This is a genomic window from Leptospira bandrabouensis (assembly GCF_004770905.1).
Classification (GTDB): domain Bacteria; phylum Spirochaetota; class Leptospiria; order Leptospirales; family Leptospiraceae; genus Leptospira_A; species Leptospira_A bandrabouensis.
The window spans coordinates 57,672-115,342 of the sequence record NZ_RQHT01000006.1 but is presented as its reverse complement, the minus strand read 5'-3'; the positions used below and the strand labels follow the sequence as shown (position 1 = coordinate 115,342).

53 protein-coding genes, 1 tRNA gene, 1 other RNA gene and 1 pseudogene (1 of these 56 only partly in view) are annotated in these 57,671 nt (G+C 38.9%); 32 read left to right on the top strand and 24 right to left on the bottom strand.

What is annotated here, in order from left to right:
• Nucleotides 1–46 precede the first annotated feature (46 nt).
• The 3 genes from flgE to EHR07_RS01965 are packed head-to-tail and all read right to left on the bottom strand — an operon-like array spanning nt 47 to nt 3,726.
• Entirely contained in the window at nt 47–1,441 is a 1,395-nt protein-coding gene (gene flgE / locus EHR07_RS01975; protein WP_135743527.1) for a flagellar hook protein FlgE, read from the bottom strand.
• 38 nt (nt 1,442–1,479) lie between these two features.
• Nucleotides 1,480–2,055 carry a flagellar hook capping FlgD N-terminal domain-containing protein gene (locus EHR07_RS01970; protein ID WP_135743526.1) on the bottom strand — a complete coding sequence of 192 codons (576 nt, stop codon included), beginning with the start codon at nt 2,053–2,055 and terminating at the stop codon, nt 1,480–1,482.
• Between the two features lie 33 nt (nt 2,056–2,088).
• Nucleotides 2,089–3,726, bottom strand: a complete 1,638-nt coding sequence (locus tag EHR07_RS01965; protein WP_135743525.1) for a flagellar hook-length control protein FliK — start codon at nt 3,724–3,726, stop codon at nt 2,089–2,091.
• A 179-nt stretch (nt 3,727–3,905) separates the two neighbouring features.
• On the opposite strand from EHR07_RS01965, the gene EHR07_RS01960 reads away from it, so the two are divergent.
• The 9 genes from EHR07_RS01960 (at nt 3,906) to EHR07_RS01920 (ending at nt 12,628) form a co-directional block, all read left to right on the top strand.
• A complete protein-coding gene (locus EHR07_RS01960) occupies nt 3,906–4,943 on the top strand; it encodes a sulfate ABC transporter substrate-binding protein (RefSeq protein ID WP_135743524.1) in 1,038 nt (345 codons plus the stop codon).
• A gap of 3 nt (nt 4,944–4,946) precedes the next feature.
• Nucleotides 4,947–5,774, top strand: coding sequence for a sulfate ABC transporter permease subunit CysT (gene cysT / locus EHR07_RS01955; protein ID WP_135743523.1), 828 nt, complete (start codon nt 4,947–4,949; stop codon nt 5,772–5,774).
• The gene (gene cysW, locus EHR07_RS01950; protein ID WP_135743522.1) at nt 5,771–6,586 is read left to right on the top strand and encodes a sulfate ABC transporter permease subunit CysW; all 816 of its coding nucleotides are present in this window, start codon (nt 5,771–5,773) and stop codon (nt 6,584–6,586) included. Before cysT ends, cysW begins: the two co-directional genes overlap by 4 nt.
• Nucleotides 6,576–7,640 (top strand): sulfate/molybdate ABC transporter ATP-binding protein, encoded by a 1,065-nt coding sequence (locus EHR07_RS01945; protein ID WP_135743521.1) that lies wholly within the window; start codon nt 6,576–6,578, stop codon nt 7,638–7,640. Before cysW ends, EHR07_RS01945 begins: the two co-directional genes overlap by 11 nt.
• A gap of 68 nt (nt 7,641–7,708) precedes the next feature.
• Entirely contained in the window at nt 7,709–8,434 is a 726-nt protein-coding gene (locus tag EHR07_RS01940; protein WP_135743520.1) for a phosphoadenylyl-sulfate reductase, read from the top strand.
• A gap of 7 nt (nt 8,435–8,441) precedes the next feature.
• The gene (gene cysD / locus EHR07_RS01935; protein WP_135743519.1) at nt 8,442–9,350 is read left to right on the top strand and encodes a sulfate adenylyltransferase subunit CysD; all 909 of its coding nucleotides are present in this window, start codon (nt 8,442–8,444) and stop codon (nt 9,348–9,350) included.
• Complete coding sequence (locus EHR07_RS01930; RefSeq protein ID WP_135743518.1) at nt 9,350–10,582, top strand: sulfate adenylyltransferase subunit 1; 1,233 nt, start codon at nt 9,350–9,352, stop codon at nt 10,580–10,582. Before cysD ends, EHR07_RS01930 begins: the two co-directional genes overlap by 1 nt.
• A gap of 68 nt (nt 10,583–10,650) precedes the next feature.
• Nucleotides 10,651–11,718 carry a TauD/TfdA family dioxygenase gene (locus EHR07_RS01925; protein WP_135743517.1) on the top strand — a complete coding sequence of 356 codons (1,068 nt, stop codon included), beginning with the start codon at nt 10,651–10,653 and terminating at the stop codon, nt 11,716–11,718.
• A 1-nt stretch (nt 11,719) separates the two neighbouring features.
• Entirely contained in the window at nt 11,720–12,628 is a 909-nt protein-coding gene (locus EHR07_RS01920; protein ID WP_135743516.1) for a bile acid:sodium symporter family protein, read from the top strand.
• Here the strand turns inward: EHR07_RS01920 and EHR07_RS01915 are convergent.
• Both EHR07_RS01915 and EHR07_RS01910 read right to left on the bottom strand, forming a co-directional pair.
• On the bottom strand, nt 12,625–14,292 hold the full coding sequence (locus tag EHR07_RS01915) for an NADPH-dependent assimilatory sulfite reductase hemoprotein subunit (RefSeq protein WP_135743515.1): 1,668 nt from the start codon (nt 14,290–14,292) through the stop codon (nt 12,625–12,627). The genes EHR07_RS01920 and EHR07_RS01915 overlap by 4 nt on opposite strands.
• A 7-nt stretch (nt 14,293–14,299) precedes the next feature.
• On the bottom strand, nt 14,300–16,069 hold the full coding sequence (locus EHR07_RS01910) for a diflavin oxidoreductase (protein ID WP_135743514.1): 1,770 nt from the start codon (nt 16,067–16,069) through the stop codon (nt 14,300–14,302).
• A 165-nt stretch (nt 16,070–16,234) separates the two neighbouring features.
• On the opposite strand from EHR07_RS01910, the gene cobA reads away from it, so the two are divergent.
• The gene (gene cobA, locus EHR07_RS01905) at nt 16,235–17,017 is read left to right on the top strand and encodes a uroporphyrinogen-III C-methyltransferase (RefSeq protein WP_135743513.1); all 783 of its coding nucleotides are present in this window, start codon (nt 16,235–16,237) and stop codon (nt 17,015–17,017) included.
• Nucleotides 17,017–17,610: a precorrin-2 dehydrogenase/sirohydrochlorin ferrochelatase family protein gene (locus tag EHR07_RS01900; protein ID WP_135743512.1), complete on the top strand. Its 594-nt coding sequence runs from the start codon at nt 17,017–17,019 to the stop codon at nt 17,608–17,610. The genes cobA and EHR07_RS01900 overlap by 1 nt, the downstream gene beginning before the upstream one ends.
• On the opposite strand, the gene EHR07_RS01895 is transcribed toward EHR07_RS01900, so the two are convergent.
• Nucleotides 17,607–18,212: an LBF_1134 family protein gene (locus EHR07_RS01895; RefSeq protein ID WP_208739664.1), complete on the bottom strand. Its 606-nt coding sequence runs from the start codon at nt 18,210–18,212 to the stop codon at nt 17,607–17,609. The genes EHR07_RS01900 and EHR07_RS01895 overlap by 4 nt on opposite strands.
• Before the next feature lie 181 nt (nt 18,213–18,393).
• Here EHR07_RS01895 and EHR07_RS19315 point away from each other — a divergent pair.
• Nucleotides 18,394–18,594, top strand: a pseudogene (locus EHR07_RS19315) (nuclease-related domain-containing protein); the annotation flags it as partial.
• 1,202 nt (nt 18,595–19,796) lie between these two features.
• Here EHR07_RS19315 and rnpB read toward each other — a convergent pair.
• Nucleotides 19,797–20,146: RNase P RNA component class A (gene rnpB / locus EHR07_RS01885), an RNA gene on the bottom strand.
• A 104-nt stretch (nt 20,147–20,250) separates the two neighbouring features.
• On the opposite strand from rnpB, the gene EHR07_RS01880 reads away from it, so the two are divergent.
• Nucleotides 20,251–20,697: an LEPBI_I1174 family sigma 54-regulated protein gene (locus EHR07_RS01880; protein WP_135743511.1), complete on the top strand. Its 447-nt coding sequence runs from the start codon at nt 20,251–20,253 to the stop codon at nt 20,695–20,697.
• Nucleotides 20,698–20,779: 82 nt separating this feature from the next.
• Here EHR07_RS01880 and msrB read toward each other — a convergent pair whose 3' ends face one another.
• On the bottom strand, nt 20,780–21,163 hold the full coding sequence (msrB, locus tag EHR07_RS01875; RefSeq protein WP_135743510.1) for a peptide-methionine (R)-S-oxide reductase MsrB: 384 nt from the start codon (nt 21,161–21,163) through the stop codon (nt 20,780–20,782).
• A gap of 106 nt (nt 21,164–21,269) precedes the next feature.
• Between msrB and EHR07_RS01870 the strand changes: the two genes are divergently transcribed.
• The 7 genes from EHR07_RS01870 to EHR07_RS01840 are packed head-to-tail and all read left to right on the top strand — an operon-like array spanning nt 21,270 to nt 29,482.
• Nucleotides 21,270–22,139, top strand: a complete 870-nt coding sequence (locus EHR07_RS01870) for a glutamyl-tRNA reductase (protein ID WP_135743509.1) — start codon at nt 21,270–21,272, stop codon at nt 22,137–22,139.
• On the top strand, nt 22,132–23,667 hold the full coding sequence (locus EHR07_RS01865) for a type 2 periplasmic-binding domain-containing protein (RefSeq protein WP_135743508.1): 1,536 nt from the start codon (nt 22,132–22,134) through the stop codon (nt 23,665–23,667). Before EHR07_RS01870 ends, EHR07_RS01865 begins: the two co-directional genes overlap by 8 nt.
• Nucleotides 23,664–24,617 carry a porphobilinogen synthase gene (hemB, locus tag EHR07_RS01860; protein ID WP_135743507.1) on the top strand — a complete coding sequence of 318 codons (954 nt, stop codon included), beginning with the start codon at nt 23,664–23,666 and terminating at the stop codon, nt 24,615–24,617. The genes EHR07_RS01865 and hemB overlap by 4 nt, the downstream gene beginning before the upstream one ends.
• Complete coding sequence (hemL, locus tag EHR07_RS01855) at nt 24,614–25,897, top strand: glutamate-1-semialdehyde 2,1-aminomutase (RefSeq protein WP_135743506.1); 1,284 nt, start codon at nt 24,614–24,616, stop codon at nt 25,895–25,897. The genes hemB and hemL overlap by 4 nt, the downstream gene beginning before the upstream one ends.
• The gene (locus EHR07_RS01850) at nt 25,894–26,937 is read left to right on the top strand and encodes a uroporphyrinogen decarboxylase family protein (RefSeq protein WP_135743505.1); all 1,044 of its coding nucleotides are present in this window, start codon (nt 25,894–25,896) and stop codon (nt 26,935–26,937) included. The genes hemL and EHR07_RS01850 overlap by 4 nt, the downstream gene beginning before the upstream one ends.
• Nucleotides 26,934–28,274 (top strand): oxygen-independent coproporphyrinogen III oxidase, encoded by a 1,341-nt coding sequence (gene hemN / locus EHR07_RS01845; RefSeq protein WP_135743504.1) that lies wholly within the window; start codon nt 26,934–26,936, stop codon nt 28,272–28,274. Before EHR07_RS01850 ends, hemN begins: the two co-directional genes overlap by 4 nt.
• Nucleotides 28,271–29,482 carry a protoporphyrinogen/coproporphyrinogen oxidase gene (locus EHR07_RS01840; RefSeq protein ID WP_135743503.1) on the top strand — a complete coding sequence of 404 codons (1,212 nt, stop codon included), beginning with the start codon at nt 28,271–28,273 and terminating at the stop codon, nt 29,480–29,482. The genes hemN and EHR07_RS01840 overlap by 4 nt, the downstream gene beginning before the upstream one ends.
• On the opposite strand, the gene hemH is transcribed toward EHR07_RS01840, so the two are convergent.
• The 5 genes from hemH to EHR07_RS01815 form a co-directional block, all read right to left on the bottom strand.
• Complete coding sequence (hemH, locus tag EHR07_RS01835) at nt 29,456–30,541, bottom strand: ferrochelatase (RefSeq protein ID WP_135743502.1); 1,086 nt, start codon at nt 30,539–30,541, stop codon at nt 29,456–29,458. The two genes, EHR07_RS01840 and hemH, sit on opposite strands and share 27 nt — an antisense overlap.
• Nucleotides 30,531–32,420 (bottom strand): type I DNA topoisomerase, encoded by a 1,890-nt coding sequence (topA, locus tag EHR07_RS01830; RefSeq protein WP_244288899.1) that lies wholly within the window; start codon nt 32,418–32,420, stop codon nt 30,531–30,533. Before topA ends, hemH begins: the two co-directional genes overlap by 11 nt.
• 57 nt (nt 32,421–32,477) lie before the next feature.
• Nucleotides 32,478–33,392 (bottom strand): cysteine synthase A, encoded by a 915-nt coding sequence (gene cysK / locus EHR07_RS01825; RefSeq protein WP_004788535.1) that lies wholly within the window; start codon nt 33,390–33,392, stop codon nt 32,478–32,480.
• A gap of 65 nt (nt 33,393–33,457) precedes the next feature.
• Nucleotides 33,458–34,345 (bottom strand): HEAT repeat domain-containing protein, encoded by an 888-nt coding sequence (locus EHR07_RS01820; RefSeq protein WP_135743500.1) that lies wholly within the window; start codon nt 34,343–34,345, stop codon nt 33,458–33,460.
• 48 nt (nt 34,346–34,393) lie between these two features.
• On the bottom strand, nt 34,394–34,942 hold the full coding sequence (locus EHR07_RS01815) for a polyhydroxyalkanoate synthesis regulator DNA-binding domain-containing protein (RefSeq protein WP_135743499.1): 549 nt from the start codon (nt 34,940–34,942) through the stop codon (nt 34,394–34,396).
• Nucleotides 34,943–35,000: 58 nt separating this feature from the next.
• On the opposite strand from EHR07_RS01815, the gene EHR07_RS01810 reads away from it, so the two are divergent.
• On the top strand, nt 35,001–35,867 hold the full coding sequence (locus tag EHR07_RS01810) for a hypothetical protein (RefSeq protein WP_135743498.1): 867 nt from the start codon (nt 35,001–35,003) through the stop codon (nt 35,865–35,867).
• An 11-nt stretch (nt 35,868–35,878) separates the two neighbouring features.
• Here EHR07_RS01810 and EHR07_RS01805 read toward each other — a convergent pair whose 3' ends face one another.
• From EHR07_RS01805 to EHR07_RS01785, 5 genes are read right to left on the bottom strand one after another with little or no spacing between them, the layout of a single operon-like run.
• Nucleotides 35,879–36,652, bottom strand: a complete 774-nt coding sequence (locus EHR07_RS01805; protein WP_135743497.1) for a hypothetical protein — start codon at nt 36,650–36,652, stop codon at nt 35,879–35,881.
• Nucleotides 36,653–36,669: 17 nt separating this feature from the next.
• Entirely contained in the window at nt 36,670–37,179 is a 510-nt protein-coding gene (locus EHR07_RS01800; protein WP_135743496.1) for a TlpA family protein disulfide reductase, read from the bottom strand.
• 5 nt (nt 37,180–37,184) lie between these two features.
• Entirely contained in the window at nt 37,185–38,084 is a 900-nt protein-coding gene (locus tag EHR07_RS01795; RefSeq protein ID WP_135743495.1) for a decaprenyl-phosphate phosphoribosyltransferase, read from the bottom strand.
• The gene (locus EHR07_RS01790; RefSeq protein WP_322113235.1) at nt 38,081–39,106 is read right to left on the bottom strand and encodes a DUF5320 domain-containing protein; all 1,026 of its coding nucleotides are present in this window, start codon (nt 39,104–39,106) and stop codon (nt 38,081–38,083) included. Before EHR07_RS01790 ends, EHR07_RS01795 begins: the two co-directional genes overlap by 4 nt.
• Before the next feature lie 54 nt (nt 39,107–39,160).
• A complete protein-coding gene (locus EHR07_RS01785) occupies nt 39,161–40,687 on the bottom strand; it encodes a TrkH family potassium uptake protein (protein WP_135743493.1) in 1,527 nt (508 codons plus the stop codon).
• A 126-nt stretch (nt 40,688–40,813) separates the two neighbouring features.
• Between EHR07_RS01785 and fusA the strand changes: the two genes are divergently transcribed.
• The 7 genes from fusA to prmC all read left to right on the top strand — a co-directional run bounded on the left by fusA (nt 40,814) and on the right by prmC (nt 47,580).
• The gene (fusA, locus tag EHR07_RS01780; RefSeq protein WP_135743492.1) at nt 40,814–42,934 is read left to right on the top strand and encodes an elongation factor G; all 2,121 of its coding nucleotides are present in this window, start codon (nt 40,814–40,816) and stop codon (nt 42,932–42,934) included.
• Nucleotides 42,935–43,033: 99 nt separating this feature from the next.
• Nucleotides 43,034–43,672, top strand: coding sequence for an LIC_10271 family cell wall hydrolase (locus EHR07_RS01775; RefSeq protein ID WP_135743491.1), 639 nt, complete (start codon nt 43,034–43,036; stop codon nt 43,670–43,672).
• Nucleotides 43,672–44,901 (top strand): amidohydrolase family protein, encoded by a 1,230-nt coding sequence (locus EHR07_RS01770; RefSeq protein ID WP_135743490.1) that lies wholly within the window; start codon nt 43,672–43,674, stop codon nt 44,899–44,901. The genes EHR07_RS01775 and EHR07_RS01770 overlap by 1 nt, the downstream gene beginning before the upstream one ends.
• A gap of 25 nt (nt 44,902–44,926) precedes the next feature.
• Nucleotides 44,927–45,979, top strand: a complete 1,053-nt coding sequence (locus EHR07_RS01765) for a tetratricopeptide repeat protein (RefSeq protein WP_135743540.1) — start codon at nt 44,927–44,929, stop codon at nt 45,977–45,979.
• An 11-nt stretch (nt 45,980–45,990) separates the two neighbouring features.
• Nucleotides 45,991–46,623, top strand: a complete 633-nt coding sequence (locus EHR07_RS01760; RefSeq protein ID WP_039928954.1) for a Crp/Fnr family transcriptional regulator — start codon at nt 45,991–45,993, stop codon at nt 46,621–46,623.
• A gap of 2 nt (nt 46,624–46,625) precedes the next feature.
• A tRNA-Arg gene (locus EHR07_RS01755) sits at nt 46,626–46,698 on the top strand.
• 6 nt (nt 46,699–46,704) lie between these two features.
• The gene (prmC, locus tag EHR07_RS01750; protein WP_135743489.1) at nt 46,705–47,580 is read left to right on the top strand and encodes a peptide chain release factor N(5)-glutamine methyltransferase; all 876 of its coding nucleotides are present in this window, start codon (nt 46,705–46,707) and stop codon (nt 47,578–47,580) included.
• Here the strand turns inward: prmC and EHR07_RS01745 are convergent, their stop codons facing one another.
• Nucleotides 47,581–47,997 (bottom strand): MarR family winged helix-turn-helix transcriptional regulator, encoded by a 417-nt coding sequence (locus EHR07_RS01745; protein WP_244288898.1) that lies wholly within the window; start codon nt 47,995–47,997, stop codon nt 47,581–47,583. It lies immediately after the preceding gene.
• Between the two features lie 173 nt (nt 47,998–48,170).
• Here EHR07_RS01745 and EHR07_RS01740 point away from each other — a divergent pair, with 173 nt between their 5' ends.
• Nucleotides 48,171–49,028, top strand: coding sequence for an alpha/beta fold hydrolase (locus EHR07_RS01740; protein ID WP_135743487.1), 858 nt, complete (start codon nt 48,171–48,173; stop codon nt 49,026–49,028).
• A 97-nt stretch (nt 49,029–49,125) separates the two neighbouring features.
• On the opposite strand, the gene EHR07_RS01735 is transcribed toward EHR07_RS01740, so the two are convergent.
• Nucleotides 49,126–50,109 carry a malate dehydrogenase gene (locus EHR07_RS01735; RefSeq protein ID WP_135743486.1) on the bottom strand — a complete coding sequence of 328 codons (984 nt, stop codon included), beginning with the start codon at nt 50,107–50,109 and terminating at the stop codon, nt 49,126–49,128.
• A 30-nt stretch (nt 50,110–50,139) separates the two neighbouring features.
• The gene (locus tag EHR07_RS01730; protein ID WP_135743485.1) at nt 50,140–51,189 is read right to left on the bottom strand and encodes a DsbA family protein; all 1,050 of its coding nucleotides are present in this window, start codon (nt 51,187–51,189) and stop codon (nt 50,140–50,142) included.
• 161 nt (nt 51,190–51,350) lie between these two features.
• Between EHR07_RS01730 and EHR07_RS01725 the strand changes: the two genes are divergently transcribed.
• Together EHR07_RS01725 and EHR07_RS01720 are read left to right on the top strand one after the other, a co-directional pair.
• Complete coding sequence (locus EHR07_RS01725) at nt 51,351–51,659, top strand: hypothetical protein (RefSeq protein ID WP_135743484.1); 309 nt, start codon at nt 51,351–51,353, stop codon at nt 51,657–51,659.
• Nucleotides 51,660–51,661: 2 nt separating this feature from the next.
• The gene (locus EHR07_RS01720) at nt 51,662–52,300 is read left to right on the top strand and encodes a hypothetical protein (RefSeq protein WP_135743483.1); all 639 of its coding nucleotides are present in this window, start codon (nt 51,662–51,664) and stop codon (nt 52,298–52,300) included.
• Here the strand turns inward: EHR07_RS01720 and thrB are convergent, their stop codons facing one another.
• Genes thrB through EHR07_RS01705 form a run of 3 tightly spaced genes read right to left on the bottom strand, consistent with a single transcriptional unit; the run spans nt 52,301 to nt 56,047 of the window.
• A complete protein-coding gene (thrB, locus tag EHR07_RS01715) occupies nt 52,301–53,254 on the bottom strand; it encodes a homoserine kinase (protein WP_135743482.1) in 954 nt (317 codons plus the stop codon).
• 34 nt (nt 53,255–53,288) lie between these two features.
• Nucleotides 53,289–54,809: a phytoene desaturase family protein gene (locus tag EHR07_RS01710; RefSeq protein ID WP_135743481.1), complete on the bottom strand. Its 1,521-nt coding sequence runs from the start codon at nt 54,807–54,809 to the stop codon at nt 53,289–53,291.
• A gap of 53 nt (nt 54,810–54,862) precedes the next feature.
• A complete protein-coding gene (locus EHR07_RS01705) occupies nt 54,863–56,047 on the bottom strand; it encodes an acyl-CoA dehydrogenase family protein (RefSeq protein WP_135743480.1) in 1,185 nt (394 codons plus the stop codon).
• A 374-nt stretch (nt 56,048–56,421) separates the two neighbouring features.
• On the opposite strand from EHR07_RS01705, the gene EHR07_RS01700 reads away from it, so the two are divergent.
• Nucleotides 56,422–57,671: the 5' portion of an HD domain-containing phosphohydrolase gene (locus tag EHR07_RS01700; protein WP_135743479.1), read on the top strand. Its footprint extends 223 nt past the window's final position; 1,250 of the gene's 1,473 nt are visible here — the first part of the coding sequence; the start codon lies at nt 56,422–56,424; the stop codon falls past the right edge of the window.

The window sequence follows — 57,671 nt, the reverse complement described above, 5'->3', positions numbered from 1 at the left end:
CAGAACTCAAGGAAAAAACGGGGTTTCCCCCGTTAGGAATCCATTCTTATCGTTTGAGACCTAGAACTTCCTGGATCATCTGGTCAGATGTCACAATGGTTCGGGAGTTGGCTTGGAATCCCCTTTGGGTTACGATCATATCCGTAAACTGGTCAGAAAGGTCCACGTTTGACATCTCAAGGAGTCCCGCATTGATTTTTCCGCGACCTTGGCTTCCTGCTTCCCCAATGTTTGCATCCCCAGAGTTCAGAGAGTAACTATACATTGTATCCCCTTCTTTATTGAGACCGGCAGGGTTTGTAAAGTTGGCAAGAGCGATCCTTGCGAGTGGTTGGCGCACTCCATTGGAAAATACTCCCGTCACAGTTCCTGTATTATCGATGGAAAAAGATTCCATATATCCCATTGGGTATCCGTCTTGTTTCACAGCCTTGGTTGTAAAATCAGAAGAGAACTGAGTGATTCCACCCACAAGACCTGCTTCTCCCAAATTCAAACTGAATTTTTGTGCCGTTGGGTTTCCGGGAATGCGAAAAGAAATATCTGCTTTGAGTTTTCCTGTGGTTTGCGAGTCAACTCCGTCAGAAACTGAAATGATTTTTCCATCGGGAGTAAAGGATACTTCGAGCTCTTGGTTTCCAGAAACTTGTGTGTTTTCTCCACCTGTTCCGCTGACATCCACAGAAACTTGGCTTGCGTCTTCCAATTTGAAACGCATTTTCCATACGTTCTCTCTCATTTTGTAAAACTCAACACCCATTTGGCGAGTGTTTCCGAGTTCATCATATACATTAATGGATGTTACATGGCCTCTTCTTTGACGAGGATCTGGATCATTGATATAACGTTGGATGTCTTCTTCTGTTGCATCAGAGGGAACTGCCGCAACACTTGCATTAAGGTTGGATTGAAAGTCTACGTTTTGAGTCGCACGAGCAGGTTCTTTGGAGTAAAGAGGAATCATGATGTCTTCCAAAGATCCGGCGGAGTTGATGTATTTATTTCCACTATCATCCAAACGAGAATTCCAACCTTGTACTTTTAATCCGTTGGCAGGGTTTACATAAAATCCGTTTTTATCTACGTTGAAAGCACCGGCACGAGTATAAAATTGTTTGTCTCCGTCTTTCACAACAAAGAAACCTTCACCAGAGACGGCAACATCAGTATTTTTTCCTGTAGTTTGCAAAGCACCTTGGGTCATAATTTTATCGATAGCAGCGATGAGGGAACCAAGACCGACTTGTTTCGGGTTTGTTCCCCCGATCCTTTCGTTTGGTTCTGACGCACCTTGTAACTCTTGCGAGATCATATCTTGGAAGGTAACTCGCTCCGTTTTAAAACCGTGTGTGTTCACGTTGGAGATGTTGTTACCAATAACATCCATTCTTACTTGGTGGTTTTTCAATCCGGAAACTCCGGAGTAAAGTGATCTCATCATAACGTTATATCCTCTCTTTTTCTATCGACCATTTTTGATTAATCCTGATAAGCTTCTTGTTTTTTTAATGTATTATTCGGAACTTCAGTATGACGTTGGAATTCTGGTTCTGCTTTGAGTAGTGATGGATCAGAAATCAAATTGATTTTTGCAACATCAAGCATTCTTCCATTCACACGCACATAAGTTTTCCCTTCATTGTCAAACATGATGGCGCCCGCAAGTCCTGTCACATCTTCACCAGTAACTAAGTCTGGTCCCGAAACAATTTTTCCAACTACCGAATAACTTTGTTTAGATTCCATTCTGGCAATCCCAGAAGAAATATTTTTCATCTGTTCGAGAGATGAAAACTGCGCCATTTGTGCGATAAAGTCTTTATCTTGCACTGGGTTTGTTGGGTCTTGGTGAGAAAGTTGCGTGAGAAGGAGTTTTAAAAAATCATCCTTTCCTAGTTCCTTTTGTTTCTCACGAATTTCGATTCCTTTAAGCCCACTAGTTTCTTCTTTTTCTAACTGATTCAAATGTTTACGAATATTAAAGGTTCTATCACCTTCAAAGTATTTGGTTCTAGCTGAATTTTGTGTAGATATATCTTGCATTCCGTCTGGCATGGGGTCCTCTATTTTTCTATATTTCCTAATGATTTATGCAAAAAACTCATATGCTTTCGTTTCTTCAAAAACAGGAGAATTTAGCAGGTCTAAAGATTCATCTAAACCTAAATTGTTTTCGGTATTACGGAACTTGGCAGCATCCACCATTGTTTGGTAGAGTTCATTTTGTTCTCTCCGATCAGTAAGGCCACTTCCATCATCCCATAAATCAACGATGAGCGCCTGTAAGTCGAGACCAGATTCTTTTAAGTTTTCTTTAATAGTTTGGATTTCGTTTTGAAGAGACTTCTGAAGTTCTTCCGATTCCACAAGGATTCGGCCTTCCACTTTATCCCCATCTACAGTGACTTTCAAGGTAAGCCTACCATACTCTTTTGGATTCATGATGATTTCGGCACTTGACTTACCATTTTGAACAATATCAAACCGAGCTTGTTTGATAAGTTCATCAATGTTTTGTTTGAGGTTTGTTTCTTTAGGTTTTGTCTGTTTTTCTAAAGAACGAATGTCTTCTGCTTTTTGCATTGATTTAGATTCGAAAGAACTCAACTGAAAACCTTGTTTGGAACCGCGCTCTTCAAAAGAGCGGCCACTCTCTTCTCCCGATTTAGAGGATGAGGAATTTTGAATATTCGGAATAAACGAAGCCTCTGTCTGTTTTTGTTTTTCAGAAGGTGTTTGTACTTTCGAATCTTGTTTTTGAAACTCTTTATCTTTGACACCAAGAGAACGAATCATTTTATCTGAGTTTACTGTTTGGCTCGACTTTTCTTGTTCGGAGGAAATCTCTCCAGTTTCAGATCCGTTTTTAGTTTGTTTGTTTGTTTTTATTTTTCCGTCAACTTTACGAACAGAATGTTCCGTCAGAATTTCTTTTCCTTCGACTTTTACTTCTTTCCCTTTGGCAAAAACAAAATCAGAAACAACGGAACCGGTATGAATGGATTCTTTTTTCACACCTACAGATTCTAACTTTTCGTTTGTCTTTTTATTTTCTAAGGATTTTTTTTCCGCTTTAGGAAAGAGAACTAAATTAGAATCTTTTTCCAAATTAATTTGTGATTTAATGGAATTTGGTTCGTTTGGTTTGGATCCTTTTTCTGTTTGAAAAAAGCTCATTGCAAGTTTTTTTGCTTCATCAATAAAAGCGGTTCCCTCTTTAGGAGAATAGGATGTGGTTTTTTCTGCAGATTTCTGTAAGGAAAGTAAAACTGTTTTTTCCTTAACTGTCATCTCATTCAATTGGTTGGCAGGAACTAAAGTCCGGTCCCAATCTGCATGTGAAGCAACAAGTCCAAGGCTATATTCCAAAGCATCGCGGTCTAAATCTTCTTCTTCCTCAGTCTCTTCGGATTCTTCAATAGAAGCAGATTCTTTTGAAACTGTTTTATCATTTTGCGATTCAGATACAGAATTTAATTCTTGTTTTGTGGTCCCTTCATGTGAAGATACTTCTGCAGAGGAAGATTCTTCTTTCTCTCTCCCAATGGTTTTGTATTCAGAGCCAGTTTGTTTTTTTTCGGAGTGCACCTGGAACTCGCGTTCCAAAATTTCCCCAAAACTTTCCCGCACGGCCGCTGCATGGTTTTCGAAACCAGTAGGCTGCGCAGTTTTCCCTTCTACTTTTGGGAATGGGATTACGTTTTGGTTTGGGGCTTTTACGTTCATAGGGTGCCTTCTCCCTTAAGGATCGAACTTCCCCAGATAACCTTTAGAGAATTATCTTCTTCCTTTTCCGGTTTATGTCGGAAAGGCCAAATCAGAGAGTTTTACGAAATAAATTTCGTTTGACAAATATCCGCTAAATTGGAGGATGAGTCTGATTTATTAAACAAAAGGGCACAAAAATGAAAAAGTTTCCCCGTATTTCGAACCTAAAATCAAAAATTTCTGCCATTTTGTGCATTTTCTTGGGAGTGATGAGTTTCTCCTCGCTCGCAAGTGAAGGCACTTTCCTCCATGTGTCCTTTGACCCCACAAGAGAATTGTATGAGGAAATAAACAAAGCTTTCTTAAAAGAATGGAAAAACAAAAAAGGAAACGATTTTGCCATCCAACAATCCCACGGCGGATCCGGGAAACAAGCACGTGCGGTCATTGATGGACTGGATGCTGATGTTGTGAGTCTTGCGCTTTCCTACGATATTGACAGCATCTCCACCAAATCAGGGTTAATTGATGCGAATTGGCAAAAAAAACTCCCAAACAATAGTGTTCCCTACTACTCAACCATCGTATTTTTAGTACGTAAATCCAATCCAAAAAAAATCAAAGATTGGGACGACATCGTAAAACCTGGAATATCGATCATCACACCTAACCCAAAAACCAGCGGTGGTGCTCGTTGGAATTATTTGGCCGCTTATGGATTTGCCAAACGTAAATACAAATCGGATGAAAAAGCAACCGAGTTTATCAAGGCACTTTTCAAAAATACATCGGTTCTTGATACAGGAGCTCGCGGATCCACAACTACCTTTGTCCAAAGAGGGATTGGTGATGTACTCATCACTTGGGAAAATGAAGCCAAACTATCTTTAGATGAAGAAAAAAGGTCAGGTAAAAACACTTTAGAAGTAGTATATCCATCTGAATCGATTAAAGCGGAAACTCCCGTGGCTGTTGTTACCAAAACTGCGACTGAAAAAGGCAATTTGGAAAAAGCTACAGCTTATTTAGAGTTTCTTTATAGCAAAGAAGGACAATCCATCATCGCAAAACATTTTTTTAGACCAACGGATGCCGCAGTATCAAAAGCTTCTGCAAAAGAATTTCCCAATATAAAATTATTTTCCCTATCCGATTTAGGGGAAACTTGGGATTCTGCACAGAAAAAACATTTTGCAGATGCAGGTGTCTTTGATGCCATCTACAAAACTAAGTAAAATATGCTTATAGAAACACGGCCGTATAAAAAATTACATTTTGGAATCAGTTTAGGGCTGACTGTTTTTTATTCGTCCGCTGTTGTCGTCATTCCGCTTCTAGGACTTTTTTTCCATTCTCTTGGGATTGGAGTTTCAGGAATTCTAGAAGTGTTTGCAGATGAAAGAATTCGTTCCGCACTCTTTTTAAGTTTCAGTGTGGGTTTTATTTCTGCCCTCATCAATCTCTTTGTTGGATTTTTATTTGCTTGGGTTTTAGTCCGTTACAACTTTCCTTTTAAAAAATTGCTAGATACCTTAATCGACTTACCGTTTACCTTACCGACTGCTGTGGCAGGAATTGCTCTCACGACTATTTATTCACAAAATGGAATCATCGGATCTTTTTTTGACAAGTGGGGAATTAAAATTGCCTATACACCCATCGGGATTGTAATCGCTCTTGTTTTTATTGGATTTCCATTTGTGGTACGAACTGTCCAACCTGTGATTGAAGAATTACCAAAGGAATTAGAGGAAAGTGCCCGTTGTCTTGGTGCTACCCCCTTCCAAACTTTTTATAAAGTTTTACTTCCTGAACTTTGGCCCTCCCTTCTTGCAGGAACAGGAATGGCATTTGCAAGAAGTATCGGGGAATACGGGTCTGTTGTTTTTATTTCAGGAAACATCCCTGGAAAAACAGAAATTCTCCCCCTTCTTATCGTCACCAAACTCGAACAATACGAATACGAAAAAGCCACTTCCATTGCACTTGTAATGTTACTCACATCTTTTGTTTTTATGTTTCTAATCAATTTACTCCAAGAACGGGCCTCTAAAAAATTATCATGAAAATCAAAATTTTGCCCATTTTCTTAGTGTTTTTGGCTTATTGTTTTGCAGGGATCATTCTCATATTACCCATATACACTGTGTTTTCCGAAGCATTTTCCGAAGGGTATACAAAGTATATCGAATCCATTACTGGCGAATATGCTCTTTTTGCAATTGGCCTCACCATTAAAGTATCAGTTGTCTCTGTCATACTCAATACAATCTTTGGTGTAACTGCTGCCTTTACCATCACTAGGTTTCAATTCCCTGGGAAAAATATTTTGGTCACCATCATCGATTCTCCCTTTGCCGTTTCTCCTGTGGTTTCGGGACTCATCTTTTTATTATTATTTGGAAGACAAGGTTACTTTGGAGAATTTCTTTCCACATATGGAATCAAAATAGTTTTCAATACACCTGGCCTTATCCTTGCCACAGTATTCATTACTTTCCCATTTGTAGCCCGGGAACTAGTTCCCTTAATGCAAAGCCAAGGAAGAGAAGAAGAGGAAGCAGGAATGTTACTGGGTGCTAGTTTTTTCCAACTCCTCAGACGAGTCATTCTCCCCAATATCAAATGGGGTTTGTTATACGGGATCATCCTTTGTAATGCAAGGGCTATGGGTGAGTTTGGAGCGGTTTCTGTCTTAAGTGGGCATATCCGTGGAAAAACAACTACTCTTCCTCTCCACATTGAAATGTTATACAATGAGTTTGATTCCGTGGGTGCCTTTTCCTGTGCCACCTTACTCGTGTTTCTCTCTCTACTCACTCTCATCTTTAAATTGATTTTGGAAAAACGAACTGCGAGTAAGAACCATGCCAATTGAAATTAATCATGTCAATAAAACCTTTGGGTCGTTCACCGCTCTAAAAGATGTTAACCTCTCCATTCCTGATGGAGAACTCGTAGCCTTACTTGGACCTTCTGGATCTGGAAAAACCACCTTACTTCGCATCATCGCGGGTCTCGAAGAACCATCTTCTGGAAAGGTGGAGTTTGTTGGAGAAAACCTTTCCACATCCAAAATCCAGAATGGAGAAGTGGGATTTGTTTTCCAACATTATGCACTCTTTCGCCACATGACCATTGCGGAAAACATAGCCTTTGGATTAGAAGTGAGACCAAAAAATCTGCGACCTTCAAAAAAAGAAATTCAGGAAAAAGTTTCGAAACTCCTCACCCTCATCCAATTAGAAAAATTCCATAACCGTTACCCTCACGAATTGTCCGGAGGCCAACGCCAACGAGTGGCCCTAGCCCGTGCCCTTGCCATTGAACCAAAATTTTTATTACTGGATGAACCCTTCGGTGCCCTTGATGCCAAAGTGAGAAAGGAATTAAGAAACTGGTTACGTCGTCTCCATGACGAAATCCACATAACGAGTGTTTTTGTCACTCATGACCAAGAAGAGGCATTGGAAGTCAGTGACCGTGTTGTCATTCTCAATCATGGCCAACTTGAACAAGTGGGAAGCCCTGACGAAGTCTACAACAAACCCAAGTCTCCTTTTGTATTTCATTTCCTTGGAGATGTGAATCTCTTTCATGGAAGGATCGAAGAAGGAAAAACAAAAATTGGAAATTTGGCCCTCGATAGTTTAGAACACCAAGATGTAAAAGAATCGGTGGCTGTAGCCTATGTTCGTCCTTACGACGTGGAAATTGTCAGAGAATCCGACCAAGGGATCGCCGCCGAAATCCAATACATCCATTCCACGGGAAGGAATGTGCGGGTGGAGCTAAAACGAGTCGACACGGGAACTCTCATCGAATCAGTACTCGAACAGGAAACCTACCGTCTTTTGAACCTTTTGCCTGGAGAGACGGTCTATTTGAGGATTAAAAAAGCAAAAGTTTACGTAGAAGACTTCTCTATCTAATATTTTCCGCTAATATAGTTTACAAATCGTCCAATATACAAAACATTGGACGGTAGGATTGGAAAAAAATGGGAAATTTGGAAGTTTTGACAGAAACCTATACCTCCCTCTCCTTGGAACAGGGATTAAGACAACTCAGTTTGGATTTTCCAGGAAAAGTTGTTTTCACAACGAGTTTTGGATTGGAAGACCAAGCCATCACTCACGCCATTCTCGCAAACCAAATCGCCATTCGGATTGCGACTCTAGATACAGGCCGCCTCTTCCAAGAAACATATGATGTTTGGCAAAAAACAAACATCCGTTATGGGGCAAAAATTGAAGCCTTTTATCCAAATGAAAAAGAAATCCAAAACTATGTGGAAAAGAATGGTCCCAATGCCTTTTATGATTCCCAAGATTTAAGAAAGGAATGTTGTCGGATTCGGAAACTTGTTCCCCTCGATGCCATTTTAAAAAACACAGATGTGTGGGTGACGGGACTCAGAAAAGACCAATCCGGATTTCGAACCGAGATGTCTATTTTCGAATCGGATCCCCAAAGAAATTTAATCAAATACCAACCACTACTTTTATGGTCCTTTGAAGATACTTGGAAGTATATCAAAGAACATAACATACCATACAATATCTTACACGATAAAGGTTTTCCAAGTATTGGTTGTGCTCCTTGCACCCGTGCTATTGAACCAGGGGAAGACTTTCGTGCTGGCAGGTGGTGGTGGGAACAAGAATCTAAAAAAGAGTGCGGCTTACACTGGGTAGACGGCAAACTCACACCGAAAAAAGGATAATACCAAAATGACCGAATTACATCGACTTTCTCATCTAGACCAACTAGAATCGGAAGCCATTTATATTTTAAGAGAAGTTGCAGCACAATTCGAAAGACCTGCTCTTTTATTTTCTGGTGGTAAAGATTCAATTTGTCTTGTTCATCTTGCACTCAAAGCCTTTCGTCCTGGTAAATTTCCATTTCCTTTGGTTCATATTGATACAGGGCATAACTTTGATGAGGCGCTTAAATTTAGAGATGATCTGGCAGAACGAACTGGTGAAAAACTCATTGTTCGTTATGTGCAAGATTCCATCGACCAAGGAAAAGCCGTCGAAGAAAAAGGAAAGTTTCCTAGTAGAAATGCCATCCAAGCAGTAACCCTCCTTGATACCATCGCTGAATTTAAATTTGATGCTTGTATTGGTGGAGCTCGTCGGGATGAAGAAAAAGCCCGTGCCAAAGAAAGAATTTTTTCTGTGAGAGATGAATTTGGATCTTGGGACCCAAAACTCCAACGCCCAGAACTTTGGAATATTTATAACGGAAAAATCCACGTAGGCGAAAACGTTCGAGTTTTCCCAATCAGTAATTGGACAGAACTTGATGTTTGGGAATACATTCGAAAAGAAAAGATCGAACTCCCTTCCCTTTATTTTTCACACCAAAGAGAAATTGTATGGCGAGAAGACCTAGTGTTTCCAGTATCAAAGTTCATCTCATTAGACAATTCAGACAAAGTGGAAACGAGAACCGTTCGTTTCCGAACTGTGGGTGATATGACTTGCACTGCGGCCGTAGAATCAGAGGCCATTTCCATCGATGATATCATTCGTGAAATTCAAATTTCTAGAACCACCGAAAGAGGATCTCGATTGGATGACAAACGTTCCGAAGCGGCGATGGAAGATAGAAAAAAAGGTGGGTATTTTTAATGGATATTTTACGTTTTATTACAGCAGGTAGTGTGGATGACGGGAAATCGACTCTCATCGGACGATTGTTATACGATAGCAAATCCATTTTTCAAGACCAATTAGAAGCCATTGAAAAAGCAGGACAGGTAAATGGTCAAATCAACCTAGCCCTTCTTACGGATGGACTTAAAGCGGAAAGAGAACAAGGGATCACTATCGACGTTGCCTATAAATATTTTTCTACACCAAAAAGAAAGTTTATCATTGCCGATGCACCAGGCCATGTCCAATACACAAGAAATATGGTGACAGGAGCCTCTAACTCGGATCTTGCGATCATTTTAATTGATGCAAGAAAAGGCGTGATCGAACAAACCTATCGCCATTCTTATATTGTATCCCTTCTTCGTATTCCCTATGTAGTCGTCTGTGTAAACAAAATGGACTTGGTGGATTTTTCGGAAGAAGTGTTTTTAAATATCCAAAAACAATATTTAGAATTTGCCAAAGACTTAGATTTAAAATCCATCCACTTCCTTCCTATCTCGGCACTGAACGGAGACAATGTGGTAGATTTATCCACTTCCATGCCTTGGTGGAAAGGAAAATCCCTTCTTGGATTTTTAGAAGAAATTGAAATTCATACAGAAGAAGAATCACCGGCTCCAAGATTTCCTGTGCAAAATGTAATCCGTCCTCAAACGACAGAATACCATGATTACAGAGGTTATGCGGGACAAATCCGTAGTGGCCATTTCACCGTAGGTGATTCTATCACTGTTTTACCTAGCGGACTCAAATCAAAAATCAAAGCTATTGATACCTATGCGGGTTCGATCCAAACTGCGTATGCTCCCATGTCTGTAGCCATTCGCCTAGAAGATGAATTAGATGTGAGTCGCGGAGATATGCTTGTTGTCACAGGACAGGAACCAACCACTTCCCAAGATTTAGAAGCCCATATTTGTTGGATGGACCAAAAACCGATGACACCGGGTTCGAAGTATTTACTCCGCCAAACAACCAATGCGGTCAAAGCATCCATTCGTTCTTTGGAATACCGAGTGGAAACAAGCACTCATGAAAAGAAAGAACAGACAAGCCTGGCTTTAAATGAAATTGGGAAAGTGACCATCCGAACGGCAAAACCCGTGGCCTATGACCCTTATTCCAAAATCCGCGGGACGGGAAGCTTCATTTTAGTGGATGAAGGTACAAACCAAACCGTAGGCGCCGGAATGCTATTGTAGAAATTTAGTTCAATATAGCAGATTTTTTCTTGATTTAATACTGCCGGCTTCGCTAAGCTGACAGTATTATGACTCAGTCCACCGCTACCCAAACAAAATGGATCCGTAAATCTTTTATCGGGGAGACGAAACTCCCTGTTGTCTACGAACCAAAAGAAGAAAGAGAGGTTCAAGATCTAATCCATTGGGTAAGGCAAAACCAGAAAGAATGGAGAGATGACTTAGAAAACTACGGAGCCATTCTCTTCCGTGGTTTTCCTATCCATGAAGCCGCCGATTTCCAATCCATTCTTTTTGCTACCGAAGAAAAATTGGGTGAATTCTATTTAGGAACATCGCCTAGAGATCAGGTCGTTAAACATGTGTTTACTGCAAGTGAACTCCCGCCCCACTACCCGATCATGCAACATGCAGAAATGAGTTTTCTCGACAACCCACCGAAACTTTTATTTTTTTATGCAGAAAAAGCCTCAGAGACAGGCGGGGAAACTCCTCTCACAGATCTTCGCGAAATTTATAAAGAGATAGATCCAAAGATCAAAGAAAAAATAGAACACCACGGAATTCGTTATAGAAGGCGGTATGATGGTCCATCCCAAAAAGCAAGGTTCTCTTTATGGAAGACAAAACGTTGGGACGAAATGTTTGGTACTACCAATTTGGAGGAGATACAAAAAATATCCGATCAAAATAGATTTCACTTAGATTGGTTTGGAAAAGATTCCATAACCATTACCAACGAACAATCAGGATTTCGAGTTCATCCAAAAACAAATACAATCGCTTGGCATAACCATTCTCAAACCTTTCACTACCAAGCAGCTGTGAGTGAAGTATGGAAAATTTTTAAAAAACAAAAAACAATTCGTTCTTTTGGTGTAGCAGCTCTACTCACTCTTCTAACAACCATCAAACGAATTTTAGGACCAGAGTCCCATGATGTACATGTTACCTATGGAAATGGAGAAGAAATTTCGGCAAGAGAAATGAAATCCATCTCTGATGTTTTTTGGAAACATTTAGTCGCCATTCCTTGGCAAACAGGAGATGTCCTCATCATTGATAATTTATCAGTTTCTCATGGAAGGCTTCCCTTTACTGGCCCACGCCGAATTCTTGTAGGATGGTCGGAATAATATGGATATCAATTCCGTTCGTCTCAATTTTAACAAAGACTCAGTGTATTTAATCAATGCTCTGGTTGGATTTATTATGTTTGGAATTGCTTTGGAATTAAAACTCCACGATTTCAAACATCTTTTGCGTTTTCCCAAACCAGCGTTTGTTGGTCTCTTTAGCCAATATATATTGTTACCAGTGGCCACCCTTCTCATCATCTGGGTGGTGAACCCGCACCCAGGTCTTGCTTTAGGAATGGTGCTTGTGGCAGCATGTCCTGGTGGGAATATGTCCAACTTTTTTACCCATTTGGCAAAAGGGAATTTAGCACTCTCAGTGAGTCTTACGACCTTTTCTTCTGCTTTTGCCTTTCTCTTAACTCCCATTGGATTTTTCTTTTGGGGGAATTTACTACCGGTCACTCGCGAATATCTCAAATCTATTTCGGTAAGTCCTTATGAGATTTTAGTTTCCATCACTGTACTACTAGTGGTACCACTGATTCTCGGAATTCTCTTCCAAAAACTATTCCCCAAACTCACTCATACGGTGAAACGAGCCGTACAAAGGATCTCCATTTTATTACTCGCATTCTTTATTGTTGGAGCACTTGCCACCAATTGGAAATTCTTTAAAGAATACATCCATCTTCTCTTTGGTCTTGTATTTATAATGAACTTGGCCGGACTTTCTCTTGGATATTATTTTGGGAAACTATTCAGATTGCCACTTGGTGACAGAAAGACGATAGCCATTGAAACGGGAATCCAAAACTCAAGTCTTGGTCTTGCGATCGTTTTTAGTTTTTTTGATGGTCTTGGTGGAATGGCAATGATTTGTGCATGGTGGGGAATCTGGCACCTGTTAGCCGGTGCCGCCATCGCTACCTATTGGAATCAAACCGCCCCGAAGGGATTGGAATCTTAGTTTAAGATTCCAATCCGATTGATATAATCTCCAAAAGATTCTTTCGTATTTCTTTCTTTCGAAAATCTTCCAAAGAGTCCATCCAATTCCGAAAGAATCGCCGTCTCATCTAAATCTTCTTTGTATTTACGATTGAGTCGGTATCCTTCGGCATCTGCCCCTAAGTGTAAATTGTATTTTCCATACGAAGTTCCCACAAGACCGATCTCTGAAATGTATGGTCTTGCACATCCATTAGGACAACCTGTCATCCGGATAGACACTGGTTCTTCTGCCAGTCCATGTTTTTCAAGGATGGGTTCAATTTTATCAATCAGACTGGGAAGGTATCTTTGTCCTTCTGCCAAGGCAAGCGAACAAGTGTTTAATGCTACACAAGCGATTGAGTTTTTTCGAATTGGTGAAACTTCGGCAGTTTTACGATGAACTCCAAATTTTACAAGAATGGATTCGATTAAGTCTTTATCTTTCGGAAAAATATCAGATAAAATTAGATTTTGGTTACAAGTAAATCGGAATGTAGCACGTCTAGTTTTAGAAACTTCTAAAAGTGCTGTTTTTAAATTATAACCATGTTCATCACAAACACGACCATTTTCCACAAAGACCGTATAATGCCAGTTACCTGCCGCATCTTGTTTCCATCCAAAATCATCAGATCTTTGAGTGAACTGGTAATCCTTTGCTGGTTCAAAACTAATCCCTACTCGTTTTTCCACTTCACGTTTGTAAAACTCAACACCTAAGCGGTCCAAGGTGTATTTCAATCGAGAAAGTTTTCTGTCCTCGCGATTTCCAAAATCTCTTTGGACAGTTACGATTTCATAAACAACTTTTAAGATATCTTTTTTAGGAATAAAACCAAATACAGTTCCTACTCGCGGGTATGTGTCTGGATTTCCATGAGTGGTTCCAAGTCCACCACCGACTGCTACGTTAAAACCGATGAGTTGTCCATTTTCAATGATAGCAATTAGACCTATATCATTTGTGAAAAGGTCCACATCGTTGTAAGGAGGGATTGCAATTGCAATTTTAAACTTACGGGGAAGATAAACATCCTTATATAAAGGATCTTCTGGTTCTTCTTTTTCTGCCAAAAGATTTTCATCGAGCCAAATTTCGTAATAAGCCCTTGTTTTTGGTAATAGTGACCTACTGATTTCACCGGCGTAGCCAAACACTTCCTTATGTAAGGGGCTTGTGGCAGGATTTGATGTACAAGTTACGTTACGATTCACATCCCCACATGCAGCAATCGAATCCAAAAACACAGAATCAAAGGCTTTGATGGTTGGTTTGATTTTTGATTTTAAAATCCCATGAAGTTGTACTGTTTGGCGAGTGGTGATTTTGATGGTGCCAGTAGAGTTTTCTCCAGCGACATTGTGTAAGGCTTCCCAATGAACAGGGCCAATCATCCCACCAGGAATTCGCAAACGAATCATAAAGGAATACAAACGTTCTAGTTTTTTAGCTGCGCGTTCTTCTCTCCGATCCCTGTCATCTTGTTGGTACATCCCATGAAACTTAAGTAAGAGTTGGTCATCGGAACGTAAAGAACCAGTGTGTTCATCCTTTAGGCTTTCAGCCAGTGTCCCTCTAAGTCCACGGCTAAGGCGTTTAACCTTTTCTGCGAGTGTTTCTTTTTTTTGTTCTGCCATGATTTCCTCAGTAAACGTCTTTAATATAACGACCGGCTTCTTCTAATTCTTTTAGATAATCAGAAGCATCTTTACCGGTATCAAATGTTCTTTCCGATAAAATTTCAATGAGTTTGCGATCGACATCCTTACTCATTGGATCTTTTGACCCACAAAGATAAATGACTGCCCCATTTTCGATCCATTTCAAAAGCTCCGCTGCATTTTCACCCATTCGGTCCTGCACATAAACCTTTTGTTTTGTGTCTCTGGAAAAAGCAGTATTTAACTTATGTAAGACGCCTGTGTCCATAAGTTCCAAAAGTTCTGTTTGGTAATAAAAGTCGGAGACAAAGTTTCTTTCTCCAAAAAATAACCAATTTTTTCCGTTCCCCGAATTTTGTTCCCTTTCGAATAAAAAACTTCGAAACGGTGCAATTCCAGTTCCCGGTCCAATCATAATGATATCGGTGTCAGGACTTGGGAGACGAAAGGAATGATTTCTTTGGATGAAAAAAGGAACGGTATCTCCTTCTTTTAAATCTGCTAAAAACCCGGAACAAAAACCCGTTTTGATTCCAGTAAATGTTTCGATCTCTACTTCTGCAACAGTTAGGTGGACTTCATCTTCCCCATGAGCCGATGGACTAGAAGCTATGGAATAATATCTAGGAACGATAGGTTCTAAAATATCTACAATGGTTTGGATGTCCAATTTTGTTTCTGACGGGTTTAGAGTGAGTAAAACATCCAAATCAGTTTTGCCTGATGGAATTTCTTTTCCAACTAGTGATGCATACTTTTGAATCACTCTATCAGGTAAAAAACGAATGGATACTTTTTTACGAAACAAATCGTAAGCCATCCACGTTTCCCCTTTGTAAGTAACGCGGGTTTCACGATCAGCTTTTAATAGGGATAATATTCGATTAATTTCTTCGTCACGATTGTAAGCTAAAAATCCTGCACTGTCTCCTGGTAAATAGTCAATAGGAACTGGTGTTTTGATTTCAATATGTCTTGTGGATTTGCTAGCTCCAATATCGTTTAAAACAATATTTGTGACAACAGAACCTTCATAAACAACCTTTCCACTTGATGCTGGTTTAGCCGCCTGGTTTTGTCCAGGATTTGCACTTTGGGTGGTGGCTGTTTTTGAATGAGCATTGAGTTTAGAGATAAGTTCACTCATCCAAGGTTTGGCGACGATTTCAAAATCTACATCACATTTACCTAATGGTTGGATGCGTTCTGCCCCAAGGTTTGCCAACAAAGAATCCACGTCTTCTCCAGTTTGACAAAAAAGCGGATAACTAGTATCACCTAACCCAAGCACTGCGAACTTTACCTTTGATAAAGAATCTTTTGTATCTTTCAAAATTTGAATAAAAGGTTTTGCCGCTTGTGGTGGTTCCCCGTCTCCATGAGTGGATACTACCACAAACAAATACTCTTCTTCTTTTAGGTCTTTGGCTTTATAAGTATCTGTACTTTTAAGTTTAGCCGAAACACCAAGTTCCTTTAATTTTTTAACAAGTTCTGTTCCGAGTTTTTTGGAATTTCCAGTTTCTGTTCCGTAAACCACGCTGCATTGGATAGGTTGGGTTTTTAGATTTCCGTGTAAAGGATCCGTTCCTGAATCTATACTCACAGGAGCTGTGATGGAAACATCCACGCTGCTCCCCGCAAGACTTGGTTGGGTCAATGCAGCTAAATACCCTGACATCCAAACCCATTCGTCTTTGGTGGACTCCTTCAGTAATTGTAAAAATCGATTGCGCTTCTCATCGGATAACATAAAAACCTATTTTCGATTTGGATTCCAGTAAAACATCCAAAAAGTCTTATAAATTGAATCTTTCCCCAGAGATACGCCCCAAGTAAACCAAAAAAATGGAGATTTTGTAGAAATAATTAGCCATTCACTTGACTATTTCTAGCAATATGGCAAGGTATAACAGATATGTCCTCCAATAAGACAGAACCTGGATTTGTTAGTTTCGTCAGCGGTGGCCCAGGCCCCACCGACCTTTTGACCCTTCGTGGCAGAGACCGCATCAAATCCGCTGAGGTCATTCTTTACGATGCCCTGCTAGATCCCAGTTTTTTGGATCTTTTCCCACAAAACGCAGAAATCCTCTATGTGGGAAAACGGGCCAAAGAACATGCCCGCACCCAGGATGAGATAAATTCACTCCTTGTCAAATATGCAAATGAAGGAAAACGAGTGGTTCGTTTGAAAGGGGGAGATGCTTCTGTTTTTGGTAGGCTTGCCGAGGAAATCCAAAGTTTGGAAACTTATGGAATTCCTTTCGAAGTGGTTCCCGGTGTGAGTTCTGTGACCACAGGTGCAGCAGACTTAGGTATCTCACTGACAGTTCGGGGCATTTCTAGGCAAATCATCATCTTAGATGGACATACCATTTTAGAAGACGAACGCAGTTGGATCGGAATGGAAAACTTTTTTGGAACCATTGTCATTCTTATGGGCAGTAAAAAAACCAAGGAACTCGCAGAAAGATTGATTCAAAAAGGAATCAAGGATACAACCCCGATTGTCCTTGCAGAAAATGTAGGTGGGAAAAAAACCACATACACATCCTCTACTCTCGCCGATACATTGTTAGATGGAATACAAAAACATACGTCTGGTCCAGGAATTCTTTATGTGGGAGAAGCCGTACGTCCCCTGCTCAAGAGAGCTGAAAAAATTGAAAAACAGACTCTTATGGCTCTTCTTACCTAATGGATTTTAAAAAATATCCTATTTTCTTAAACTTAGAAAACAAAAATATTCTCATCGTTGGTGGTGGGAATGCATGTTTGGAAAAACTGTATGGATTAGAGTTTACAGGCGCAAAACTCCATGTAATCTCCATAGACTTTAGTGATGAGGTTAAAACTTTTTTAAACCAATATCCCAATATATCCACTGAAAAACGAGAAGTTAGAGAAGAAGATTTAAATCATCGAGATATTATTTTTTTAGCAACGAGTGATTCTGAAACCAACCAATCCTTTCGTAAAATGGCAAAAGAAAAAGGGATTTGGGTAAACTCTGTAGATGATCCCAAAAATTGTGATTTTTATTCTTCCTCAAGTGTCTCCATTGGCCCGGTTCAATTTGCCATATCTACCGATGGAAAATTTGCAGGTGTATCTTCCACACTCCGCAAACTTTTTGAAGAAATTCTACCAGAGGATGATCATGAACTAATGGAAACTCTTTTTGAAATGAGAAGGAATTTAAAAGAAATCCTTCCTGACCAAAAGGAAAGAAGATTAGCCCTAAAAGAAATCATCGAAAACTTAAATTCAAAATACTTTCACAAATCCTAATTCGAATCTGGATAAATTTGAATCGTTGTTAGTTGGTGTTCATTATTCCAAACGGAATGCAAAGGAATATTGACTACCATCTTTTCTGCACTATCCAACCTAACTGTCCATTCCCCTGGAGTTCTAGGATCGGCAAATTTTACTTTTTTTATAGCAAAGGGAAATTGGATTTCAAACTGAATGAATTCCACCAAAGTATTAAAACGAAGTAAATCATCTCTTTGTTTTGCTTCATTCAAAATGGAATCAATTTCTGCTTTGTTAATTTCCAGAGCGTTTAGTAAGGGAGAGGATTGGCTTGTATCCACAACCAATTGGATTTCCTGGGTTTTGTCTTCTGTAAATTCAATGAATCGAAATCCCGGAGGGAGGATATGAGTGTAATTAGAAAACTTGTAAGCTCTTTCCTTAATAGAAATTTCCAATTCCCCCGTAGGCACAAGACCAGAGCCAAAAAAAAGTCCCGAAGGTTTTTTCGTTATTTTTTTTTGGTATAAAACCAAATCCCCAGAAAGGTCAGGACGAATCTTTATTTTAATATTCCCACCGGCGCAGGCACAAAACAATAGGCAGAAAATTACGGTTGGTGGTATCAGTTTCATATCACCAAGGAAAACCTTGGTGGTCAGTTTACAGAACTAAAAAATGATTTACCCAAAACAGTTTCACGGAAAAGCGAAGGACGTTTCGCTCGAATCCCATTTTTACCATCGTTTTTCAAACGAAATTCGTATCCCATGTAATATTTATTATTCCCTCACCCTCATCACACCCGATGTCCCCATGAGAGAAATTGACTTCCTTGTGGTTTCCCCTTACGGGGTCATCACCATTGAATTAAAAAACGGGAGGTGGAGAGAAAAAAAAGGTGAGTGGGAATTTTATAACGTAAGAGCCAGAGAATGGAACCCGGTAGAAGGAAAGTCCTATACCAATCCCATTGAACAAGCACAAACCCAAAGAGATTTGATTCGTGAATTTTTCAAAAACCACAACCAACTCACTGATTTATTCCCACCAGATTATTATGACAGTGCTATTTTCTTTTTAAAAAACGAAAGAAAAGAATTTCACCTCCCAAACGACAGGCACCTGTATGTGTTTGGTGGCAAAGAAGTTGAGGATGATGTAAATTTAAATTCTGTTATAGAATCGATTTTATTTCGTTATAACAGGGAACCTCTACCGGAATCGGTCTTAGTAAAAGCACATGAAATCATTAAAAAGAATTTAAACTTCTTTCAAACATTTCGTTCCCAAAAAGAAAAAGAAGAAGAGAATTTATTATTTTTTACCAAAGAACAATTTCAATTGGTGGAAGGAATTAGCAACTACTCACATAACCTAGTTTTCGGTAGTACAGGTTCTGGAAAATCCATACTTGCGGGAGAGTTAGCCTTACAAAACGCACGTGCTGGAAAAAAAGTATTATTATGGCAAGGTGCCAAAGCACTATACGAAATTTGGAAAGAAGAGTTAGAAAATATCCCTGAAAAAACAAATATAGATCTCATCTCTAATATAAATGAAATCAACCATAACAATATTGATCTTCTGATTGCGGACGGGATCGAAGATATCTTGGATCAATCACCGGAAAAGGAAGTTTTATTATATTTATCTAAGTACTTTTGGGAAAATAAAAACTGGATTCTTTTTATTTCGAGAAGATTCAAATATTTAGAATCACCCATGTTAGAATATTGGAATTCCCTTTCTGTGCATGTATGGGATATCAAACGAAATATTCGCAATTCTCCTGAAATTGTTAATTTTGCAAATTCACTACTAAATGATTTTTCTGAATCTCCCATCCAAGGGAACCTCTCTGATGTACAATTCATCAAAGCTGATGAAGACCTAACAGATCAAATACGATGGTGTTATGGATATGCAAAAAAAGTATTAGAAGTAGAGAACGACGAAATAGTTGTGATTTACAAATCAGAAGAGTCCATATCCCAAAATGGGCTAAAACAGTTTTTAGATGAAAATGGGATGAGAAACTATTCTGCTAAAGATTTTGTTGGAATGGAAGAAACTTGTGGAATCATAATTGGTTATGAAAATTGGAATAAAACCGAAACAAGAACTTCTCTTGCCGAAACTATTTTAAAAATCAGAAGTCTGGTTTGTGTATTCTATCCACCTAACGAAGAAGAGGTGATTCAATCCATTTTAAAAAAAGGTGACTCTGGCCCGTAAGCCGGATTCTGTTTTATGCGACCATTTATCTAATGCTCTCTACCCACAACCTGGCGGGACAAACTCATAACGGTTGTTTACTTGAGATTGCACATCGGAGGGTTTACCATGCCCCTATTTTTACAAATAGAGCGGTGGGCTCTTACCCCACCCTTTCACCCTTACCTACCGAAGTAGGCGGTTTACTTTCTGTTGCACTTTCCGTCCCCTGGACCCCATTTCTGAAATCCAAAGGCCCAAGTGTTACTCGGTCCGATTGTCCCCTAGTGTCCGGACTTTCCTCCCCTTTCCTCCCGGAAGGAAGGAAAAAGGCGATCGCTCGGCCAGAGTCAGTTTCATTGGAAAGGCAAGCCCTCTACCGTCTATGAGTATTTCCTTCCCTTGGCACAAATTATGCAATCTATTAGAGAACGGAGTCAGTGAGGCACGTCTTGTATGATCAAATACCAAATTGCTATACTTTTCATCATTTCTTTTGGTTTGCATGCAAATCCCATTTTGGATGAACCAGCAGAGGACATCCTTAGGGCGGTTCGTTTGTCAAGGATTCCCACTGTCATCACCAGTTTGGAAGAAAGGGCCATTCAAAAAATGGAATCTAACGATTTACTTTCTGCAAGAGAAGATTTAAAAAAAGCCATCCAACTCAAACATGCGATTGGCATGAAAGAATCAGAAGGAAACGCAAGCCTTCTATTACAAATCTCTAAATTAGAATCACGTCTTGGAAATCGTTGTGAAGCCAATCAGTATTCGCATCTAGCCAAAAGGATTGCCCTTCGTATTGGTGTGAACCTCGGGGCCGTAGCCCTAGACCGCGCCGTTATACCCGAAACAAGAAAACCTGAGGGTTGTATCGAAGTTTCTTGGTTAAAAGAATAGAACCAAATCAGATGATCAGTTTATCATGAAAGATCCAGTCTTTGTTTTTACAAACCATCCTGGATCCTTTCACTCGAATCAATTAAGATTCCTTTTCAAACTTTAAAGAGGCTGAGTTCACACAATACCTGAGTCCTGTTGGTTTAGGTCCATCAGGAAAAACATGCCCCAAATGTGCTCCGCAGTTTTTACAATGGATTTCCGTTCTCACCATTCCATGACTTTGGTCTTTTTCAGTTGCGACAGCTTCTTCTCTGACTGGTTCGTAATAACTCGGCCATCCACTACCGGAATCATATTTAGCCTGAGAAGAAAATAATTTTTCACCACAACAAACACATAAGTATATTCCCTTTTCTTTATGTTCATAGTATTCACCAGTAAACGGGCGTTCGGTGCCTTTTTCGCGAGTGACTTGGTATTGTAAGGGAGTGAGTTTTTCTTTCCAATTTTCTTCGTTCATCATAAACCATTCCTTTATAATTGAGACTAAGTTTCAATATCATATTTTATTTTTTTAGATACTGACAATCTTGTGACAGTTGGGAGCTTGTATTTGATAAAATAAAATTATGTGGTCGAACCTGATTCTATTACATTCCAATGATCCCAGTAAATCCTTAGACGAACCAGGTCTAGAGGTTTGGCAAACTTGCCAAAGAACCATTGCATTTGGAGACCGTAGACTCTTTCCCCTTTCAGAAACAGAACGATTTTATAAAAACCATGAAGTGTTTCATGGATACGAAGCTTACCGTTTTTTATTAGAAGTGGTTTCTGGTTTACGATCCAAATTATTTGGAGAATCAGAAATCCAAGCACAGTTCCGAGATCGTTTCCGGGAAGATAAAGTAAATGATTCTACCTTTGCACTTTCACTTTTGAGACTACGGGATCAAATCCTGGAGCACACAAAACAAATTCGTTCCAAATATTTAACAGGCATTGGCAGACAAACTTACGGAAGTGTTGCCGAATCCTATTTGCAAAAACACAAAACAGTCACCTTACTGGGAACAGGAAAACTTGCCACATCCATTCTTCCTTATCTTGTTTCCAAAAACAAAGAAGTTCGACTCATCGGCCGAAACCAAACTAGGATGAGTGAATTACAAAAAGAATTCCCAATCACAACTTACCACTGGGAAGATTACAAACCTACTAACGAAGCTATTGTTATCGCATCTAGTTTTTTACCATTCAACTGGGAAACAATGATCGAAGGTTCATCACTGATTTTAGATTTTCGTGAAACAGGTTTTACAGAACCTAAATACCAAAGTTATATCCCTCTTTCCAAAATCTTGGGAGATTTGCAAGAAACCGATGAACAAATCCAATCAGTAAAAATGGATTTACAATTCTTTCTCACTGAACTCACCCGGGAAAGGGAGGAAGAACAAATACATATTATGAATGGATGGGAAGATTTACTTGTCTGAACTGATTAAAGTCGGAGGAAGATCCTCCCTACTCTCTCGAATTCAAATTTTTTCTGTCATCAAAGCTCTTCAGGAAAAAAACAAAACTAAAAACTTCCAACCAGTCTTTCGCGAATCGGCAGGTGACAAAGACCTAAAAACTCCGCTCTGGCAATTTGCAGGACAAGGAATTTTTACAAAGGACCTCCAAGAAGATTTAATCAATCATAAAGTTGATATTGTCATTCATTCTTGGAAAGATATGGATCTAAGAGAAAGAAAAGATACCATTCTTATACCCATTCTTCCTAGAGAAGATGTAAGAGATGTTTTATTATTCAAAAGAAATAAATGGATTTCGGCTCCAACAGAAATCACAATTCTTACTTCTTCACCCAGAAGAGAACACCATATAAAAGATTTCATTAAAACTTTTTTTCCGACACCTATCAATACCTTTGATATTAAAATAGAATCTGTCCGAGGAAATATACAAACAAGACTTCGAAAGTATTTGGAACATGAAAACGGCGGTATCTTAGTCGCAAAAGCTGCCTTAGATCGAATCCTTGGATTCAAAGATGAAGAAAACCAAATTCCAGAATTACCTGCGATCAAAAAACTAATTAGCGAAACCATCAATCTTTCTCTCTTTATGGTATTACCTTCTTCAATTTTTCCTAGTGCTCCCGCACAAGGTGCTCTTTGTGCAGAAATCAGAAAGGAAGATAAAGAATTAGAATCCATTCTTCGTGAAATCACAAACAAAGAAGCAGAACTCACTGCAAATGAAGAAAGAAAAATATTATCCAAGTATGGCGGTGGTTGCCATCAGAAAATTGGAGTTTCTGTTTTAACAAGAGATTATGGAAAAATAACTTTTGTTAAAGGAGAAACAGAAGACGGGAAAACTTTATTTTCTAAGGAGTTGTCAGGAACTCCCGATTTCAGTTTTGATCGCTCCGAAGTTTGGCCCCCCAATGCTAAAATGGCGGCAAGACAAAGAGAAAGGCTTACCTACTCTCTCCCCAAAGATGTAGATGTATTTGTTTCTAGAGGATATGCCTTTCCACTCGATTTATCTGTCAATCCAACCAACCAAATCCTTTGGTCTGCCGGTCTTTCCACCTGGAAAGATTTGGCTCTTCGCGGATTTTGGGTCAATGGCACCTGTGATGGATTAGGTGAAAGTGAACCTCCCATGATCGATTTACTTCTCGGAAGAAAAACCGATTTTGTAAAACTCACACATGTAGATTCAGACAAACAAAATAGCATTTATCCTGTCATTCCAACATATTTTGTTTCAGCACCAGAAATCCCTGTTCCCTTTGATACTTCCAAAATCAAAGCAGCTTATTGGCGCAGTGGTTCGGAGTTTGATATAGTAACAAAACGATTTCCAGAACTTCTCGAAGTAATTCATTTTGTAGGTCCTGGATCCACATTCACAAAAATCAAACAAACAATAGGTGAAGAAGCTTCAAATCAAAGAGTCTTTGTCTCATTGTCTTTTGATTCCTGGGTAGAAAGGTATGTAAAACCATGAAAAAACAAACACTACGATTACGTTCCAACCAATATTTAAGAAACTTAGGTGAAACAGGATCACTCAATGTCAATAAAATGATCCAACCACTTTTTCTTGCCGAAGGTATTGATGAAAAAGAACCAATCAAAGGTTTACCTGGAGTATTTCGTGATACAGATAAATCAATTTTCCATCAAATAGAATCAGATTTAAAAGCCGGTGTATCCCAATTTTTATTATTTATGGTTCCGAAAGACAAATCGGATACAAGTTTTCCAAAAGACTTTTACCATTCTAACATTAGTGCGATTAAAAAGAAATTCCCTGATATGTTTTTATGGCTCGATACTTGTATCTGTTCGGTAACAACTACAGGCCATTGTTGTCATTTTCATCAATCAGGAAGTATTGATCTTGATTTAACGCTGAAACGATTGTCTGATTTAGCGCTGATTTATGCAGATGCTGGGGCCGATGGAATAGCCCCTAGCGATATGATGGATGGTCGAGTGGGATCACATCGAAAAATACTAGATACTAACGGACATTCAATGGTCCCTATTATGAGTTATTCAACAAAATTCAAAAGTAATTTTTATGGACCATTCCGAGGTGCGGCAGACTCCTCACCACAATTTGGTGATAGGAGCGGTTACCAACTCGATGTTAGGGATCGTGATACAGCCATCCACACATCCCTTCGGGATAAAGAGGAAGGTGCTGACTTACTTATGGTAAAACCAGGAATGACGGCCATTGACCTCATTGGTCCCATCAAAGAAAAAACAGGACTTCCTACAGGTGCTTATCAAGTCAGTGGTGAATATGCAAGCCTTGTGTATTTAGCCAAAGAAGGTTTTTTAAATTTTGAAGAAGGATTAAAAGAAACTTGGGACGTCTTTAGGAGAGCCGGGTCTTCTTATTTAATTACTTATGGTGCAAGGATTGCACAAAGGTTGTATTCATGAATTCAGAAGAACTATTTCTACGTTCTAAAAATGTGGTTCCAGGTGGTGTCCATAGTCCCGTTCGTTCCTTTGCCTCCGTTGGTGGCACACCTATTTTTTTTAGTGAAGCTAAAGGCGCCTATTTAAAGTCAGTCGAAGGAAAAGAATTTATCGACTATTGTTTGAGTTTTGGCCCACTTCTTTTTGGTCATAGACATCCAGAAATCCAAGAAGTAGTGGAAGATACGGTAAAAAAGGCTTGGTCATTTGGAGCTTGTGAACCTTATTCCTTGGAACTAGCAGAGTTCATCACAAGTAAAATTCCTTGGGCCGAAAAAATCCGATTTGTGAACTCAGGGACAGAAGCTGTGATGAGTGCCCTTCGAGTTGCCAGAGCAGCTACAGGTAGAAGTAAAATTTTAAAATTTGACGGCTGTTACCACGGTCACTTAGACCAACTCCTTGTAAAAGCGGGTTCTGGTCTTGCAGGACTCAGTTCGAGTGATAGTAAAGGAATTGGACCAGAAATCATCCAAAACACCCTCGTACTACCGTTAGATGATGAAACTGCCCTAGAAAATTTATTTTTAGAACAAGGAAAGGACATAGCTTGTCTTATCATTGAGCCGATTCCTGCGAACTACGGCCTTCTTCCACAGAGATCTGAATTCTTAAAAAAATGCAGGGAACTAACAACGAAATACGGAACCTTACTATTGTTTGATGAAGTAATCTCTGGATTTCGTGTTTCTTTCCAAGGGATGGCGGGACTTACAGGAATTGTCCCTGACCTCGTCTGTTATGGTAAAATCATCGGTGGAGGTTTTCCTGTAGGAGCCTATGCCGGCAAAAAAGACCTTATGGATTTAGTCGCACCCAGTGGCCCAGTTTACCAAGCGGGAACCTTATCGGCAAATCCTATCGGCATGCGTGCGGGTCTTAAAACTTTAACGAAAGCATGGAATGAAAATCCCTATCCAGAATTAGAAGCAAAAACAAAACGATTAACCTCTGGAATATTAAAACTTTTGGTAGAAACAGGAGATTCAAACTGGGAAGCCGTAACTTTCGGAAGTCTTTTTTGGTTAAAGGGAAAAACAAAAGACCCTGTTCGCACCATAACAGCCATTCCCAGTGACCACAAATCCAGGTTTGCTATATTTTTTCACAAACTCCTAAACCAAGGTGTATATCTTGCACCTAGCGGTTATGAGGTGGGATTTCTTTCGGCGGTTCATTCCGAGGAAATTATAGAAGCCACTTTGAACAAAACCAAACAGGCACTAAAGGAACAAAAATGATTACAACTACATTTAGAAATGAAAGATTTGCCAATGCCTTAAATTTAGTACCCCAAAAAATCCCACCTATATGGTTTATGCGCCAAGCGGGAAGATACCACTCCCATTACCGTAAACTCAAAGAAATTTATAGTTTTATGGATTTATGCAAACAACCAGAACTTGCAGCAGAAGTGGCACTTGGTCCCGTTCAGGAATTTGGTTTTGATGTTAGTATATTATTTTCCGACCTGCTTTTTCCATTAGAAGCATTGGGAATGGGTTTAACTTATGATCCCGGTCCCAAACTTTCGTTTTCCCTCACTTCCGAAAAAGATTTATTAAAATTAAAAACACCTGAGGAAGCAATCGAAGGATTAAAATTTCAAAAAGAAGCTGTCATTCGAACAAGAGAAGTTTTACCTAAAGATGTTTCTCTTATTGGATTTGTGGGTGGCCCATTTACATTAATGACCTACGCTAGTATAGGAAAACATGACGGAAATTTATCATTTATCAAAACAAATCAAAATTTTGTAGATCAATTCTATTCCATACTTGTTCCTCTCCTTAAACAAAATATCGAGTTACAATTGCAAGGTGGTGCAGAGGTAGTAATGATTTTTGATACCGCTGCCGGTATGTTAGATCCTTATAACTTCCAAAGATATGTTGCAAGGCCAATTTCCGAATTGGCAAAACTCTATCCAAAACAAATCGGATATTATGCAAAAAATTCCACCGAAGAACACGTAAGGCAAATTTCAGAAATTCCGGGTTTAGCGGGTTTTGGTGTGGATCATAGATTTTCCATCAAACAAACGCTCAAAGACTTTGGGGCTTATGGTTTTATCCAAGGAAATTTTGATCAGGAACTTCTTTTCGCAGATCCATCGGTTTTAAAACAAAAGATAAAAGAGTATCTTTTACCAATCAAAGATTTAAGTCCTGATGAAAGGAAAGGATGGGTGGCGGGACTTGGACATGGAGTTTTACAGTTCACACCAGAAACTTCGGTCCATATGCTCATTGAAGAAACAAGAAAGGTATTTAGCGAATGAAACAATTACTCGAAAAATACGATACACCAGCACCAAGATACACAAGTTATCCAACAGTTCCTTATTGGACCGATTCCCCAACTTTAGAAGAATGTATCCAATCTTTGGAAACTCACTTAACTCCGAAGGAATCGAAACTCGCCTTATACCTTCACATTCCTTTTTGTGAAACACTCTGTACTTTTTGCGGATGTAATACATCCATCACCAAAAACCATACGGTTGAAGAACCTTATGTGGCGGCGATTAAAAATGAATTAAATCTTTATACAGATAAAGTTAATAGTTTAAAAGGTAAAAACTTAAGCGAACTCCACTTAGGCGGTGGAAGCCCTACCTACCTTTCAGACTACCATCTAGAGTCTACGATTGATTATATTTTAAATAAACTAAATCCAACAGAAGACCCACAGTATTCGATTGAAGTAGACCCAAGAAGGACAAGAGTTTCCCAACTTAAACTACTACAAAAACTTGGATTCCGAAGGATTAGTTTGGGAGTACAAGACTTTGATCCCGAAGTACAAAGGTTAGTCAACAGAATCCAACCTTTTGAACTTACTGAAAATATAACGCGCGAAGCAAGGGCTCTTGGTTTTGATTCCATCAATTTTGATCTTATTTATGGTCTACCCAAACAAACTTTGGATTCAATGAAATATTCTATCGAAAGGACATTAGAACTAAAACCAGATAGAATTGCTTTTTACTCTTATGCCCACGTACCTTGGATCAAAGCATCACAACGTCTATTTACAGAAAAAGATCTTCCAGAAGCTACGGTAAAACGTGACTTATATGAAATCGGAAGACAATTGTTAGAAAAAGAAGGTTACAGAGAAATTGGAATGGATCATTTTGCCCTTCCCCACGATAAACTCTGGAAGGCTTTCAATTCAAACCAACTCCATAGAAACTTTATGGGTTATAGTGACTCAAAAACAGATGTTATGTTAGGATTAGGTTCCTCATCCATTTCAGAAACTCCCGATCTTTTTTTCCAAAACCAAAAACTAGAAATGAAATACCGCAAGTCTTTGTTAGATGGGATCATTCCAATCCTTCGTGGACATAAATTAACGAAATCTGACCAAATACGCAAACAATTGATTTTAGATTTAATGACATCCTGGAAAGTGAATGTTCCTAGTGAAATGAAAACCCATGTATTTCAATTTCTAAGGGAAATGGAATCGGACCAACTGGTAAGCTGGCAAGAAAATATGCTGACTGTGACAGAACTTGGAAAACCTTTTTTAAGAATCATTGCAATGGCTTTCGATGAAAAATTACAACTAAGCCAACCAACAAAACCTGTTTTTTCGAAAGCAATATGAGTGACCAAGTTCATATCATTGGTGGTGGTATCACTGGTTTATTTTTGGCCTACCATCACACGAAACGTGGAGACTCTGTTACTTTATACGAACAGTCCAATACATTAGGCGGAGTCATTGGAACAAAAATCGTGAAAGAGGGACTTGTCGAACTTGCCGCCAATGGTGTTTTACTAACTGACGATATGAAATCTATGTTAGATGATATCGGCCTTACTCCCGTTTATCCAAATAAAGCCGCAAAAAGAAGGTATTTCTTTACCAATCGAAAATTATCTAGACTTCCGATTTCTATTTTTACTGGCATTCGATTAGTTATTACCGTTCTTTTTAAAAAAATTAAATTTAATGAAAACCAGAACTTGGAAACTTGGGCAAGCCAAATATTTGGCGCCTCTGTTACAAAAAATATCATCGAACCGGCGATTGGTGGAGTTTATGGTACTCGGCTCGACTCCCTCCAAGCAGAATCTATTTTCTCTAAATGGGAAGGTACAGGAAAAAAAACAATCCTGCAGGAACTAAAAAAAAATAAATCTAAAACGTATGGAACCGTATCCTTTCCCCAAGGTATGGGAGATTTAGTCTCTCATTTAGTTCGATATTTAGAACCTAAAATACAAATCAAAACTCAGTTTCCACCAGTTCAGCTGGAAGAAATTCTTACTTGGAAAGGAAAAATTCGATTTTCGACATCTTTAAAAATTCTAATCCCAATTCTTGGTGATCGCATTGAACCCCATGAAGTTCCCAATTTACTTTCGATCACAACAATCACAAGATTCGGAAAAAATCACCTAACAAAGAAACCATGTTTCGGAGTCCTTTTTGGTAAAAACGAAGGAATCCGAGCACTCGGTGTCTTATCCAATTCGGATATCTTTTCGGGAAGGGCAAAAGATGGTCTTCATTCAGAAACATGGATTTATCCGAGTGTAGCCAAAACAGGTGATTCTATCACATGGGAATCCATTCTAGAGGAAGATAGAAAAGTAATCACAAAAAAAGATGATGCACCAACAGCAGTTTATGTGACTTCTTGGAACGGCGTATTCCCTGCTTACGATAGAAAATTGTTTTTATTCAACCAAAAACTGGATTCTTTAGAAGCAGATTGGTTGGCAAAAGGAACAGACATCCGCTTTTTTGGAAATTATCGAAAAGGAATTGGACTCAGGTCTTTATTTGAATCGACAAGAGGTGAGTGATTCACCACCCATCTCTTTACAGACACAGTGATGAATTGATTTGTCTACCGAAAGCACCTTCTCCGCCAAATACTCGATAAACGGAGAGTAAACTCCAAAAGCAGGAATTCTAGTAAAAGATTTTGCACCTGTCTCTAAGGCAAGGTCTTTAAATTGTTCGCCGATTTCTTCTAAAGTTTCTAAATGATCACTGACAAAGCTAATAGGATATACAGCAATTTGTTTCCCTTCTTTGGCTAGAGATTCTATCATCTGCAAGGAACTTGGTTCCGTCCATTTTGCAGGTCCCACCTTACTTTGATACGATATATGGGTTGTCCCTTTAAAACCTAAGTGACGGAGTTCTTCTGTAATTCCTTTTACTGAAGATTCAATCTCTTGCATATACCTGTCTCCTTTGCGAATGAGCCGCATCGGAACTCCATGAGCTGAAAAAACAATATCTATCTCTTTCCAATCTAAAGTTGAACTTACATTAGGAAAATGTAAAAAATCTGCTGGATTTAAGAGTCCAGTAAAAAATTCAAAGATAAACCTAGCAGATATTTGGTGAAACTTCGGATCGGCGGCAAAACTGGGCACATACCCACCACTTCCGACAGGACATTCATTGAATTTTTTTTCCAAATGATTTAATGTCGATAAAACTGTAGAACGAGAGTATTGAGGATATAACGGTAGATAGATGGTGTCTGGAGATGGTTTTCCAAATTCATTATCTCTAATATGAGGAAAACCACAGGTCATTGCAACCTTAACGGTCCAATTTATATTGGTTTTTAAATTTAAAATTCCTTCAATTGATTTGGCTTGTTTTTCTGTCTCGGAAACTAAAGGAGAACCACCACCAAAGCCCATAGATTCATAAATCTTTTGTACCTTGGGACTGCGTTTTTTAGCGATAAACCTTGCTAATGGAAGTCGAAAAAATTCAGGTAAAGGCAAATCAAAAACAAATGGGTCCGTAAATAAATCGGTTAAAAAAACTTCAATTTCCTCTGTGTTTCTAGGCCCACCTAAATTAACTAGGATCAATGTTTTCTCTGGTTTATGGTTCATAAGTTATGTAGTCACAATGCGGGTAACGGGAACAAAAATAAATGGTTTTTCCTTTTTTGCCAAGTTTGGTTTTTACAAATCCCTGTTTACACACAGGACAAATGTTTGTAGGGTTTAGACTAGATTCAATGAAATCGAGTTTAATATTTTCTTTTTTACGAGAAGATGTTTTTTTGGCAACTGCTCTCTCTGGTTTGTTTGGTTCCTCTTTAGGAAAACTTACAGATGCGAGTGGAGTATTTTTTTTTCTAGGACTTCGTAAGATACGAAGTAAACCTTCATAGAAATTTTGGATCAGAAGGATTCTTGATTCTTTATTTTCAGTGACTTGGTCCAACTTCTCTTCCAAATCTTTTGTAAAAGACTCACCAATCATATCTTGAAAGTTTAAAAATAGATAATCATTGACTTTCAATCCAAGTGCCGTAGGCCCAATGGATTTGTGATATTCCACTATGTATTTCCGAGTTTTTAAGGTTTCTATAATGGTCCCGTAAGTGGAAGGCCTACCCACACCTGTATCTTCCATTTTTTGAACCAGTTTTCCCTGAGTGTAACGAACTGGTGGCTCTGTTTGTTTTTCTTCTATGGTATAGGATTTGTAAAGAAACCTGTCTCCCAATTTCCAATCCAATTGTTTTTGTATTTTTTTCTTATCCGATTTAGTGAATGCTTTAAATCCAAAATCAGTAATGAATTCATTTTTATAAGAAAAAACATGTTTCTCTTTCTGAAATTCATAGACAGTTTCTTCACCTAACTCCGGCTTCATTAAGGAAATTAAAAATCGTTCCCAAATTAAGGTGTATAGTTTTCTTTCATCCGGTGATAAATAGGAGGAGATGGAATCCGGAGTCAAATTTGGATTTATGGGGATGACAGCTTCGTGGGCATCCTGGGAGTATTTTTTTTGTTTTTTGGGAGTAGAATTTAGATTAGAAAGTAAACCTGGATAATTTTTATTTAAATACTTCTCGCCTAATTCTCGCTTATCTAATGAAACTCGAGTGCTATCGGTTCGCATATAGGTAATAAGGCCTACCCTCTCTCCCGTTCCAATTTTTTTCCCTTCAAAAAGCATTTGTGCTAGTTTCATTGTTTTTTTAGAATCAAATCCCAAAAGGCGAAAACTAGTTTCTTGTAAACTGGCAGTAGAAAACGCGGGAAGGGGATTTCTTTTGATATTTTTCTTTTTGATTTGAGATAATGTTAGTTCTTTTAATTTTGTTGGTTCCGGTAAAATTTCTATTTCCGACAGTAGGTTTTGTATTGAATTAGAGTCTAGTTTATCTTTTGTTTGGTGGTCTAAATCGACAGGTTCTCCGAAAACAGATCCGTGTAATTTTAATTGATAATAAATTTCTTTGGAAAAATTTTGAATTTCTTTTTCTCTTTCACAAATCCAATGCAAAACGGTAGATTGTACACGACCCGCCGACAAAGAAGAGATTTTTAATTGTTTCCACAAATCAGGCGATACTTCAAATCCAAAAATTCGATCAACAACACGCCTTGCAATTTGTGATTCTATTTCTGCAAGATCGAGTCCTAACTTTAATTGGATTTGGCGACTTACTTCCTCTTTGGAAATTTCCTTTAGCCTTAGTCTAAAAATTGGTTTTTTTAATTTTACTAGTTCATCATAACAATGTTTGGCGATGATTTCCCCTTCACGATCGGGGTCACTGGCGATATAAATAACTGAAGATAACTTGGCTTTGGATTTAATCGCAGAAAAAACGGTCTTTTTCCCCTTTAGCCATTCATATTCTGGTTCAAATTGATTTTTAAAATCTACCCCATAGGACTTGGGAGGAAGGTCTTTGATATGACCTTTGGTAGCAACAACAACCCAATCCTTATCTAAATAAGAAGCGATTGTTGTTGCTTTTGTCGGTGATTCGACTATTAGAAGTTTGGTGATTTTAAATTCCTATTAAACGAACAAACCTTCAACCGATAGGTATCTTTCTCCTGTATCATAACAGAATGTAAGAACCTTCGAACCTGCTGGAATTTCTTTTAGTTTTTTAGAAACAGCAGCAAGACTTGCACCAGAAGAGGTTCCAATAAAAATTCCTTCTTTTTTAGCAGCAAGAACCGCCATAGTAAAAGCTTCATCCTTTCCTACGGTGATGATTCCATCCAGTAATTCTGTTTTACAGTTTTTAGGAATGAATCCGGCACCGATTCCTTGCAAAGGGTGTGGCCCAGGTTTTCCGCCACTCAGAACAGGAGAACCTTCTGGCTCTACAGCAAATACTTTGAGTTTAGGAAATCTTTTCTTTAAGTTTTCTGCACAACCAGTGATATGACCACCAGTACCAACTCCTGTAATGATATAATCCAATCCGTCTGGGAAATCCTTTGCGATTTCTTCGGCAGTTTTTTCTCTATGCACTTGGATGTTGGCTTCGTTTTCAAACTGCTGAGGCATCCAAGCATTTGGGTTGGCTGCCACAATTTCTTGTGCTTTTGCAATTGCACCTGGCATTCCTTTTTCTCGCGGTGTGAGCTCAAACTTAGCACCATAGGCCGCCATAATTCTTCTTCTTTCCACTGACATATGTTCTGGCATGACGAGTGTGATTGCATATCCTTTAACAGCTGCTACCATTGCAAGACCAATCCCAGTGTTACCAGAAGTAGGTTCTACAATAAAAGAATCCTTTTTTAATTTTCCTGATTTCTCTGCTTCTTCGATCATCGCAAGAGCAATCCGATCTTTGATCGATCCACCTGGATTTTGTCTTTCGAGTTTCATATAAACTTCATGGTCTGTTCCAAAAAGTCGCGACAATCTAACGTGAGGTGTATTTCCGATGGCTTCTAGAATGCTGTTTAATTTCATAATTTCTCCGCTCTGTCACATTTTAAGAGAAAAAGCGGATTTGTCCACAATGAAAATTCGAAAACTTATGGGGTATGAAAAGAAACAAGAAACTGGTAATCTGATTTCATTTGATTTAGAACTTTTACATTGTTTTCTGATTGCATCACCTTTTCTAAGTAAGGTGCCGAAGTTCGAAAATCCAATCGGCGCAGTGCTTCTGATGCTTTAACCCTTACCTCTGGATCTTTGTCTGTGAGGGATTCTAACACTGCTTTGTAGTTTTGGTTCGGCAATCGTTCCAATCCAACGACAGCAGAAAGCAGAGAAATTTTGGCATAAGGAACTGTCTCTTTACCCAAACTGTCTAGTAAACTAGACAAAAAATCCTTTTTTCCAGAAAGATAAATTGCATCGGCAGCCGAACTGCGAAGGTAAAAATTGGGACTCGTTAACGCAGATTTTATGGTTGCTTCTGATTCAGAAGTGAAAGGCAAAGATCCTAAAGTTCGTAGAATTTCCCCGCAAGTAAGAGTGATGGGAATCTCCCCATCCTCATAAAAATAGGGACTGGAAATTGAGGTGCTATCGGCCACACCATCTTTCCATGTGCGGCCTTTTTTGGGGTTATATTCAGGAATGTTGGCCGACTCTTTTTGGTAGGTTTTGATTAAATAGGGTATGGCAATTTTATCGCCTTTTTTTCCAAGTGCTTGGGCCGCATAAAATTTAACGGTGGGTGCATTCGTAGGACTTGTTGGAAAATTCGAAGAACCTTCCAAAGCAGAGATCAGATCACGGATTCCCCTGTTTGATTTAACAAAAGTAAGCTTGTCAATCGCATCACGAATTTCGAATACATCGGAGGAGGACAAACGAGCTCTTTGGATTTCAAAAAAACGTTCATCACTTTCTGCAAAAAGAGTCACAGGCACAATCAGTGCACACAAAATCCAACGACTAGTTCGAATCATTCTAAACTACCTCTGCATACAGAGGACGGGAAAACTAAGAAGATTCCGTTAATTTTCTTTTAATTTTTCTGCGACTTCTTTTAGTTTTTCGGAAAGATCTCCAAGTGTGGCTTTGTCTTCTTCCAAAATGGATTGGCTGAATTTTTCCAAATCTCTTTGGATTTGTTCTTTTTTTTCACTGGCCCGAGAGGCCATTTTGCGAAGGAGATCTTCACGGTAATGACTAAAATCTGCCTCTGTCAGTTCGCCCAGTTCCACCATCGAATTTACGATTTTTTCTAAACGTTCTGAGGTAAGGTAATTGGCACCAATGCCACCAAGAATCAATCGCTCAAAAAGCCCGGACACATCCCTTCCCGTTTCGCGAATGAGTGAGGTTAACATAAAGTTCGAAAAGTCTTCGTTTCTTTGCCCTAAACTTACCTTAAGAAAGGTTTGTCCCAAAATTTTGGGGGTGATGTCTTCTCCAGTCATATTGTCTTGGACTTTGATTTCTTCTCCACCTATGATCATCTTAGCCACATCTTCCAAAGTGATGGTGGAACTAGTTTCTGGATCATAAAGTCTGCGGTTTGCGTATCGCTTAAGGAGCTTCATCGGAGATGCTTTTTAAAATGACTTTCAAGCCTAGGGGGTCAACTAAAATACAATCGTAATGGACACTCTATTCGGTGCTGTTTTGACACAACTTCCCGACCTCGAAAAAAACCTGATTACTTCTTGGTTACAAGTACAAGGACTCGTCATAAAAGAATGTACAGAGAAAAATTGGAAAGATTATCCAGATTCTATTCCTCTATTTACCAAACCCAGTCAAAACTTAGCAAAAGAATTATTGGATTGGAGCATCGAACCAATCTTATGTGGTAGCTTTACGAACGAAGAAAAACAAAATTATAAAAATGTTGGTATTTCTCTTTTATGGGAGAAACCATATACAGAAATCCACACTTTACCACATAAAACCTTACCTTTGTCAAAATTGACTTGGGTTATCTACACAAAAGATCCTATATTCGATAAACATCTGTCAGTATTTCTAAAATCAATGGGCCAAACTGTATTTGCAGAAGGGAGCCTGGAATTTCTAACAAAAAGAATCCAAACTGGGCCTTGCCATTTTCTCATTTTAGATTGGGATGTTATGAATGATCCAAGGAATCTGGTGGCAGAACTCTCTAAACTAAAAAAGTTAAAACAGTTTTTATCCATCGGGATCAAAGATTTTATGAAAGAAAATCTTTATAGAGATTTAAAAACGGGGATTGGAACTATTTCAGAAGTATTAGTTTCAAAATTAGATTTTTGGAATGTACTCATTCATTCCTTTCCGCTAAAAGAAGATGGAGAAAATTCAAACGATTGGAAGGAAACTAGCCATTCGGTTACTAAACTCAGTTTTACTTTTCAAGAAAAACAAATTCCCATCTCCATGCAGTTAACTGAAACAACAATGATTAAGAAAAAACTTAACCATCCACAAACAGAAAATTTGTTAGGACTTTTTGGTTGGTTTTTATAATCGAAGTTTGGTCACTCAAAGAGCAACATATCATCACTAGAAAGTTCGCCTGCACCTCGATTTGGAAAAGCTTGTTCAAAAAAAAGTGCCGCAAGTAAATCAAAATCCTCATCTTCTTCGCGATTTTCCAATTCCCAAAGTTCATTTCTTCGTTTGATAAGAAGTGAAACCGTTGCATCTTCCAAAGCAAAATCTATCTTCAAACGATTCAATGTGCGAATGAAAAAATTTAAGTTATAAACTACATAATCTCTGAAATAAGTTAGGCCGGCAATGGTTGGTTCATATTTCAAAAGTGCCTCCGTCAAATAACAGGCAGTTTTAAGATCCTCAGTTGCTCCCGTTTCCTTATAGGCTTTGAAAATATGATGTACTGTTTCATGCATAGAAATGGTAGAATGATAAGAATCTTCAATAAGCCTTATGGCTTCCGGATGTGATTCCATATAAGCAAATACATCCACAATTTCACCGAGGGACGCCGCACGTTTCCTTTCGGCATCACATGGTTCCTCTGTAATTTTTGGATCTACTAGTAAAATAAAAAGGTATTTGGTTTCGAAAGCAAACCTTGATTCCTTGGGAATGTAATATTCAATCCAAATTGGTTCTTTATAATAATCAATGGATTCTTGGAAGCTAAGTTCTGGTGTAACTTTAAGGGACTTTAGTTTTTTTACATCATCGGTGATGACCTTCTTTCCTTCGACCCGAGTTTTACTGCGTTTGATTTGTCGGAGTTCCGACTTATTCAAAAGCGGTTTGGGTTTGAAGGAAGAATCCATGTTATATCATCGACAACTTAGAAAAAGCGCAAAAGAAAAGATCGTAACCAAAATCCAAAGGGGCTTAAAATTCCTGTATCAGAAAACACAACCCTGCCTTCTTCATTCAGAAAAACCGTTGTGGGGTAAGCGGAGATTCTCCATTCCTTCAAAATCCGGTAGTCTGCCGCATAGATAGGGCGTTTTGCTTCTGGGGAAAGTTGGGCCATAATCGCTTTCGTTTCCTCCGAATCTTCCGCTTCTAAAACCGATAGGAACACTGTAGATTTTGGTAATAGTTTTAAGTTTGCTTCCAAAATAGGAGCATAGGCCTTACAGACCGTACACCAAGTAGCCCAAAAATACACAACCTTGGGATGTCCTTTCCAGGAGTTTGCCTCCGTGGGAGTGGTTGCTAATACTTCGATGGGAACGCTGGGACTTGTATCCCTTCCCTTAAAATAAGCAAAACATAAGGTGGTCGAAAAAAAGAAAACAAAGGCGAAAACGACCTTCCACCCATAAGGTAACTTCTTCCAAATTTTCATAGTCTCTAATGTAAGACTGGTGTGTGACCGGATAAGTTCCCAAACATTAAAAATAAGATGAGAAGTAACCAAATAAACCCAGAAGTAAGAACACTCACATCCGTAAGAATGGCTTTTGTTGGGTTATGACCCATGTTCTTGATATAAATGATATATAAAGACCGGAAGATGGCATATACCACAATAGGAACTGTATAAACCATATAAGGAGTTCCTAAACTTTTTGCAGTTTCGGGGCTCACTGTATACATTACATAACTCACAAGAGTGAGTGTAGCAACAACGGCCATCATCAAATCCAAAAACTCAATAGAATATTCTTCTAAAATCTTTCTATGTTTGCCTGCATCCGTTTTTAGAATATTGATCTCGCCTCTTCGTTTGGAAAAACCCCAAAAGAGTGCCAACATAAAAGTACAGAGTAACAACCAATGAGAAAATTCCACTCCAATGACAACCGCACCAGCAATGGCACGTAACACAAATCCAATGGAGATACTCATTACATCCAAAATTACAATATGTTTCAGAACTTTACTGTACAACATATTAAAAAGTAAATAGAAGATGGTAAGATAAAAGAAAACGGGAGAAAGTTTATAAGCACCAATGAGTGCGATAGGAAGGATCACACCTGTAATTGCCAAAGCAATTCCAGAATCTAATTCTCCGCTAGCAAGTGGCCTATTTTTTTTTTCAGGATGTTTTGCATCTTCTTTTTGGTCTAAAAAATCGTTAAACACATATTGGCAACTTGCTACGAGAGAAAAACAAAGGAATGCCAAACAAACTTTTGTTAACGAAGGAAGTTCAAAAACTTTTTTAGAAAAAATCAATCCCGCAAATAAGATGACGTTTTTCACCCACTGAGGGATTCGCATTAACTTAAAATATAGTTTGATCATTTTTTCTTCACTTTATGAGCTTCAATGAACTTCATTTTTAATTTGATAGTTTTTGCATCTTTAACCGTTGGAAATACAAAATGAATTTGTGGGTCAGAACCTGTTGTAATCATTTCAACAAGTTCGCCTGGAATTTGTTTACCGGCAGTTTTGATATCAGTAATTTTCAAGAAATCTTGGTAATCTTCAGGTAATAAACTGGAACTTACGATGATTTTTTTATTATAAATTTCTTTTCCCTTGGAATCTAAAACTGTAATTTGATCCAAAGAAAAACGGATTCCCCGTTGTTCGAGTGGATCAATTCGAAGCCCACCAAACTCGGCCATAGATTTCGGAAGTTCCCATTCATACGTAACCCAATTACCTATGTCTTTTTTCAAAACTGGTTTTGCGACCATTAGAGATTCATTAGTGTTTGGATTTTCTCTGCTAGTAAATGTATAGAGTTTGATTGATTGGTCTTTAAAAACAGGGTATTTGTATTGGTAATAAGAAAATCCAAAAATGATACTGGCAACGATCGCACTTACCAATCCGATTCGAACATTTCTTATCAAAAGGAATTGGTCTAATGGGGTAAAATAACGCGATTTAAATTCTTTTTTTAATTCCGAAGATAAAAACTCGAAAGTATCAATGGCAGCGGACAAACCGCTCTCCATATCTTTTTCGTTCCATTCGGAAACCTTTCCCAAGGATTCTAAAAAACGAAATGGCTTTCGTTTTTGGTTGGTTTCAGGAACCACAAAACCTTGGAGATTTCCCTCAAAAGAAATCTCTTTTTGGTTTGTTCTTTGTAATTGGCAATTGACCAAATCGTAAGCTAAGTAACGAAACAAAAGTTTTGTATCTTCTAATTTGTCATTGGAAATCAGTATTTCGAGGGTCTCTAATCTTGACTCGATGGAAGCCAAACTTTTTTTAAGAACCTCTTTTTGTTTTTCCAACAACTGCTCTTCGGAGGTTAAAACAGGAGCTTTCCAAAAAGAAAACAATAAATTTTGTATGCTAAATTTCACAAATACCAAGTCTTCCCTATCCTCAAAATACTAAAACCGATTTTTATCCCCATTCTAACCTACTTGGATTTTCACACCATCGTCAACAGTTCCCATTTTAGGAACTCCGGAATGGCCCGTCGCAGCAATGAGAACGGTAAAGATTCCAACTCGTCCCACATACATAACTGCTGCATAAAATAACTTTTCAATGTCTCCTAATTGAGAAGTTAAGTTCAAAGTGAACCCAACGGTAGAAAAGGAAGAAATGAGTTCAAAAAAGATAACATGCAAAGAATGTTGGTTTTGATCTAAGATCCCAAGAAAAATAAAAACAACAGCCAATGCGATTGTGGCAAGGAAGTAAACTCGAATGGCAACTGCCACAGAATTTTTGGAGACAGTTTCACCAAATAACATGACAGGTTTAGATGGTTGGATTACATTTTTTAAATAAGCAAGTAACAAAACAAAGGTGGTAATTTTAATACCACCGGCGGTTCCTTGGGGGCCACCACCTATAAACATAAGAACCGTAATGATAATCACTGAGGCATCGTTCAAATGCCCAAGATCCATCGTAGAAAACCCAGCTGTTCTAGAACATACCGACATAAAAAATGCATTTGAGATTTTATCAACCAATGCCAACTCATGAAAAGTATGAGGATTGGAACGTTCTAAAAAGTAAATCCCCACAAAACCAAACAATAACAAGGCGAACGAACCATAAACCAATAGTTTAGATTGGATTCTTGTGGTTTCTCCTCTTAGGTGTTTATTATAATCTTCAATCCGGTTTTCCAAAAAGGCAGAGAACTGAGCAGGAAGTAACAAAAACCTAGGAACATTCCCTGTTTTTAAGGCTTTTTCCATCATCAGAGTTTCTGCCATCACTTCTATGCGGTAAACAATTCGCACAAAGACTGTTAAAAGAAACTTTTCCAAAAGGATGATCACCGGAAATCCAATCCCACCAAAAATCACAAGTCCTGAAACTATGTACAAAGAAAAAGGATCAAACTTTAAAGCACTTAGATCATCGGTTAACGAAAAACCGGCGTTATTGAAGGAAGAAACCGCGGTAAACAAGGAAAAGAACCAACGAGAATTTCCACATTCCACCCCATCTGGCATATGCAAATACAATCCAATGGCTCCGAGGATTTCCAAGGAAAAGGAAATATTAATAATGGAGAGTAACATCCGATTGACTTCATTGGTAGCAAGGGATTCGGTTTCGGGTTGGGTATCAATGGCTGCACCGACAAAGGCATTAAAACGGGCGTTCCGAGAAATTCCTTGGGTGATGAGAAATCCGACTATCACAGTAAAACTAATGATACCAAGCCCACCTAGCTGAATGAGAAATAACATGATCCAGTGTGTCCCTGGATTTAGGCCAGAGAGTCGTACGGGAGAAAGTCCTGTCACACAAATGGAAGAGGCGGAGAGGTAAAAACTATCCACATAGGAAAGTTCCCCCTCTTCGGAGATATAAAGGGCAAACGACCCAAATAGGATGGCTGTAAAGAAACCCAAACATACAAGTCGGGCAAAGGACAGTGTTCGAAAAAATCGCTTCAAGCGCGCTAGTGGCATATTCCCCTAATCTCTACTTTCTCCAGGATTTTCCTTTTGACCAAAAATCCCAAGTACTTTACAAACGCAGTCCATTTCAGATTTTGGTAGAATCAATTCAACTTTAACCTTATTTTTGAGGAAAATATGACCTCTGCGACGCAAGCAACCAAACGTGATCCAAAATTGGAAAGAATCCGTAATATCGGGATTTCCGCACACATTGACTCAGGGAAAACAACCCTAACAGAACGTATCTTATTTTATACGAACAAAATTCACGCCATCCACGAAGTACGTGGAAAAGACGGTGTGGGTGCTACGATGGATAGTATGGATCTCGAAAGAGAAAGAGGGATCACAATCCAGTCAGCGGCGACCTATGCCACTTGGAAAGACATTACCATTAACATTATCGATACTCCAGGTCACGTTGACTTTACTATCGAAGTAGAACGTTCCCTTCGTGTACTTGACTCTGCCATTATGGTTCTTTGTGGAGTGGCTGGTGTTCAGTCTCAGTCCATCACTGTTGACCGTCAGATGAAACGTTATAATGTTCCACGTGTGGCTTTTATCAACAAACTAGACCGTACAGGTGCTAACCCTTGGCGTGTAATTGAACAACTTCGTGAAAAACTCCACCTGAATGCGCATGCAGTGCAACTTCCTATTGGTTTGGAAAACGACCTAAAAGGGATTGTTGACCTTGTGGAAATGAAAGCTTATTACTTTGAAGGTCCTAACGGACAAGATATCAAAATCACTGATATCCCAGACGAATTAAAAGCCCAAGCAAACGAAAAACGCGAAGCACTTCTAGATGCAGTTTCTCTTTTTAGTGATGAACTCACTGAAGAGATGTTAGAAGGTGCGCCAACAGAAGCACGTATCAAAGAAGCCATTCGCCGTGGTGTCCTTGCACTTAAATTTGTTCCTGTATTTATGGGTTCTGCTTTCAAAAACAAAGGAGTTCAAAGACTTCTTGATGGTGTGGCGGATTACCTTGCTTCTCCTTATGATGTTGAGAACAAAGCAAAAGAAATCGGAAACGAAGAAAACGAATTCAATTTAGAATCCGATCCAGAAAAACCATTAGTTTGTCTTGCATTCAAACTAGAAGACGGTCGTTACGGTCAGTTAACTTACGTTCGTGTTTACCAAGGTAGACTCGAAAAAGGTATGACGATCTATAATTCGTCTAACAACAAACGTCATAACATTGGTCGTCTTGTTCGTATGCACTCTAACGATATGGAAGATATTTCAAAAGCAGAAGCAGGAGATATCGTAGCTCTATTTGGTATCGATTGTGCCTCTGGGGATACTTTCACAGATGGAAAAGCAAAAGTGACTATGGAGTCCATGTTTGTTCCAAACCCTGTAATCTCACTTACTATCGAATGTAAAGAATCAAAACAACTTCCAAACCTTGCGAAGGCTCTCAATCGTTTCACAAAGGAAGATCCTACCTTCCAAACAGAAATCGATAAAGAGTCTGGACAAACCATCATCAAAGGGATGGGGGAACTCCACCTCGAAGTTTACATCGAACGTATGAAACGTGAGTATGGTGTAGATCTAGTGACTGGTGCTCCTCAGGTGGCTTACCGTGAAACAATCACGAAGTCTGCTGAATTTGATTACACTCATAAAAAACAAACGGGTGGTCAAGGTCAGTTCTCTCGTGTGGCAGGATACATCGAACCAATTCCACAAGAAGAAGGAAAAGATTACGAATTCGTAGATAAAATCGTGGGTGGTTCCATCCCTCGTGAATACATCGGCTCTTGTGATAAAGGTTTCCGTTCTTGTTTAGAAAGAGGATCCCTGATTGGATTCCCGATCATCGGAGTTCGTTGTGTGATCAATGACGGTGCTTACCATGATGTGGATTCATCTGATATGGCCTTCCAAATTGGTGCTCGTTACGGGTTCCGCCAAGGATTCTCGAAAGCAGCTCCTATCATCCTTGAGCCAATTATGCGTGTGGAAGTAGAAGGACCTACAGAATTCCAAGGTGCGATCCTTGCTTCTGTGAACCAAAGACGTGGTATGATCTTAAACACAACTGAAGAGAACGGATATGCTAAAATTGAAGCAGAAGTTCCTCTAGCTGATATGTTTGGATACTCCACAGTGCTTCGTTCTTCTACTCAAGGAAAAGCTGAGTTTGCAATGGAATTTTCCAAGTATGCTCCTGTTCCAAGAAACGTAGCAGACGAGCTTATGAAAAAATACAAGGTCAACAACAAAGACGAAGAATAATCCTTCGTCTCAAGGTTCGATTTTGGAAAAGGCGGGTTCTCCCGCCTTTTTTATTGCCCTCTCTCTTTTAGCTGTCGATACTTCTAGAAGGGATCACGAGTGCGAAAATTTCGATACATTCTAATTTTATTAGGGATTTTGTTTGGATCCTCTCTTTCCCCGAAACAAAATCCAAAAGCGGAAATCCCCTCTTCCTACCGTGTGACCAAAGGGGATTCTTGGTTTGGGATTGCCAGAAAATTCAAAATTTCACCAGAAACCTTAGCAAAGTTAAATGGTCGCACCACCAGTGAAAACTTGTATGAAAGGGAAGTTTTACGAATTCCCAAAGGAAATGAAAAACTTGCGGTTTCCCAAGAATCAATTCTGAAGGAAAAACCTGCCTTTCCCTTGACCCAAAAAGAAAAAGTCTTAAAAAAATACTCCGAACTTACGTATGATCCTCACAAAGGAATCCAATTCCAGCGAGGAAACTCTTCTCTTGTACGGGCAAGCCTACCTGGAAAAGTGGTCCATGTAGATTATATGGATGGGTATGAAAACTTTGTCATCCTAGAACACCAAAACGGCCTTTATTCTGTTTATGGGAACTTGGAACGAATCCAAGTGACCGAAGGACAACAAGTAAATTCAAAAGATCGTCTCGGAATTCTATCAAAAGACAAAGGCCTCTATTTCCAAATGAACAGGCAAAAACAAAACCTAAATCCGGAACGAATTTTGGAGGTTGGCATTTAATGGGAAACTCGGTCCTCTTCCAATCGGCTTCTCTGTATCGAAATGGAAAATTAGAAACCAGTGATCTTATTGTGGATGGTGAAAAAATTTCTGCCATCGACACAAATCTTTCACCAAACAACGATACAGTGACAATTTCCTTGAAGGGAAAAAAAGTTTATCCAGGTTTTATCAATTCCCATGACCATTTACTCGCAAGTTACCTACCGAAAGTAGGAGGAACAGAAAAACACCAGTCTTGGTTGTCTTATGATAATCTTTATAAAAGTTCAGGAGTGTTTGCAGAACGCCAACAAGTAGATCCAGAAATTTTATATTATCTAGGTGCTTATAAAAATTTATTCTCTGGTGTCACAACCGTATTTGACCATATTCCTCATCATGTTCAAAATCCATTTCGAGGAATCCTTCCTGTCAAACTCATCTCCGATTACACTTTAGCTCATTCGATCGGAAACTATAGTTTAGGTTGGGGCGAAGGACCTGCACTTGAATATCGTATGGCAGAACATGCAGGTCTTCCCTTTGTCACACATTTGGCAGAAGGAGTCGATGATGATTCCAAACAATCCCTTCGCCTTTTAGAAAAAATGGATGCCCTTGGCGGACATTCTGTACTCGTTCACTGTTTGCCTTTTGGCCTAAAAGAAGTTGAAAAAATTCTAGAAAAAGGTGCATCCGTAGTTTGGTGCCCAACTTCTAATTTACATATTTTTGGAAAAACAACCAATATCAAACTTTTTTTAGATATGGGAGTTAATGTATGTTTGGGGACAGATTATTCCGCAAGTGGATCACTCCATTTATTAGAAGAATTAAAAACAGCAAAATCGATTTATTTTGGTTTGTATGGGGAAGAATTACCGGAATCAACTCTATTAAAAATGATTACAGAAAACCCAAGAAAGGCATTTCGATTGGGTAATCCAGATGCCATGATGCCTGGTCTTTCTGCCGATTTACTTGTAATCAACGATGATAAACATAATGCAGAGATAAATGTTTCCGAACTTACATGGAAACATATTGATCTTGTTGTCATCGATGGATACCCGATTTATGGGTCAGAAGAATACAAGTCACTCTTTGTTCATTTCGGTTTAGAAACAGAAGAATTTTCCATTGATGGAAAAACGAAACTCGTAGCTGGTTCACCAAAAAAACTCCTGAAACAAGTTTCTGACAGTGTCGGTTATAAAAAGAGTTTGGCTTTTTTACCTAATTTTTGAAAATGAAGCGCAAGCGAGGCATGAGTTGTCAGGTCCTATAGTACGTAATTACAAAGGAGGTTCCATCGTCTACTTCGAGAAAGATAAGGCGGAGGATATCTTTGTACTACAAAAAGGTCGTGTTGTACTAACTTACACGAATATCAACGGCGTGGAACTCAAAGAAGATGTAAAACTCGGTGAGTTTTTCGGAGTGAAGAGTGCCATCGGTCGTTACCCAAGGGAAGAAACGGCACAAGTCATAGGAGCCGCTACAGTTCTTGTCTTCAAAGTCCCCGAATTCGAGAAATTTGTCTCAGACAAAACCCATCTCATCATCAAAATGCTGAAAGTTTTCTCAAGCCAACTCCGCCAGGTTCATCGCCAGGTTAGGGAAATCCTCGGACAAGGGGAAGCTAAGAACCCAGCCTTTGAACTCATGAACGTTGCCGAAGTTTTTTACAAAAATGGAAACTTTGAACATGCCGCTTACGCATTCGAAAAATACTTACAACATTATCCGGACGGAATGTACGTTGACCGAGCCCGCCAACTCGTCGATTTAGCTCGTAAAAAAACCCCTTTTCCTCTCACCATACAAGAGTTAGTTTACAAACCAGAACCTGGTGCCCAAGCAGGCAAACTTCAGGAAATGTTAAAAACGATGGCAGTTCCCGCACAAAACGCAAGTTCCAGCGTGGATCCCAATTCCATTCTTTCCCAATATGACAAAGCTTCGACTCTAATGAATGCAGGGAAATATGCAGAATCCATCGACCTTTTTAAAATGGTCTCGGAAAGGACAGATTCGGTTACCCAGGAAGAAGAACAGTTTGTAGAAAACTCATTATTTTATATGGGTAAGTCTAGTTTCAAAGCCAAGGACTATCCCGGTGCGATAACTCATTTTTCTAATTTTATTAAAAAATACCCCAAAGGTCTTTTACTCAAAGAAAACCTTTACCACCTAGCACTTGCTACAGAAGCATCCGGCGAAAAAGAAAAAGCCAAACAGTTATTCCAAAAGGTAACACAGATGCCACCTTTGGATGATAGTATCTCGGAAGATGCTAAATCCAAACTCAAAGGAGGCAAATAGTGAACGACCAAATGTTAGAAGCCATGTTTGGCAAATTTGGAAAAGTATTCCAACCGAACGAAGTATTGTTTTGTGAATACGAACCTGGAAATGATTTTTATTTGATCAAAGAAGGAAAAGTCAAAATCACAAAAACCATTGGAACCAGTATCAAAACCTTGGATGTATTGGAAGCTGGGGATATTTTGGGAGAGATGGCTATTTTAGAGGAACAACCTCGTTCTGCCACTGCCATTGCTGTAACTGAAGTGAAAGCTCTGAACTTCAACCGTGCGAATTTCGAAATGTTAATGACGAAAAACCCGGCCCTTGCGATGAAACTGCTTCATATTTTTTCCTTTCGGATTTATGACCAAAAACGCCGCCTCATGATCCTTCTTATGGATGATATCGTGGGAAAAGTATGCGACGTCTTTGTGATGTTATACGAAAAGCAGTATAATAACGATGTCTATAACGAAATTATCCTTTCTGCCACTGTGGATGACATTGCCAATTGGTGTGCCCAACCGGTTGGGGAAGTCCAAAAGGTCCTCATGCAGTATGTAAAAACAGGCAAACTAGATCTCTATCCAGATAAAATTGTTATTCACAATATCTCCGATTTCCAAAGGATAGTGAATCAGAAACGTAAACCTACGTAAACGCTCCCATAGCTCAGGTGGATAGAGCACTAGTTTCCTAAACTGGGGACACAGGTTCGAATCCTGTTGGGGGCAAAAATTATGGCGGAACAACCAGGAACCCTTCTATATTATCTAAAACGGTCCACTGAATTTCTGGAGAAAAAGGAAATTCCAAACCCTCGTGTAGATGCAGAATGGATCCTTTCCGATCTTTTAAATCTCCCCCGCATTAAACTCTATTCCCAATTTGAAATGCCTCTAGGACAAAAGGAAATTGATACTTACCGGGAACGAATTGTAGAACGAAGCAAACGAAAACCTGTCGCCTACATCACTGGCAAAAAAGGATTTCATAAATTTGAATACTTGGTAACAGAAAATGTCCTCATCCCAAGACCGGAAACTGAAGAACTCGTAGACTACCTTTGGAAAAGAAAAGAAGAACTATCCTTCACTGAACCGAGTCCTTTACAAATTTGGGACCTATGTTCGGGGAGTGGATGTATTGGACTAAGTCTCACACAGCTTCTACCAACGAGTGTTGTGACACTTTCCGACCTTTCCGAAAAAGCAATCGATGTGAGCCGGCGTAATGCGGAAAAATATAACCTAACCGACAAAACCAGTTTTTATGTTTCTGATTTGGATTTAGCACTTCCCGATGGTTTAGAATTTGATTTGGTTGTTTCCAATCCCCCTTATATCCCGGAATCAGAAAAACCAGAGATAATGCCAGACGTCCTCGACTATGAACCCCACCTGGCATTATTTGTTTCAGATTTCAAAGAATTCCACAAACGATTGTTAGATGCCATATCCAAACGCCTGAAACCAGGTGGAAAATTGATGTTAGAAACCCATCCTCTCTATAGTAAGGACTTAGAAGAAATGGCAAAAACGATGGGTTTTGTGGATACAAAAATTGTGTTAGATAGTTCTAAGAAAGAACGATTTCTTTTTGCAAAAAAACTATAGCTAAGTATTTTCCCTGTTTGGCAATTGAACCGAGGTTTGGATTTTAAAAAGTAGCAAATACAATTCCCTTTCCTCTTTCTCAGAGAGATCCTTTCGAAATACCTGGTCAGCTGACCTTACAATTGGAATCCCCTTCTCCCAAATTTCTTTCCCTTTTTTGGTAAAACGTAAATGGTAATGGCGTTTGTCTGTATCCGAAACTACTCGTTTCACCCAGGATTTTTTAACCCAACCATCCACGAGTCTCGAAACGGTGGTTTTGTCTTTGACCAGACGTTCACTCAATTCCTTTTGATTTAACGTTTCTGAATCCACCAAAGGAAAAAGTAACATCCATTCTTCAAATCGCATTCCAATTTTGTTTTTTGTAAATTCATCAGACAAAAACCGCCTCATTAGAAGCAAAGTTTCACTCATATAAATCCCGAGATAACTTGCGATTCCTTTCCCTTCCATAATCCCAGTCCAACTTGTTTTTCTAAAATCGACAAGTCCTTTTTAGTTGCAATCTGCAACCATATAGTTGTATATTGCAACTATATTAGATACACAAAAAAATATAAAATATCTGAAACCCTGAAGGAAATGTTATGGAATGGAAATACCAAACGATTGAAAGAGAGGGATTTACCCTCCAAGTAGCAAAAAATAATACAAACGGCCCAGAGCTATTTTGGATTGGGAGTGCTTTGTATTATCCGAGAGTCATCCCAAGGGAGATGGCCGAAACATACCAAATCACCGTGGTAGACCATAGGGGCTTTGCCAAAAGAACCAATTCTTTAAATGAAACCATTGAGGATTATACTTTAGAGAAACTTCTAGAGGATTTTAATTTTATACAAACAGAGTTAAAAATCCCGGCCTGTCCTGTTATCGGCCATTCGGGACATGGGTATATGGCACTTACTTATGCAGCAAAATACCCAGAGCAAGTCACAAACCTTGTAATGGTATCCACAGGTCCAAGCCACGGAAGCCCCATGTTAGAAGCAGAAGTTTATTTCCAAAAAGATGCCTCTGACCTACGCAAAGAGGCACATTTGCAAAACCAAATCCAATTCCAAAAAAATATAGAAGAATCTCCTTCCGATTTTTTTATCCATTACTGCGTGAGTTTGGAGGCTAAAGGTTTTTACCAAATTCCTTTTCCTTCTAGAAAATTTTGGGAAGGAATCCATACAAACAAACTGGCGTTTGATTATTTGTTTGGTGAAGTATTTAGAGACATTGAAGTATCCGATTCCTTTCGAAAACTTTCCATACCCATTTGGATTTGTATGGGAAAAGAAGACTATCAGGTGGCCCCTTATTACACCTGGGATCCTATCTTAAAAGAATTTCCAAAAATCAAAATGACTGTGATGGAAAAAAGTAGCCATTTACCTTTTTTGGAAAGGCCAACCGAATTTTTAAACGAATTGCAAAACGCCCTCCTTGGCAGGTAAATCATAAAAAAAGCCCGCTACCCTTTTGGGAGCGAGCTTTCCTATAAACTAACATACCAGTCTTTAAAGAATGAATTCTCTAAAGACTAAAAAGGTTTTAACCTAACATGTCTTTGACTTCGTTTCTTTCTTCTTTCAACTCGTTGTGAGTGATCTCAAATTTTTCCTTACCAAAAGCATTGATTTCAAGACCAGTGACGATCTCTACTTTTTTGCCATCAGACTTGAGTGGGTATCCAAAGATAAGACCTTTGTCCACACCATACTCACCATTGGAGTGACATGCCGCACTGAACCAGTCACCAGGTTTTGTAGGAGTGACAATGTTATGCACAGTGTCGACCACTGCGTTTGCTGCAGAAGCCGCAGAAGAAGCTCCGCGCGCTGCAATGATGGCTGCTCCCCGTTTTTGAACGGTAGAGATAAAATCACCTTTCAACCATTCTGTGTCTGAAATCAAATCAGTGGCAGGTTTTCCTTTGATTTTTGCATTGTAAAAGTCAGGGTATTGAGTTGCCGAGTGGTTTCCCCAAATGGCTACATTAGATACGTCTTTGACAAGAACTCCCGCTTTTTGCGCTAATTGTGTTTTTGCACGATTTTCATCAAGTCCTGTCATCGCAAACCATCTGTCAGACGGAACACCTTTTGCATTGTTCATAGCAATCAGTGCGTTTGTATTACATGGGTTACCAACCACAAGAACTCTTACGTCACTTGCAGCATTCTTTTCAATTGCTTTTCCTTGTGTTGTAAAAATTCCACCGTTGATTTTAAGAAGGTCTCCCCTTTCCATTCCCGCTTTTCTTGGAACAGATCCAACAAGAAGTGCCCAGTTGATGTCACGAAACGCCTCATCAATGTTAGAAGAAACTGATACTTTTTCGAGTAAAGGGAAAGCACAGTCGTCCAATTCCATAATGACACCTTTTGCAGCAGGAAGGGCTTGTTCTAATTCCAATAATTGGAGTTCTACTGCAGTGTCAGGTCCAAACATTTGTCCTGAAGCGATACGAAAGAGAAGTGCGTATCCGATTTGTCCGGCAGCACCTGTAACAGCAACTTTTACTTTTTTGCTCATATAATTTTCCTTTAATTTTATAATTTATGATTATTGTTGTAATTCTTTTTGGATGATCTCATCGAAGTTTTCGAATGGAAGTGCTCCCGAAACAAAGATTCCATTGATAAAAAAGGCAGGAGTTCCACTCACACCAACTTTTTGACCGTCTTGGATGTCTGCATCAATTTCAGCTTTTAAACTAGATGCATCTTTCATACAAGATTGGTATTTGTCTTTTGATACACCAGCTTTCGCAATCAAAGCATCTACATTTGCTTTCCCTAAGTTTCCGCTGTTTTCAAAAAACAAATTAAACACATCCCAATACTTTCCTTCTGAGACAGAACAGTTAGCAGCCATATGTGCATACATTGCATCTTGGTGGAATGGAAGAGGGAAATCGCGGAAAACCCAACGAATTTGGCCTTTGTATTTTTCACGAAGTTTTTGGTTCACGTCTTGGCTTCTTTTACAGAATGGACATTCAAAGTCAGAAAATTCGATAACGGTAATTTTTGCATCTTTTGGACCAATGGAAGGGTTATTTTTTTCTTCCACAGTCACTCTCACTGCTGCCGGTTCTTTAATTAAAAATTCAACAGGGTATTTAGAAACGATTTCTCGGTAAACATTGCGACTATGTTCTTGTTCTTGTTGGCTTTTTAAGAAACCAACAATTTTGTCTTTTGTTTCGCTCAAAGACTTTCCACCTAACTGAGCTTTATTGGACATATAAACATTTAAAATTTCTTCTTCTGATGGTTCGCTCGGTGTAAACCCTTGGTTTAATACTTCAGAAGGTTTGATGTTTTTATCTTTTGCAACCAGTTCAAATAATTTGTCTTGTGCAAATTCACCAAGAGTGTTTTTGATTAGGCTTTTGTATTCCGATTGGAATTTTGAATAAGCAATCGGCGAAGTTTCTTTCACGTCGCTCAGGTCATATTTTTTTCCGCCGATACTGACCGCATCTTGGGTAATGTATTCCCGAACAAAGGAAGGAACACTGACGATAAAGAGAAGGGCGAAAACGAAGTTGGTCACAAGGACGATTTTGGAGATGGGGTTTTCCATCCACTTTTTAAAAATATTTTCCATCCCTGCCAGCTTCCCGCCCATAAAGCGGACAATCAAACGGAAAAAACTGAAAAAAAAGGAGGTTTTTACTAAAGCCTACCTCTAAATGTCCGAAAATCTGAGGGAGGGAAAAGGAAAGTTTTTTTCCCTAAGCGGATCCTGAACACGGAGGTTTGGGAAAAATGAACACAATCAACATTCAAGGAAACTCACACATTCCCCCTACGATTCCCACCCAAACGGGGAAACAATCAGAGGAAGGAAATGAATCCTTTCCTGAAAAGTCTCCTAACCCAAGAATCACTAAGTTAGAAAAGGAAAAGGAATCTAAGATTCAACCAGAAGATTTGGTTTTGAAACCGACACCTGCTTCTTTGGAAGAAAAACTAAACCAAATCATCTCGCCAGAAGAGGTAAAAGACTTACTGTCTCTTGTAACAAGAACTCCCCTACCAGAGCCTAAAAGTCATAAGGTAGATACCAAAAGGTAAGTTTGTTTCTTAGTATCGCCATTCTTGATAGTTTTATCCTAGTTCTCAGTGGAGTTTTGACCATCTCCGTTTTAGGACTAGGATTTGTTGTGTACAACCAATTCATTCATCCAGTCATTTCTAGAAAAGAATCCGATCGTTATATCCCCGTCCAAACGGGAGACAAATATGATCTTGTTGTGGATGAACTTACTAGGTTTGCCACGTTTCATATTGGATGTAAAACAGGACAATTGGCAACTCGTTGTAATGCGATCTCAGAAGATCATCTCATCTTTCAGTTTAAAAAAAGTCGGGACAGTGAAGATTATACCATTACCGTTTTAAAAAATGGACCAACCTTCTACAAACCACCTCGTATGGAACATTACGGTAAGATGGAATCCAAAGAAAGTTTTGAGTCTTATGAAATCATTGGTCACCCGGCCGAATTTCGGATCTCTGACAAAATCGCCAAAGAAAGAATGGTGAATTTTATCGAAATCTCTCTTACCTCTTCCTTTTATTTCAACAGGTCTGGAAAAGAACGAATGAAGTTTACCTTTGCCGTGGGAAAAATCCAACCGGGGATTAACAGAAAGGTTAGGTTTCGGGGAGATGTTTACGGATTTGGAAAAGAAGAAGGAGCCGACGAAGACTAATTATTTAAATTGGATTCGAACACCGAGTCCATCCGGTTTCACTCGTTTGAATGAATAGGAAATTTTTGCCTCTCCCATCACATTAGATATTTTTTCTTCTAAGTCAGATTGTTTACTTTTGACTGACTTTCTTTCTAAAAATACAAGTAAACTTGGTCCGGACCCAGACAAACAATAACCAATCCCTGCTTGTGTTAAGGTTTCTGCCAAAGGAAACAAAGGAGAAGATTTAGGAATCCGATAAGGTGTGTGCATTTTATCTTCTAAACCAACAAGAAGATCACCAAACTTACGTTTGTCTAAGAAATGCATCCAAGCACCAATCCGAGATAAATTAAAAATCACATCGGCAGTGGCATAGGATTTTGGAAGTGATTTCCTAGATTCTTCTGTAGAAACATGAAACTCTGGTGTTAAAACAAAAATGGCAACCGACGAAGGAAACTTTTTACGAAAATATTTGAGTTTTTCACCAAATGTAGAATAGGCGAAGACAAACCCACCTAAATACGCAGGTAAAGTATTATCGGGATGGCCTTCAAATTCTGCCAAATACTGTAGAAAATCAGGTTCTGAAGGAACCGATTTTGGCTCCAATCGTTTATGGATTTCTCTTGCTAAAGATAAACCGGCAACAATCGCAGAAGCACTTGAACCAAGTCCACCTTTCAGAGGCAAAGAAAGAACCATCTTGCAATGATAAGGTGGAGGTGTAATACTCGGTTCAAATTTTTTAAAATAAGAAAGGTAAGACTGATATACTAAATCTTCTTTTTCTGTAAACGGCAACGGATTACCGTTTTTTAATTCTGTTTTGGATTCTGTAATTTCTTTGGAAAAAGTAAATTCAAATTCATTACGAAGATCGAGGGCAAGACCCATAAGGTCAAAACCAGGGCCCAAGTTGGCAGAAGTTCCTGGCACTTGGATCAGAATCTTAGGAAGGCGAATCATCGTTTCGCCCAGGCTCTAAGACCTGTTTGCAAAATCAACCTCTCTTTCTTGCGAGGAATTGTTCTACAGAATGAAGGCCGCCAAGAACTACCGCCGGAATCCCCTGTCCTGGATAGACAGTGTCTCCTGTAAGAAGTAAGTTTGAATCTTCCGAACGGTTACTCAACATTTGAAAAGGATTCGAAAAATAAGAATTAGGAATCCCACCCACTCTTCCAAATTTTCTTCCTGTCCATGTTTTCCATGTAACAGGTGTTGCAGAATGTTGGAATAAAATCATTTCTCTATGAAACCATGGAAAACTATCCTCTAAGGTTTGAATGAGGATCGATTCTATGGTTTTCTTTTTATCTAAGTAAAAATCATCACGAACCCAGGATTCAGGATTTTCTATATGAGTAGAAAGAGAAAGGATACGAATCCCATCAGAGGAACGAATAGAATCTTCGGGATGAGAAAGTGAAAGAAATAGAGAGTTCCCCCCTCCATACGGTAAACTCTTCTTCAAATGGATTTGGTGGTGGAGGCATTCGGATCTAGTCCATTCTTCGGATGGATTGGTTTGGATGGCAATCCCCATAGTAAATGCACCCCAGATTCCTTTTTCGATTTTTTTAGTTTTCTCCTTTAGTTTTGGTAAGGTATCCGTGATCTCCATTAGATTCCAAATCGGAAGATTCGAAACCACCAAGGGCGTGCGAAATAAAAAGTTCTCTCTATGTTTGGTGTGAATCTCCCAATCCATTTCCTGGTTTTCATTTTTGGAGGAGATTTTTTTTAGTAAGCATACTTCTTGTTTATAGAGAATTTTTCCGCCCTTGGATTCAATTTTTTCTAATATGGTTTCTGCCAAGGAAACCATTCCTCCTTTCAGAACATAATTTTGTAATTGAGGATAGGTAAGGCCGATAGAAGCAAATGACATGGAAACTTTTGCTGAAGTGGTTTGGCTTGTGATTAAAAGTTGCTCATCTAAAAAACGAATCCATTCTTTGTTTTTCGTAAGACCCAAACATTTTAAAACAAAACGTAAAGGTACAAAAGAAAAAAATAAAACAAGTAAGTCACTGGGCCGAAAGGAACCAATCGATTTCCAAATATCAATAAGTTTTTGAAAGGGGAAAAATTTGTATCTCCCGGACAAACTCCAAAGAGAATCAGAAAGCAAATTACTGAGTTTCCAAAATACTTCCATTCGCAAACCACCACCAAACGCGCGCTTTGCTTCCAAAATCCAATTTTTGTGGTTTTGGTAACGTTCAATGATTTTTCCATCCAAATGGACTACCATAGAACGTTTTAATGGAAGAAGGGGAAATTGGATTTGAAATTCTCGGATAAGTTTATCTAAAGGTAGGCCAGGTTCTAATCCCACAAGTGTGGTTGCGCCGGATTCGAAGACAAATCCATTCTTTCGAAAACTAGAAGCACAACCACCAGGAGCCGTGCCTTTTTCTAAAATTAATACACGCCTTCCTTTTTCGGAAAGTGACAAAGCTGCACTTAGTCCCCCAAGTCCAGAACCAATGACCACTACATCCCAATAAGTATCCATCTTCTTGTAGACCGTTCTAAGTCAAAAGATGGATACAAATTAAAACGATAGATTCATTCAGACCAAAGTCTTTTTAGATCGCTTGCAATGTTTTTTTGCATGGCTTCGTTGGTTCCCCCACCAATGCTGAGTAAAATGGCATCGCGGTGTAAACGTTCTACTGGATATTCACGGCAATAGCCATAACCACCTAATACCTGTATAGCGTTACGTGAGACACGTTCAGCCATTTGAGTGGCAACCAGTTTTGCAGAAGCCGCCCCAAGGGAATTACGAACATCAGGACCAAGTTCACTTGCCACATGATACACTAGAGCTCGCGCTGCTTGGTAATCGGCATAAGATTCGGCGACCATTCTTTGGATTTGACCAAACTCCAATAGTTTTTTTCCGAAAGCCTCTCTATGACGAACGGTATAATCGCACATGATATCAATACAACGACGAGCAATTCCAAGCGATTGTGCCGCAAGTGTCACTCGTTCAATTTCTAAATTCCTCATCATATGAGTCACAGCCCCGTTTTCCAAACCGAGCAAATTTTCTTCAGGAACTTCCATATCCTCAAAGACTAGTTGTGTTGTAGGAGAAGAACGCATTCCCATCTTTTCTTCTTTTTTTCCGACCGAAAAACCTTTGTAAGACGATTCAATCACAAAGGAGGTCATTTTTTTACCTAATTTATCTAACTTGGTATAAAGTACAAAAACCTGACCAATGGAACCGTTCGTAATGTATTGTTTGACCCCATTGATGATATAACGATCACCTTTTTTCACAGCATGTGTGGTCATCCCAAGAACATCAGTTCCGGCTCCGGGTTCTGTCATTCCCATACCGCCAATCCATTCGCCGGTGATGACCTTACTCAAATAACGACTTCTCTGAGTTGGGTTCGAGCTATAGTAAAAATTATTAACAAAAAGAACTTCATGAGCCAAATAAGACAAAGTAAATCCAGGATCAAACCTAGACATCTCTTCATGGATGATGACAGAAGCAAGTGGATCGAGTCCATGCCCACCATCTGCTTCCGGTACCGTGATTCCAAAAATTCCCAGTTCAGAACCTAGACGTTTGAATAACAAGGTATTGAATGTTTCTTTTTCATCGTTTTCCTTGGCTTGTTCGTCCATTTCACGTTCTGCAAAGGATGCCACAGACTCTCGCAGGGCTAGGTGGTCTTCTGTAGGATTAAATAAATCGAGAGATGATTTTTTTGTCGAAAGCGTACTCATGGAGATAATTCTTTCGGACTTTTCCTAAACTTGTAAACGAAAAAACAAAGTGGGAATTGCCTAAGTAAGATTGAATTCGCTACAAAAACGAACAGTTTTAACGAAATCAAAAATAGGATTGGGAAAAAGAAATGATGAAACCACTAACAGAGGTTAATTTCTATAGAAACATTGACACAACTGATGTTAAGATAAAACAAATTCATCAACACCGAATAGAATCACTACCATAGACTAGTAAATATCCTAAGAGGAAATTCCTATGTATCAAAAAGTCATAAGAAAATATAAGGAATGATTTACTTTTTATCGATTCGATTCAAATGTCACCATTATATCTGGAAATAAGTTTCGTCATATAAGCAAAAATTAACATGAGCACTAACGATACAAACATAGTACCAAGAGATAAGCTCGCCAAATTTGAGTTAACCGAAGAGTCTTTAAATAGTTTCCGCAAAAACAACAACATCCCTCTCGATCTTTATAATAAAGACGGACAAATTCTAATTCACAAAAAAAGAAATCCGAGCGAAGCAGATTTCGGAAAACTCCTAAAGTTTGAAATGCAAGGGGTTTATTTTCTCATCTCTGAGCTAAAAAAAACAAAACAAAATCCTAATGGTGCCCCTTTTTTAGAGCCAGGTAGAACTACAAAATTATTTGACCAAGAAAAAACAGCTAGGTTTGCCAAACAGTCCCAAGCCCTCATCGAAGACCTTCGCAAAACATCTTTTTCCTCAGAACAGGCCGTGTTTGTACAAAACTCGGTCAATGAACTTCTGACAGACTTTACTAGTAATCCCGACTACGAACTGGGAATTTTTAATATTTTGGAAATCCTTGGCGTTGCTGGAGTTTCTGTTGAATCCGAACTCATGACCAAACGGACTGTGGTGGCGATGGGAATGAAAGTTCGTACAAAAAAAATTGTAAACGAAGGCAAAGAAGAATCCAATAAAAAAGACCATTTGAGTCTTATGATGGCAAGTTATTTAGCAGATGTTGGATATTCTAGACTCGACATTAAAAACAATCCTAAACTCACAAAAGAGGAATATGCGGTTGTCCAACAACACCCTATCATCAGTTATTTGATGACACTGCCTGCACCAGAAATTGATTCTCACGTTCGCACTTTAATTTTGAATCACCATAGACCTTATCGTGGGAATGGAGTGAATAATAATTTTCCCGATCCCAGATCCCTTTTCACCAAACTCATGTCAGTCCGTGACAAATATAGTAAAGAAGTCGGAAAAGAACGAATCACACAAGACATCGAACTCCAACTCCATTTACAAGAAAACAATGTAACTTCTGCTAGTTTCGAAGAAGACATTGCCATCCTATCGCTTGCCAGCGAATATGCCTCCCTCACCTCGAACCAACCTTGGAGACCAGCTTTCAAATCTTCTACCGCTCTCAAGATGATTCTAAACGATTCGTTTTTCTCTTATAGTAATAAAAACATCAGACATCTTTTGGATTATGTGGGAAGTTCTCTCACAAATAACGAAAACATTGTGAACTTTGGTGACTTTGTCATTACCGCTTCTGTCGATTCGGAAAGACGTGCCCACTTTGATATTTGTATTGTTTTGGATGTAGGTCGTTATCAAAC

Excerpts from the sequence above, each read along its gene's own strand:
- flgE (WP_135743527.1), bottom strand. The coding sequence starts at position 1,441 with ATGATGAGATCACTTTACTCCGGAGTTTCCGGATTGAAAAACCACCAA.
- EHR07_RS01970 (WP_135743526.1), bottom strand. The coding sequence starts at position 2,055 with ATGCCAGACGGAATGCAAGATATATCTACACAAAATTCAGCTAGAACC.
- EHR07_RS01965 (WP_135743525.1), bottom strand. The coding sequence starts at position 3,726 with ATGAACGTAAAAGCCCCAAACCAAAACGTAATCCCATTCCCAAAAGTA.
- EHR07_RS01960 (WP_135743524.1), top strand. The coding sequence starts at position 3,906 with ATGAAAAAGTTTCCCCGTATTTCGAACCTAAAATCAAAAATTTCTGCC.
- cysT (WP_135743523.1), top strand. The coding sequence starts at position 4,947 with ATGCTTATAGAAACACGGCCGTATAAAAAATTACATTTTGGAATCAGT.
- cysW (WP_135743522.1), top strand. The coding sequence starts at position 5,771 with ATGAAAATCAAAATTTTGCCCATTTTCTTAGTGTTTTTGGCTTATTGT.
- EHR07_RS01945 (WP_135743521.1), top strand. The coding sequence starts at position 6,576 with ATGCCAATTGAAATTAATCATGTCAATAAAACCTTTGGGTCGTTCACC.
- EHR07_RS01940 (WP_135743520.1), top strand. The coding sequence starts at position 7,709 with ATGGGAAATTTGGAAGTTTTGACAGAAACCTATACCTCCCTCTCCTTG.
- cysD (WP_135743519.1), top strand. The coding sequence starts at position 8,442 with ATGACCGAATTACATCGACTTTCTCATCTAGACCAACTAGAATCGGAA.
- EHR07_RS01930 (WP_135743518.1), top strand. The coding sequence starts at position 9,350 with ATGGATATTTTACGTTTTATTACAGCAGGTAGTGTGGATGACGGGAAA.
- EHR07_RS01925 (WP_135743517.1), top strand. The coding sequence starts at position 10,651 with ATGACTCAGTCCACCGCTACCCAAACAAAATGGATCCGTAAATCTTTT.
- EHR07_RS01920 (WP_135743516.1), top strand. The coding sequence starts at position 11,720 with ATGGATATCAATTCCGTTCGTCTCAATTTTAACAAAGACTCAGTGTAT.
- EHR07_RS01915 (WP_135743515.1), bottom strand. The coding sequence starts at position 14,292 with ATGGCAGAACAAAAAAAAGAAACACTCGCAGAAAAGGTTAAACGCCTT.
- EHR07_RS01910 (WP_135743514.1), bottom strand. The coding sequence starts at position 16,069 with ATGTTATCCGATGAGAAGCGCAATCGATTTTTACAATTACTGAAGGAG.
- cobA (WP_135743513.1), top strand. The coding sequence starts at position 16,235 with ATGTCCTCCAATAAGACAGAACCTGGATTTGTTAGTTTCGTCAGCGGT.
- EHR07_RS01900 (WP_135743512.1), top strand. The coding sequence starts at position 17,017 with ATGGATTTTAAAAAATATCCTATTTTCTTAAACTTAGAAAACAAAAAT.
- EHR07_RS01895 (WP_208739664.1), bottom strand. The coding sequence starts at position 18,212 with ATGAAACTGATACCACCAACCGTAATTTTCTGCCTATTGTTTTGTGCC.
- EHR07_RS01880 (WP_135743511.1), top strand. The coding sequence starts at position 20,251 with ATGATCAAATACCAAATTGCTATACTTTTCATCATTTCTTTTGGTTTG.
- msrB (WP_135743510.1), bottom strand. The coding sequence starts at position 21,163 with ATGATGAACGAAGAAAATTGGAAAGAAAAACTCACTCCCTTACAATAC.
- EHR07_RS01870 (WP_135743509.1), top strand. The coding sequence starts at position 21,270 with ATGTGGTCGAACCTGATTCTATTACATTCCAATGATCCCAGTAAATCC.
- hemB (WP_135743507.1), top strand. The coding sequence starts at position 23,664 with ATGAAAAAACAAACACTACGATTACGTTCCAACCAATATTTAAGAAAC.
- hemL (WP_135743506.1), top strand. The coding sequence starts at position 24,614 with ATGAATTCAGAAGAACTATTTCTACGTTCTAAAAATGTGGTTCCAGGT.
- EHR07_RS01850 (WP_135743505.1), top strand. The coding sequence starts at position 25,894 with ATGATTACAACTACATTTAGAAATGAAAGATTTGCCAATGCCTTAAAT.
- hemN (WP_135743504.1), top strand. The coding sequence starts at position 26,934 with ATGAAACAATTACTCGAAAAATACGATACACCAGCACCAAGATACACA.
- EHR07_RS01840 (WP_135743503.1), top strand. The coding sequence starts at position 28,271 with ATGAGTGACCAAGTTCATATCATTGGTGGTGGTATCACTGGTTTATTT.
- hemH (WP_135743502.1), bottom strand. The coding sequence starts at position 30,541 with ATGAACCATAAACCAGAGAAAACATTGATCCTAGTTAATTTAGGTGGG.
- cysK (WP_004788535.1), bottom strand. The coding sequence starts at position 33,392 with ATGAAATTAAACAGCATTCTAGAAGCCATCGGAAATACACCTCACGTT.
- EHR07_RS01820 (WP_135743500.1), bottom strand. The coding sequence starts at position 34,345 with ATGATTCGAACTAGTCGTTGGATTTTGTGTGCACTGATTGTGCCTGTG.
- EHR07_RS01815 (WP_135743499.1), bottom strand. The coding sequence starts at position 34,942 with ATGAAGCTCCTTAAGCGATACGCAAACCGCAGACTTTATGATCCAGAA.
- EHR07_RS01810 (WP_135743498.1), top strand. The coding sequence starts at position 35,001 with ATGGACACTCTATTCGGTGCTGTTTTGACACAACTTCCCGACCTCGAA.
- EHR07_RS01805 (WP_135743497.1), bottom strand. The coding sequence starts at position 36,652 with ATGGATTCTTCCTTCAAACCCAAACCGCTTTTGAATAAGTCGGAACTC.
- EHR07_RS01800 (WP_135743496.1), bottom strand. The coding sequence starts at position 37,179 with ATGAAAATTTGGAAGAAGTTACCTTATGGGTGGAAGGTCGTTTTCGCC.
- EHR07_RS01795 (WP_135743495.1), bottom strand. The coding sequence starts at position 38,084 with ATGATCAAACTATATTTTAAGTTAATGCGAATCCCTCAGTGGGTGAAA.
- EHR07_RS01785 (WP_135743493.1), bottom strand. The coding sequence starts at position 40,687 with ATGCCACTAGCGCGCTTGAAGCGATTTTTTCGAACACTGTCCTTTGCC.
- fusA (WP_135743492.1), top strand. The coding sequence starts at position 40,814 with ATGACCTCTGCGACGCAAGCAACCAAACGTGATCCAAAATTGGAAAGA.
- EHR07_RS01770 (WP_135743490.1), top strand. The coding sequence starts at position 43,672 with ATGGGAAACTCGGTCCTCTTCCAATCGGCTTCTCTGTATCGAAATGGA.
- EHR07_RS01760 (WP_039928954.1), top strand. The coding sequence starts at position 45,991 with ATGTTAGAAGCCATGTTTGGCAAATTTGGAAAAGTATTCCAACCGAAC.
- prmC (WP_135743489.1), top strand. The coding sequence starts at position 46,705 with ATGGCGGAACAACCAGGAACCCTTCTATATTATCTAAAACGGTCCACT.
- EHR07_RS01745 (WP_244288898.1), bottom strand. The coding sequence starts at position 47,997 with ATGAGTGAAACTTTGCTTCTAATGAGGCGGTTTTTGTCTGATGAATTT.
- EHR07_RS01740 (WP_135743487.1), top strand. The coding sequence starts at position 48,171 with ATGGAATGGAAATACCAAACGATTGAAAGAGAGGGATTTACCCTCCAA.
- EHR07_RS01735 (WP_135743486.1), bottom strand. The coding sequence starts at position 50,109 with ATGAGCAAAAAAGTAAAAGTTGCTGTTACAGGTGCTGCCGGACAAATC.
- EHR07_RS01730 (WP_135743485.1), bottom strand. The coding sequence starts at position 51,189 with ATGGAAAATATTTTTAAAAAGTGGATGGAAAACCCCATCTCCAAAATC.
- EHR07_RS01725 (WP_135743484.1), top strand. The coding sequence starts at position 51,351 with ATGAACACAATCAACATTCAAGGAAACTCACACATTCCCCCTACGATT.
- thrB (WP_135743482.1), bottom strand. The coding sequence starts at position 53,254 with ATGATTCGCCTTCCTAAGATTCTGATCCAAGTGCCAGGAACTTCTGCC.
- EHR07_RS01710 (WP_135743481.1), bottom strand. The coding sequence starts at position 54,809 with ATGGATACTTATTGGGATGTAGTGGTCATTGGTTCTGGACTTGGGGGA.
- EHR07_RS01705 (WP_135743480.1), bottom strand. The coding sequence starts at position 56,047 with ATGAGTACGCTTTCGACAAAAAAATCATCTCTCGATTTATTTAATCCT.